A 53,967-nucleotide genomic window follows, 5' to 3' on the forward strand; every position below is an offset into this window, starting at 1 on the left:
CGTCCTCTACGGCATCGACCAGGCCAAACGGGAGATCGCCAAGCAGGGCAAGGTGGTGGTGGTCGAGGGCTACACCGACGTGATGGCCTGCCACCTCGCCGACGTCCCGACCGCGGTGGCGACCTGCGGCACGGCGTTCGGCGGCGACCACATCTCGGTGCTGCGCCGGGTGCTCTTCGACAGCGACGAGCGGGCCGGGGAGATCATCTTCACGTTCGACGGCGACGCCGCCGGCCAGAAGGCCGCGTTGCGCGCGTTCGAGGACGACCAACGCTTCGTCGGGCGGACGTTCATCGCGGTCAGCCCGGACAACATGGACCCGTGCGACCTGCGGCTGGCCAAGGGCGACCTGGCCGTCCGCGACCTGGTGGCCCGCCGCGAGCCGCTCGTCGACTTCGCGCTCCGGCACGTCATCAACCGGTTCGACCTCGACACCGTCGACGGCCGGGTCGAGGCGATGCGCCGCGCCGCGCCGCTGGTCGCGAAAATCAAGGACCGGGAGAAACGCCCGGAGTACGTCCGCAAGCTCGCCGGTGACCTCGGCATGGAGATCGAGCCGGTGCAGCGCGCCGTGCTGACCGCCGGCAACGCGCAGCCGGCCAACGGTCGGCCCGCGCCGACCCGCCCCGGCCCCGCCACGCCCGCCGTGGACAGCCCTCGCTCCATGGTGGAGCGGGAGGCGCTGAAGCTGGCGTTGCAGGAGCCGGTGCTGGCCGGCCCGATGTTCGACGCGGTCGAGGCCGGCGACTACCAACATCCGGTGCACGCGGCGGTGCGCGTCGCCGTCGCCGAGGCCGGCGGTGCGGCCGGCGCCACCGGCGGTGCGGTCTGGATCGAGCGGGTCCGTGACGCCTGCGCCGACCTGGCCGCCCAGGCCCTGGTGGGGGAGTTGGCGGTGGAGCCGTTGCGCATCGACGGCGAGCCCGACCCGAGATACGTCTCGGTGACCATGGCCCGGTTGCAGTGGAGTTCGGTCACCGGCCGGATCCGCGACCTCAAGTCGAAGATCCAGCGGGTCAACCCGGTGAGCAACAAGGACGAATACTTCGCCCTGTTCGGGGAGCTGCTCTCGCTCGAACAACACGCGCGGGCCCTGCGCGAGCAGGCCGCCGGAGGACTGTGATGGGACTCTTCCGCCGCCGCCCGAAGCTGCCGCCGGTCGACCGGCCGCCGCTCGCCGCCGACGAGCGGGTGCTCGCCTGGGCCGCCGCCGGCAACGGCGAGGGCGACGGCGTGCTGGTCGCCAGCAACCGGGGGCTCTGGCTGCCCGGCCGGGGGGAGCGCCTCGGCTGGCACGACGTCCTCAAGGCGGTCTGGTCCGGCCGGGAACTCACCGTCACGCCGGCCGAGCCGGTCACCGAGCGGGACGGCTACCTGGTGGTCGCCGACGCCCCGGCCGAGACGTACCTGCTGCTCGATCCCGGGGAGCTGCCGCACCAGGTGCGGACGCGGGTCACCGGCTCGGTGGCGTACACCGCGCACCACCCGGTGCCCGGCGGCGCGGGCCGGATCGCGGCCCGGCGGGTGCCCGGGGTGGACGGTCTGACGTGGACGGTCCGCTACGACCCGGGAACGCCGGTCGACGACGAGGCGGTGGTCGCCGAGACCGGCCGCCTGGTGGCCGAGGCCCGCGCCGCCACCACGCCCGCCGACGTCTGACCGCGACCGGCGCGGGTTCGCGTGTTTTCCCGCGAGCGGCGATGCTGCATGCATAATGAATGCATGGTTGCTCTCCAGATCCGGGACGTGCCGGAAGACGTGCGGGACGCCCTGGCGGCCCAGGCCAGGGCGCGCGGGCAGTCACTCCAGGCGTACCTGTTGGAGTTGGTGGAGACGCAGGCTCGACGATTGGGCAACACGGCGGTCCTTGATCGCTTCGCCGGCCGGTCGGACGGCACTCGTTCCCTGCCGGGAGAGAGTGCCGCAGAGTTGAACGACCAGCGGGAGCAGCGCGGGCCTGGGGGGCGCGTCGGGTGATCGTCGTGGACGCGTCGGTTCTGGCCGATGCCCTGGTCGATGACGGACCGGTCGGCGCCGCGGCGCGGGCGGAACTGACCGGGGATCCGCACTGGGCCGCGCCGAGCCATCTTCTGGTCGAGGTCATCTCCGTGATCAGAGGCAAGGTCCTCGGGAGGAAGCTCGCCCCGGCTCGGGCTCAGGAGGCGATCGACACTCTGCCGTCGCTGGTCATCGACGAGGTCGGTGTCGCGATGCTGCTCGACCGGATGTGGCAGTTGCGGGGCAACGCCACGGCGTACGACGCGGCCTACGTCGCGGCGGCGGAGTTGATGGCCTGCCCACTCGTGACCGGTGATGGTCGGCTCGCCAAGGCCAGTGGCGTCCGCTGCGAGATCCGACTGCTGGCGGCGTCCTGACCGGGCCGCCCGGGTTCACCGCCGGGCCCGGCTGACGCACAGCCGCTCGGGCACGGTCCACCACTGGTCGGGGCGGTCGACGACCGCAGCGGCCGGGCCGTCCTCCAGGACGCGGGCGAACCGCAGCAGGAAGGCGGCGATCCCCGCCGCCCCCTGCATCCAGGCCGTACACGGCGGCAGCAGCGGCGGATCCTGCCGGTGCTCCACGAACTGCCAGCGCGCCCCCGCGTCGTCGCGGATCGCGCGCTCGACCAGGGCGTCGGCCATCATGCCGGCGCCCTGCAGCAGTAGTGCCGCGTAGGGCGCGTCCGTGGTGTCCTGGGCGGCGTCGATCAGGATGTCCCCGACGCCCGCCGTGCCGCAGCAGCGCCCGTCGTTGTCCCAGAAACCGGGGCGGAGCCGATGCGGGATGCCGGACCTGAGGACCGAGTGCAGGCAGCGGCGGCGCAGCTCGCCGACCTCGAACCCGCCGACCCGCTCGACCCCGGCGCGGGCCAGCGCGGCGAACAACTGGGATGTGCCGGACGGGCCGTGGCACCAGTTGTACGTCACGGGCTCCACCTCGCGTTGCGAGCGGGGGATGGTGTGCTCCACGACGAACCCGCCGTCGTCGAGCGAGGCGATGCGCACGAGGTGCTCGGTGCCCCGCCGGGCGGCGTCGACGAAGTCGGGCCGGTCCAGCGCGTGCCCGGCCACGGCCAGCGCCGCGGCCACCCCGGCGGTGCCGTGGGAGAAGTTCGGGCAGCTCGACCGGTACCCCGGCCACATCCGCCAGTCCACGCCTGCCTCGGTCGGCTCGGCCACCCGCAGGATCGCCTCACACCCGGTCGTCATGACCGCGGCGGCGGCCTCACCCCCGGCCCAGGCGGCGGTCAGGACCACTCCGGCGCTGCCGGAGACGACGTCCGTCGTCGGGCCGTGCGACTCCGCCGCCACGCTCGGCGGCGGGTCCCAGCCGGCGGGCGTGCGCGACTCGGCCAGCCGCCGCATCGCCACCCGCTCCCGCCCGGGAGCCAGCAACCGCAGCGCGGTCACCCGACCGGCGAGGCCGTCGTACAGGGACGCGTCGAAACGGTCCGCGGGCAACGTGCGGCTCAGCCGGTCGACGATGCCCGCCGCCAGTGCCGTCTCGGCGCCGTCGTGCTCGCGGTGCCGGCCGATCTCCGCGAGCACGGGAGCCAGCCCGGCGATGCCCGCGTAGAGCGAGTCGCGGTCCTCGGCCGGCCGAGGTTGATCGTCGCCGACCACCTCGGGCAGCCACGGTCCGTCGTCGTTCCGGACCTGGCTCATTACCCAGGCCCAGCCGGCCTCCCCCACCTCGCGGCATCTTTCCGCACCAGACACACCGCCACCCTAGGCGCGCCGGACGACCTCGCGGTGCCCCGGTTATCCGGTCGTGCGGGTTGCTCATCGGCTGTTAGCGTCGCGGGATGTTCGCCACCGACCGGGTCCGGTTGCGCCCGCCCACGCCCGACGACGCGCCGAGCATGTTCCGGCTGCACGGTGACCCCGAGCTGCACCTGCTCACCGACGACGAGCCGTTCCTGCCGCGCCACGTCGGGCAGGAACGGGCCCGGCTGGAGAAGCAGGTCACCGAGCCGCCAGACAGCCGCACCTGGGTGTCGTTCCTGGCTGAGACCGTGGCCGACGGCACGTTCCTCGGCGGGTGCACGCTGTGGGGGATCAGCGCGTTCGAGCGGTTCGCCCACCTCGGCATCTCGCTGGTGCCCGAGGCGCGTGGCCAGGGCTACGGGACCGAGGTCATCCGGCTGCTCTGCCGGTACGGCTTCCGCAGCCGCAACCTCCGCCGGCTGGAGTTGGAGACGCTGGCCGGCAACACCGCCATGCGGCGCACCGCCGAGGCGTGCGGCTTCGTCCACGAGGGCACCCAGCGGGAGCGCGCGTACGACGGCGACGGCTTCGCGGACCTGGTGCTCTACGGCCTGCTCCGGAGCGACTGGACGCCGTAGCCCAGCGACGTTGACGGCCTATCAAGCGGTGGGCGCGAGGACGACGGTCTTGCCGGGCAGTTCACCCGCGCCGGCCCGGGCGTGGAGCGCGGGCAGGTCGGCCAGCGCCACCCGCTCGGCGACGTCGACCCGCAGCTCGCCGGTACCGATCCGGGCGGCCAGGTCGGCGAGTTGGTCGGCGTCGCTGCGGACGAACAGGTCGATGCCACGCACGCCGCGCCCCTCGTCGGCGGGGGCAGGCATCCAAACGGTGGTGTTGACCAGGGCGCCGCCGTCGCGGATCAGCGTGACCAGCGCGGCGAGCTGTTCCGGGGCGACGGGTGCGAGGTTGAGGACGAGGTCGACCGGCTCGGTCACCGCAGCGGTCACGTCGATGCTGGTGTGGTCGATCACCTCGTCGGCACCGTTGGCCTGGACACGCTCGGCGCTGCGCGGGCTGGCCGTGGCGATCACGTGGGCGCCGACCTCCTTGGCGAGCTGGACCGCGTATCCGCCGACCGCTCCGCCGGCGCCGTTGACCAGCACCCGCTGACCGGCGGTCAGCTTGCCGTGGTCGAACAGCGCCTGCCACGCGGTGAGGCCCACCAGCGGGAACGCCGCCGCGTCGGCCAACGGGATGTTTCGGGGCGCACCGGTCAGGATCTCCGCCGGCGCGATCACGTACTCCGCCGCCGCCCCGGTTCCCGTCATCGGCAGGAAGCCGACGACCTGGTCGCCCACCGCGACGTCGGTCACGCCGGCACCGAGCGCGTCGACCGTGCCGGCGACGTCGAGGCCGGGGGTGTGCGGCAGCTCGACCGGGATCGGGCCCTGCATGAAGCCGGCGCGGATGTTGCCGTCGACGCCGTTGAACGACGTCGCTGCGACGCGGATCCGGACCTGACCGGCGCCGGGGGCGGGCTGCTCCACGTCCTCGTAGCGCAGGACCTCGGGACCGCCGAACTCGTGGAAACGCACTGCCCTCATCGCTGAACCTGCCTTCGTGGGCCGATGTGCCTCCGCGGTTGCCGGAGACGTCACCCAACTTCCCAGGATCCGGCGCGGTTAGCCTGGGCCGGGTTGGCCCACCCTGATGACGGCCGGTTCCCCGGCGACCGCGACGATCTCGGCCAGACGCGCCGCGTCGGCCGAGCCCGGCGCCGCGGTGAGCATCAGAGCCGACAGATCGTCGCCCGGGACGGAGAGCAGGCTGCCGACGAGCGTGACCGCGCCGACGTCCGGATGGATGAAGGCGGCGCTGCTCTCGTACGCCGCCACCGGTCGCGGCGCGCGCCACAGCGTGTCGAAGAGGCGGCTTCGGCTGCGCATCTCGTCCACCAGCGCGGCGAGCCGCGCATCGGCGGGGTAGCGCAACAGTGCGCTCCTGAGCTGGGCGGCGAGGATCGCCTCATGGTCGGTCGCGTCGTCCGCGGACTGCTTGAAGTCGTTGAACGGAGCGCAGAACGTGCGCCAGGCGATGTTCCACTCCCACGGCTCTCCGGTGAGATCCCAGTGCCCCAGGGCCAGGAACGCGCTGTTCACGGCCACCAGGTTCATCGCCGCGTCGGAGACGAACATCGGAGTGTCGGTGAACCGTTCCAGCAGCCGCGTCGCGCCCGGACCGACCTCGTTCGGCACCCGCCCGTCCGCGGCGGCGTACCCGGCCAGCGCGCAGAGCCGCTCGTAGTCTGCCCGCCCGGTCCGCAACGCACGGGCGATGGCGTTGACCACCCCGGCTGACGGATGGCTGCGGCCCTGCTCCAACCGGCGTACGTAGTCCGCCGACATGCCCGCGAGATCGCCAAGCTCCTCCCGCCGCAACCCCTGCGTCCGCCGCCGGCCGACCGGCAGCCCGACGGCCTCGGGTGCCGTGTTCTCCCGCAACTGGCGCACGGCGGCACCGAACTCGTGACGTTCCAAGGCCCAATTGTGCCCGGTCAGCGTGTCGACGCCTGCACGGATGCCGGCCGCTCAGCGGTCTTCGGCGGCCGTCCCCTGCCAGGGATCGACGACCTCGATGCCGGTGTCGGCGAAGTCCTTGGTGTTCCGGGTGGCCAGTGCGGCGACCTGAGTGCGGCAGATGGCCGCGATCTGGGCGTCGAAGCCGTCGATGGGCCGGCCGAGCCTGTCCCGGCCGGCCACCACGTCGGCGTAGGCGCCGGCTGCTGCGAGGTCGAAGGGCAGCACCTGGCGAGGGAACGCGGCGAAGATCTCGTTGGCCGCTTGTTGCAGGGAATCCCGGCGCTGGCCGTCCGGTAGCCGCGCGATCCCGTAGCGGATCTCGGCGACCGTGACGGCTGTGGTGTACAGGCCGGTGGCTGAACTCCGCCGGAGCCACGCCAGCACCACTGGCGCGGGCTCAGCCCGCATGAGTTCGGAGACGACGTTGGTGTCGAGAACGATCATCACTCGGGCAGGCTCGCCGCGCGGGGTCGAGTGGAACGGGCAGGTAGGTCCAGCTCGACGCCACCGAGCCCGGTGAACCGGGCGGTGAGCGCACTGAACAGGTCGGTTCCCGGTGCGTCCTCGGCAACGGCCGCGGTGAGGATGTCCCGGATCTCGGATTCCATGGACTTGCCGTGTTGCGCGGCGCGGATTCGCAGCTTTTCGCGGACCGCATCATCAAGATCTCTGATGCTGAGGGCTGCCACCAGTTTCCTCCCATCGGAGCCGATGAGAGCAATGCTAGCACTTCGTGGCGCGGGTGACCGCCGGCGCGGTGTCGCCGTTCAGACCTCCGTTGTCAGGACGTTCGGCAGGTCGCCGAAGCGTGCTTTGGCGTCCCGGCTCAGGACGATCCGTCCGGTTTCGGCTGCGTGGGCGGCAATGATCAGGTCGTGGGCGCCGCGCGGTGTCTCGGCGCGGCGTACGTGCGCGACGAGTCGGGCGTGGTGGGCGGCGGTCGCCTCGGTGTAGTCGAGGACGTCGACCGCGCTGACGATCGCCGCCAGCGCTCGCGCCCGGTCCGCCGCGCGGGCGACCGTGTCGGCCAGTTCGATGCCGACCCGGTATTCGGCGACGGTGACGGCGGCGATCGCCAGCTCGTCCTCATCGAGGGAGGCGCGGTCGAGCGAGCCGCGTTCGTAGGCGACGTTGGTGTCGAGGATCAGGCGTCGGCCCACGGATCCGTCCGTTCGGTCGTCACGTAGCCGAGGGCGTCGGCGATGTCCCGCTCGAAGTGATCGTCGGGCGACGGGACATCGGTCAGAGCGGCTCGAAGGTCTCGACCGGTGCGACGACGTGCTGGATGGATCTCCGCGATCGGGCGAATCAGACTCTTTCGGCCACGGTCGTGACGCGCACCGGCACCTGCATCTCGGTCACCCACCGGTCGAGGTCGTCCGGTGGGCAGTCCAGGTAGACCTCGCGAGCGAAGCCCGGCTCGATCGCCCGGTGGCCGTTGTCGTCGATCCAGGTGGCGATCTTCTGCCCGGTGCGGAACGCCTCCGACATCGGGCCGTGGTGCAGCGCGGTCGCCGCGTACGCGATGGGGGGAAGCGTGACCACCTCGAAGCCGGCGGCGGCGGACACCTCGGCCGATCCGACCGGGAAGGCCGCGTGCACCCGGATCGTCTCGTCGCCGGGCTCGGCCGGCGCTGGCTCGTACCAGGCGATCGGCGCGCCGGTGATGTCCACCCGGTGCTGCTCCAGCAGCTCCATCAGCCGGGGATAGAGCGGGCTGAGGTTCTCGGTGATCGACGTCGGGTGGTCGTAGCCGGCGGCGGTGCCGGACAGTTGCGCCACCCGGATCGCCGGGATGCTCTTCAGGACGACGTCTCCGGTGTCCATGTGTCCCTCGCTCTCGATCATGCGGAGTCGCGCGTCGACCTGGGCCAGGCGGGCGGTGTCCTGCCGCATGCGCGTGGCCAGCTCGGCCCGGCGCAGGCGCAGCATGCCGCGCAGCTCGGCGGGATCCACCTTCTCGTCGAGCAGCGTCTGCACCTGCTGGAGGCTGAAGCCCAGATCCTTCAGGGCGGTCACCCGGTTGAGCAGGCGTAGTTGCGCGGCGGTGTAGAACCGGTAACCGCTGTGCGGGTCGACGTGGGCGGGACGCAACAGGCCGATGGCGTCGTAGTGGCGCAGCATGCGCACCGACACCCGGCCCAGGCCGGCGAACTCTCCGATACTGAACATGGTCCCCTCACCTTCGGCCCTGACACGGTGTCAGGGTCAAGCCCCCGTTCGGCCGGGCGACCGGTCAACGGGCCCGCGCCCAGCCGACGAAGCGCTGCGCCAGGCCCTGCGGGGTGGGGCCGTCCCGGTCGGCGGCCAGGTCGGCGGTGGCCTCGCACAGCAGCGTGCCGAGATGCACCAGCAGCGCGATCCGGTCCTCGCGGTACTCACCGAGCAGCGCCAGCCGGGCGGGGGAGCACGGCCAGGCCGCGCCGCAGATCCGGCAGCGCCAGGACGGGCGGGCCGCGACGTGCGGACGGTACCGGGGCATGGGCGTACCTCCGTCGCAGTGGGAGGGGGCGTCGACGGACCTCGTCGTGCGCCGACGCCCCCGGCCTGGTTCCGCCCGCCGTCCGATCCCGTGAGCGGTTCCGCTGCGTGACAGTCTGGTGACGGCGCGACTACGGTGGGGCGTTCGGCACGGCGACGACCAGCGCGTCCGCCGGCCGGCTCCCGGGTGTGTCGAGGATGTACGGAGGCTGTCCGTGGAACTGTCGTCCATGCTGGAGCACTTCGCCGAGGAGCTGCGGCTCGCCCGCGCGGCCAACGGCATGTCCCAGGCGGCGTTGGCCGAGGCGCTGACGTATTCCGGCGCGCTGGTGGCCAAGGTGGAGACCTGTGAGCGCCGCCCGAGCCTGGACTTCGCCCGCCGCTGCGACACGGTGTTCGGCGTGGACGGCCGCTTCGAGCGCATCCAGCGGCGGATCGGCCGGGAAACCGTGGTGCCGTGGTTCCGCGACTGGCCCGGCATCGAGGCGGAGGCCACCGCGCTGCGCTGGTTCGAGCCGATCTGCGTGCCGGGCCTGCTCCAGACCGAGGGGTACGCCCGCGCGCTGCTCTCCGGCGGCCGGCTGTTCGCGCCGGACGAGGTGGAGCAGCAGGTGACGACGCGGCTGGACCGCCAACCGCTGCTCACCCGGGACCGGCCGCCGCTGCTCACCTTCGTCGTCGACGAGCACGTGCTGCGCCGGAGCGTCGGCGGGCCGGAGGTGATGCGCGAGCAGGTGCGCCACCTGGTGAAGGCCGGCACGGGGCTGCCCCGGGTACGGATCCACGTTGTGCCGCTCACTGTCGGTGCCTACGCTGGCGTCAGCGGCCCGTTCGTGATCGCCACCCCGCCGCACGGCGAGGACGTGGTCTACCAGGAGGGGCAGCTCCACGCGCAGGTGATCGACCGCGTCGACCACGTGCGGCAGATGGTCGAGGTGTGGGAGTCGGTCCGCGGTGAGGCACTGTCGCACCAGCAGTCCCTCGAATTCCTGACGGAGGTGGCGGAGACATGGACCTGAGCAACGCCCGGTGGCGCAAGAGCAGCCGCAGCAACGCCGCAGGCGGAGCCTGCGTGGAGGTGGCGGACGCCCGACCCGCCGAGGTCGCGGTGCGTGACTCCAAGGACCCGGCCGGCCCGGTGCTGGCCTTCGCGCCCGACGCCTGGCGCGCGTTCGTCGACCGGCTCCCCACCCGCTGACCACACCGGGGCGGTGTGACGGGGATGACCCCCGCCCGGCCGCCCCGCTCATGCGGCCCCGCCCGTTCCGGCGTACCGGCAGGTTGTCCGGGAGGTGGCTGGTTACCCGACCCGACCTCGGGGCAAGTCGTGCAGTGACGACACGACGACGAGGGAGGTGCGATGGCCAGCGACGAGTCTCCCGCCCGCGAGGGGCGCGAGCGCACCGGGCCGGTGGGGCCGGACGACGGTCCGGACAGCCCGACCGACCTGCCGGGTCCGGGCTGGGTGGCGACGCTCAAGCGGACCGTCCGGGAGTTCCAGGACGACAGCCTGACCGACTGGGCCGCCGCGCTCACCTACTACGGGGTGCTCTCGATCTTCCCCGGCGTGCTGGTGTTGATCTCCGTGCTCGGCCTGCTCGGTGAGCGGGCTACTAACGGCGTCCGGGACACGGTCGGCCAGGCGGTGCCGGAGGAGAACACCCGGAAGATCATCGAGAGCGCGATCGACCAGGCCGGCCAGTCCGGCGGGCTGGCGAGCATCGCGGCGGTGATCGGTCTGGTCGCCGCGTTCTGGTCGGCCTCCGGTTACGTCGCCGCGTTCATGCGCGCCTCGAACAGCATCTACGACGTGCCGGAGGGGCGGCCGATCTGGAAGACGCTGCCGATCCGGCTCGGCGTGACCGCGGTGATCGGCGTGATGCTGCTGATCAGCGCCGTGATCGTGGTGTTCACCGGCGGGCTGGCCGAGCAGGCCGGCAACGCCATCGGGCTCGGCTCCACCGCGGTCACGGTGTGGAACATCGCCAAGTGGCCGGTGCTGTTGATGCTGGTCAGCCTGATGTTCGCGATCCTCTACTGGGCGTCGCCGAACGCCCGGCACGGCGGCTTCCGCTGGGTCAGCCCGGGCGGGATCCTGGCCGTGGTGCTCTGGCTGGTGGTGTCCGGCCTGTTCGCGCTCTACGTGAGCAACTTCGGCTCGTACAACAAGACGTACGGCGCGGTGGCCGGAGTGATCATCTTCCTGGTCTGGCTCTGGCTGAGCAACGTGGCCATCCTGCTCGGCGCCGAGTTCGACGCCGAGTTGGAGCGCAGCCGCGCCATCGCCGCCGGCCTCCCCGAGGACAAGGAGCCCTACGTCGAGCTGCGCGACGACCGCAAGCTGCGGAAGAAGCGCAACGCGCCCGCACCACGCTGACCTCGAACGCCGCCGCCCCGCCCGGTCGAACCGGGCGGGGTAGCGCGTTTTCATGATCCGGAAGGCGCTTTTGTTCATACGGACAGAAGTTTTCGCCAAATGCGCTGAAGCTATGGACAGGCGACCCGGAAGGCTCCTACTGTGTCGGACACAACACCTCGGCATTGCGTCGATGTGAACGACTCCGATGCGGAGGTGACTGCCGGTGCGGACGGTCGATCCCCTGCACGTACGGCTCCTGCGGCTGCTCCGGGACCAGGGCGCGATCTCCCGCGCCGAGCTCGGTGACCGCCTCCAGATGCCCCGCCCGCGGCTGCTCGCCGAGTTGGAGCGGCTGGTCTCCCTCGGCTACGTGGCCGAGGCCGGGTTGGCCGCCTCCCGGGGCGGACGCCGCTCCACGCTGGTCGAGCTGAGCCCGCACCTGCGCTTCGCCTCGGTCGACCTGGGCGCCAGCTCGATCGACGTCGAGGTGGTCAACGGCCGGCTGGAGCCGGTCACCGCGTACACCGAACCGGCGGACATCCGCTCCGGCCCCAAGGTGACCCTGCAACGGGTCAACGACCTGCTGCACAAGGCCAAGGTGGACGGCGCGTACGAGCGGCTCGACGCGATCGGCATCGGCGTGCCCGGCCCGGTGAGCTTCCGCGACGGGGTGCCGGTCTCGCCACCGATCATGCCGGGCTGGGACCGCTTCCCGGTCCGCGAGCTGCTGACCCGCGAGCACGGCTGCCCGGCCGTGGTCGACAACGACGTCAACATCATGGCGATCGGCGAGCGGCACGGCGGCGTCGCCCACTCGGTCGACGACTTCCTCTTCATCAAGATCGGCACCGGCATCGGCTGCGGCATCTACCTGCACGGCGAGGTCTACCGGGGCACCGACGGCTGCGCCGGCGACATCGGCCACATCCAGGTCGACCCGAACGGCCCGATGTGCTCCTGCGGCAACCTCGGCTGCCTGGAGGCGGTGTTCAGCGGCGCGGCACTGGCCCGGGAGGCGACCGCCGCGGCCCGCGCTGAGGTCTCACCGGCCCTGGTCGAGCGGCTCGCCGCCCGGGGCGCGGTGACCGCGCTGGACGTGGCGCAGGGCGCGATCGAGGGCGACGTCACCTGCATCCAGCTCATCCGCGACGGCGGCCGGCGGGTCGGCAGCGTGCTGGCCGGGCTGGTCAGCTTCACCAACCCGTCCATGATCGTGATCGGCGGCGGGCTCGCGCAGCTCGGCCACATTCTGCTCGCCGAGATCCGCAGCGTGGTCTACCGCCGCTCGCTGCCGCTGGCCACCGGCAACCTGCCGGTCGTCCTCTCCGAGCTGGGCCCGCGCGCCGGCGTCGCCGGCGCGGCCGTGCTCGCCAGCGACGTCGCGTTCGGGGAAGCCGCATGACCGAGCGCACCGAGCGGAGCGAGGGCCGTGAGGGCATGCCCGACCAGCACGGCATGACCGAGCGCACCGAGCGGAGCGAGGGCCGTGAGGGCATGCCCGACCAGCACCGCATGACCGAGGAGGGGGAGATGACCGGGAAGGAACCGCTGGTCGAGGCGCCCGCCGACGCCGTCGCGGGCGAGGTGGTGCTGCGCCTCACCGACGTGGTGAAGACGTTTCCCGGCGTACGCGCGCTGGGCGGCGTGCAGTTGGAGGTGCGGGCCGGCGAGGTGCACTGCCTGCTGGGGCAGAACGGCGCCGGCAAGTCCACCCTGATCAAGGTGCTCGCCGGTGTGCACCGGCCGGATTCCGGCGAGGTGGTGTGGCGCGGCGAACCGGCCGCGTTCGCCAACCCGCAGGCCGCCATGCGCGCCGGCATCGCCACCATCTACCAGGAACTCGACCTGGTCGACGACCTGTCGGTGGCGGAGAACGCGTTCCTCGGCCACGAGCCGCGCCGGCTCGGCTTCGTCAGGCGCGGGCACATGGCCCGGCGGACCCGGCAGATCCTGGCCCGGCTGGGTCACGCGGAGATCCCGCCCGGGCGGCTGGTGCGGCACCTGCCGGCGGCCGGCAAGCAGATCGTCAGCATGGCCCGGGCGCTGTCCCACGAGGCCCGACTGATCATCATGGACGAGCCGAGCGCGGTGCTGGCCCACGACGAGGTGGGCAACCTGTTCCGGATCATCCGGGAACTCACCGCGCAGGGCATCGCGGTCATCTACATCTCGCACCGGATGGAGGAGATCCGCGAGATCGGCGACCGGGTGACCGTACTCAAGGACGGCCGGACCACGGCGGCGAGCCTGCCGGCGCGCGACACCCCGACCCGCGACCTGGTCGCCCGGATGACCGGGCGGACCATCGAGTACGTCTTCCCGCAGCGCCCGGCCGACGACCGTGCCGGCGCGGAGCTGCTCCGGGTGGACGGGCTGACCCGGCACGGCGAGTTCGCCGACGTCTCGCTCGGCGTGCGGGCCGGGGAGATCGTCGGGATCGCCGGGCTGGTCGGTTCCGGCCGCTCCGAGCTGCTGGAGACCATCTTCGGGGCCCGCCGGGCGCACGCCGGGACGGTCCGGCTGGCCGGCCAGGCACTGCGGCCGGGCAGCGTGGGCGCGGCGGTCCGGGCCGGCATGGGCATGGCCCCGGAGGAGCGTAAGAGCCAGGCGTTGCTCCTCGGCGAGCCGATCTACCGCAACGTCACGCTCGCCACGTTCGGCAGGTACGCCCGCCTGGGCTTCACCGACGCCGGGCGGGAACGGGCCGAGGCGGACCGGATCGCCGCCGCGCTGGAGCTGCGCCCCCGGGACGTTCGCCGGCCGGTGCGCACACTCTCCGGCGGCAACCAGCAGAAGGTGGTGGTCGGCCGGTGGCTGCTCGGGGACACCCGGCTGTTGCTGCTCGACGAGCCGACCCGGGGCGTGGACGTGGGCGCCCGCGCCGAGCTGTACCAGGTGATCCGCGACCTGGCCGCCCGGGGCGTCGGGGTGCTGCTGGTCTCCAGCGAGGTGCCCGAGGTGCTGGGCCTGGCCGACCGGGTGCTGGTGATGCGGGAGGGCCGGGTGGTTCGGGAGGCCCCGGCCGGCGAACTCGACGAGAACACCGTGCTCGACCTCGTGATGGCGGGGTCCCTCATGGAAGGCGCACCGGCATGAGCGATACCCACACCACGCTGCCCGCGCAGTCGCCGCCGGTGGACCGGGCGGAGACCGCCAAGGTCGACGCGCCGGCCCGGCTCTCCTGGTGGCGCGGCGACGGCGGGGAGGGCGCGAAGCGCAACCTCGGCCTGCTGGCCACGCTTGTGGTGCTGGTGGTCATCGGCATCCTGACCCGCCCCGACCTGTACGGCGACCCGAACTGGGTGTGGGGCAACACGCTCACCATCCTCAAGCTCGCCTCGGTGGTCGGCGTGGTCACCGTCGGCATGACCTTCGTGATCATCGGTGGCGGCATCGACCTGTCGGTCGGCGCGATCGTGGCGCTGGCCGGCGTCTGGTCCACCACGCTCGCCACCCAGAGCTACGGCGCCGGCGGCATGATCTTCAGCGCGCTCACCGTCGGGCTGGCCGTCGGCGTGGTCAACGGCCTGCTCATCTCGTACGGGCGGCTGGTGCCGTTCATCGCCACGCTGGCCATGCTGGTGGCCGCCCGAGGGCTGGCGGCGGAGATCTCCGACAAGCAGACCCAGGTCTCCACCAGCTCGTTCATCAACGGCATCGCCACCACCAACGTGCTCGGCATCCCGCTGCTCGTCTACATCCTGATCGCGGTGGTGGCGGCCGGGTGGGTGCTGCTCAACCGGACCACGTTCGGCCGCCGCACGGTGGCGGTCGGCGGCAACCCGGAGGCGGCCCGGCTCGCCGGCATCAACGTACGCCGGCACACCGTGCTGCTCTACGCGCTCTCCGGCCTCTGCTGCGGCATCGCCGCGGTGATGCTGACCGCGCAGGCCACCTCCGCCCAGGCGGCGATGGCCAACCTCTACGAGCTGGACGCGATCGCCGCCGCGATCATCGGCGGCACGCTGCTCAGCGGCGGGCGGGGCACCATCATCGGCTCCCTGCTCGGGGTGATCATCTTCTCCACGATCACCAACCTGTTCGCCATCAACAACCTCTCCGCCGAGGCCCAGAACATGGTCAAGGGCGGCATCATCGTCGCCGCCGTCCTGGTCCAGCAGGTGCAGTTCCGCAGCCTGACCCAGTTCCTCGCCCGCAACCGGGCCACCACCACCTGACCCACCGCACCACCAGGCCGCCGTCGCGCAGACGGTGGCCCGGCCCACCGCACCCGAAATCACCCCCACCACCTCATCAGGGAGCCGTCATGACAAGTGACCTGTCACGCCGCCGGTTGCTCTTCGGCGGGGCCGCCGTCTCCGCCGGGGTGCTGCTCGCCGGCTGCACGAGCAACGAGCAGTCCCCGACCGAGGCGCAGACCAAGGCCGCCGCGACCGGCGCCGCCGCCGAACCGGGCAAGAAGGTGACCATCGGCTTCTCCGCCCCGGCCGCCGACCACGGTTGGATCGCCGCCATCACCAACAACGCCAAGGCGCAGGCCGGGGCGTACTCCGACGTGGAGCTGAAGTCGGTGGAGGCCGGCGCGGACGCGGCGGCCCAGCGGGCGGCGCTGTCCACGCTGATCTCCCAGAAGCCGGACGTGATCGTCCTGCTGCCGCACGACGGCAAGGAACTCAACGCGTTCGGCCTGGAGGCGATGAAGGCCGGCATCCCGGTGGTCAACCTGGACCGGGCGTTCCCCGACCCCAAGGCATACCGGCTCCAGATCAAGGGCGACAACTACGGCATGGGGGTGGCCGCCGCCACCTACATCGCCGAGCAGCTCAAGGCGAAGGGCGTCAGCAACCCGGTGATCGGTGAGATCCCCGGCATCGAGTCGCTGGAGCTGACCCAGGAACGCTCCAAGGGCTTCGCCGACACGCTCGCCTCGTACGGGCTGAAGGTGGCCAACCGCCGGCCGGCCGAGTTCACCGTGGACTCCGGCCAGCAGGCCGCCACCGGGCTGTTCCAGGCGCTGCCGAAGATCGACGCGGTCTGGAACCACGACGACGACCAGGGCATCGGCGTGCTCGCCGCCGTCACCCAGGCCAACCGCAAGGAGTTCTTCATGGTCGGCGGCGCCGGCTCGAAGAAGGCCATGGAGGACATCGCCGCCGACAACACGGTGCTGAAGGCGACCGTCACCTACAGCCCGTCGATGGCCTCCTCGGCCATCTCCCTGGCCCGGCTGATCGGGCAGGGCAAGGGCATGTCCGACCTGGTGGAACTCCAGGTACCGAAGGAGATCGTGCTCTCCTCCGAGACGATCACCAAGGAGAACTCGGGCGACTACCTGAAGCTCGGGTTCTGACACACACGGGGGGAGACCCAGCTTGTCCAGTCACGACAGCATCCTGCGGGTCGGCATGGTCGGCTACGCGTTCATGGGCGCCGCGCACTCGCAGGCGTGGCGCACCGTGAACCGCGTGTTCGACCTGCCGGCGCGGGTGCGGATGGCGCTCGTCTGCGGCCGGGACGAACCGAAGGTGGCCGAGGCCGCCGACCGGCTCGGCTGGGACGGGTACACCACCGACTGGCGGCGACTCGTCGAGTCCGACGAGATCGACGTGGTGGACATCTGCACGCCGGGGGACAGCCACCGCGAGATCGCCCTCGCCGCGTTGGCCGCGGGCAAGCACGTGCTGTGCGAGAAGCCGCTGGCCAACACCGTCGCCGAGGCCCGGGAGATGACCGCCGCCGCGGCCCGGGCCCGGGCGTCCGGGGTCCGCGCGATGTGCGGCTTCAACTACCGGCGGGTGCCCGCGGTCGCCCTGATGCGGCAGCTCGTCGCCGACGGGCGGCTCGGCGAGATCCGGCACGTCCGGGCGGTCTACCTCCAGGACTGGATCGTCGATCCGCAGTTCCCGCTGGTGTGGCGGTTGCAGAAGGACCGGGCGGGCTCCGGCGCGCTGGGCGACATCGGCGCGCACATCATCGATCTGACCCAGTACGTCACCGGGCAGCTCGTCAGCGGGGTCAGCGCGCTCACCGAGACGTTTGTCAAGCAGCGGCCGTTGCCGGCCGGGTCGAGCGGCCTGGCCGCGCAGGCCGACGGCAACGGCCGGGGCACCGGTGCGGTCACCGTGGACGACGCCGCGGTCTTCGTGGCCCGGCTCGACGGTGGCGCGCTCGCCACGTACGAGGCGACCCGCTTCGCCACCGGCCGCAAGAACGCGCTGCGGGTCGAGATCAACGGCTCACGCGGCAGCGTGGTGTTCGACCTGGAACGCCTCAACGAACTGGAGTTCCTGGACGCCACCCGGCCCGCCGCCGAGCAGGGGTTCAGCCGGATCCTGGTGACCGAGCCGGAGCATCCGTACCTGGACGCGTGGTGGCCGCCCGGCCACATCATCGGCTACGAGCACTCCTTCACGCACCAGATGCGCGACTTCGTCGAGGCGGTCGCCACCGCAACCGACCCGACCCCGTCGTTCGCCGACGCGTTGCAGGTGCAGCTCGTACTGGACGCGGTCGAGCGCTCCGCCGCCGACGCCGCCTTCACGGAGGTGGCGAAGGAAGGGGCCCCGCTTAACGCCTCCGGTAGAGGAGGGGGCCCCGCTTAACCATCCGCCCACTCCGCGCGGCGCGGGAGCGCCGCCGACACCCTTCCGGCGCCGGCCGGCGAGGGCCCACCGCGGTTGCGCCCCGCGACGGGCACGAGGCCGGCGTCGGGGAGCGTGCCGCCGGAGTCCTCCGGGGGGCACGACCAGCACGGCCCTCCGGTGCGGCCGGACCGGGATTCCCCGGCCGCACCGGTGGACCGGCACCGACCTGGGGAGGTAACGCGATGCGTACGGGTGTCTGGCTGGTGGGAGCACGTGGTTCGGTCGCGACCACAAGCGTGGTCGGGGCGCTCGCCCTACGGGCCGGGCTCACCGCACCGACCGGCTGCGTCACCGAACTGCCCGACCTGCGGGGTCCCGCGCTGCCGGGCCTCGCCGACCTCGTCTTCGGCGGCCACGACGTGGTCGCCACCCCGCTGACCAAACGCGCCGAGGCGCTCGCCGTCGCCGGCGTGCTGCCCGGCCGGCTCGCCGACGCCGTCGCGCCGGAGCTGGCCGACGTCGAGGCGGCGCTGCGACCCGCGCCGATCGAGGGCGACCCGGCCACGCGGATCGCCGCCGTGGTCGACGACCTGACCGACTTCCGCCGCCGCTACGACCTGGACCGGGTGGTGGTGGTCAACGTGGCCGCCACCGAGCCGGCGCCCGCCCCGCACCCGGCCCACCACGACCTGACCGCGCTGCGCGCCGCGCTCGACGTGCTGCCGGCCAGCTCCCGGTACGCGTACGCGGCGTTCACCGCCGGCTGCCCGTACGTCGACTTCACCCCGTCCACCGGCGCCCGGCTGCCGGCGCTGGCCGCGTTGGCCGACGAGCGCGGCCTGCCGTACGCCGGGCACGACGGCAAGACCGGCGAGACGCTGCTCAAGTCGGTGCTCGCGCCGATGTTCGCGATGCGGCACCTGGCGGTGCGTTCCTGGTCCGGGACGAACCTGCTCGGCGGCGGCGACGGCGCGACACTCGCCGAGCCGGCCGCCAACGCCGCCAAGGTGGGCAGCAAGCAGCGGGTGCTCGCCGAGACGCTCGGCTACCTGCCGCAGGGCAGCACCCGGATCGACTACGTCGAGGAGCTGGGCGACTTCAAGACCGCCTGGGACCTGGTCACGTTCGCCGGCTTCCTGGGCACCGGGATGCGGATGGAGTTCACCTGGCACGGCTGCGACTCGGCGCTGGCCGCCCCGCTGGTGCTCGACCTGGCCCGGCTGACCGCCGCCGCGCACGCCGCCGGCCGCCAAGGCCCCCTCGCCGAGCTGGCGTTCTTCTTCAAGGACCCGCTCGGCGACACCGGCCACGCGCTCGGTGAGCAGTGGGCGGTGCTGTGCGACTTCGTGGCCGGCCTGCACGCGGAGGCGGCCCGGTGACCCGGCTCGCCGACCTGGCCGAGCTGGTCCGCGCGCCGGCCGCGCTCTCCGTGCCCGGGGACGTGCTGGCCGGGGCCGCGTCGGCCGGGACGCTCGGCCGGCGTACGCCCGCGTTGGCCGGCGCGTCGGTGCTGCTCTACTGGGCCGGGATGGCCGCCAACGACTGGGCGGACCGGCGGCTCGACGCGGTGGAGCGCCCGGAGCGGCCGATCCCGTCCGGCCGGGTCCGCCCCACCGTCGCGCTCGGCCTGGCCGGCGGCCTGACCGCCGCCGGCCTCGCCGTCGCCACCGCCGCCGGGGGCGTCCGCGCGGCGGCCGTCGCGGTCCCGCTCGCGGCCACCATCTGGGGGTACGACCTGCGCGCGAAGGACACCACGGCCGGTCCCGCCGTGATGGCCGCCTGCCGAGGGCTGGACGTGCTGCTCGGCGCGACCACGACCCCGACCGCCCGGGGATGCGCCGCAGGCGGCGACCGGTGGCCCGGCGGCGGACCGTCCGGCACCGGCTGCGGCCGGGGTGCCGGCGGGTCGGGCGGGAGCGTCGGACCGGCGTTGCTGCGGGCGCTGCCGGCGGCGCTTACCGTCGCCGCGCACACCTGGACCGTCACCGCGCTGTCCCGCCGCGAGGTGACCGGGGTGGCGGACCGGCGGTTGCCGGGCCTCACCCTGGCCGGCACCGCGCTGATCGCGCTCGCCGCCCCGGGCCGGCCGACCGTGTTAAGCGGGGCCCCCTCCTCTACCGAATGCGTTAAGCGGGGGCCCTTCCTTCGGCTCGGTGCGGTGGTGCCGGTGGCGCTCGCGGCCGGCTACGCCGTGCGGTACGGGCGGGCGCAGGCCCGGGTGCTCGCCGACCCGTCGCCGGCCCGGGTGCGCGCCGCGGTCGGCGCCGGCATCACCGGGCTGCCCGCGTTGCAGGGCGCGCTGACCGCCCGCGCCGGTGTCGGGCTGCTCGGCCTCGCGGTGGCCGCCGCCGCGCCGCTCGGCCGCCGCCTGGCCCGGCTGGTCTCGCCGACATGACCACCGGGACGCCGGCCGCCGCGCCCCGCCGGCCCGCGCCGAGCCGGCTGCGGTTCGGGTACGGCACCAACGGCTTCGCCAACCACCGGCTCGACGACGCGCTCGCGGTGCTCGCCGACCTCGGCTACGAGGGTGTGGCGCTCACCCTGGACCACGACCACCTGGACCCGTTCGCCAGCGGGCTGGCCGGCCGGGTCGCCGCCGTGCGCCGCCGGCTGGACGCGCTCGGGTTGGCCGTGGTGGTCGAGACCGGCGCCCGCTACCTGCTCGACCCGTGGCACAAGCACGCCCCGACGCTGCTGCACGACGAGCCGGGCCGCCGCGTCGAGTTCCTCCGCCGGGCGGTCCGGATCGGCGCGGACCTGGGCGCGGAGGCGGTCTCCTGCTGGGCCGGCGTACGCCCGCCGGAGGTGCCGCCACCGGTCGCGTGGGAGCGCCTGGTCGCCGGCTGCGCCACGGTCTGCGCCGAGGCGGCGGCGGCCGGCGTGCCGCTCGGCTTCGAACCCGAGCCCGGCATGCTGGTCGAGGACATCGCCGGCTGGTGGCGGCTGCGCGACGCGCTCGACGCGCCGCCCGGCTTCGGCATCACGCTCGACATCGGACACTGCCGCTGCCTGGAACCGCTGCCGGTGCCCGACTGCGTGGCGGCGGTCGCCGACCACCTGGTCAACGTGCAGATCGACGACATGCGCCGGGGCGTGCACGAGCACCTGGAGTTCGGCACCGGGGAGATCGACTTCCCGCCGGTGCTGGCCGCGCTGGCCGACGCCGGCTACCAGGGGCTGGTCGCGGTGGAACTGCCCCGGCACTCGCACGCCGCCCCGACCGTCGCCGCCCGCTCACTCGAGTTCCTGCGCGCCGCCGCCCGGCGCGGCGAGGGGCGGTGAGGCGACCACCATCCACCACCCGGCAGAGGGGAGACGGCATGACACCCGACCGACTGCGCGCCGCGCTGCGGGGCGTACCCGATCCGCAGTGGCTGGACGCGGCGTTGCGCCGCGTCGCGACCGAACCCGCGGCGATCCCGCGCTACTTCGCCGCCGCCGCCCGGCGGTGCGGGCGCGGGCCGGTGCCCGACCCGCCCGGCTGGACGGTCGACGAGGCGGCCCGCGCGTTGCTGCTCACCGCGTTGCCCACCGGGCACGCCGGCGTGGCCGAGACGCTCTACCGGGAGGGCGACGCGGCCGAGAGACGGGCCGTGCTGCGGGCACTGCCGCTGCTGCCGATCGGGGCGGAGTGCGTGCCGCTGCTGCACGACGCGATCCGCACCAACGACACCCGGCTGGTCGCCGCCGCGCTCGGCCCCTACGCCCGGCACCTGGAACAGCCGGCCTGGCGGCAGGCGGTGCTCAAGTGCGTGTTCACCGGCGTGCCGCTGGGCGTGGTCGACAGCCTGACCGACCGGGCCGACGGCGAGCTGGCGCAGATGCTGGCCGGGTACGCCGCCGAGCGGCACGCCGCCGGCCGGAGCATGCCCGCCGACGCCGCCGACCTGCTGGACCGGCTCACCATCCCCACCACGGAGGCGTGACATGCGCATCTTCGACCCGCACATCCACATGACGTCCCGGACCACCGACGACTACGAGCGGATGGCCGCCGCCGGGGTGCGCGCGGTGGTCGAGCCGGCGTTCTGGCTGGGCCAGCCGCGCACCAGCGTGGACAGCTTCGTCGACTACTTCGACTCGCTCGTCGGCTGGGAGCCGTTCCGGGCCGGGCAGTTCGGCGTCCGGCACCACGCCACCGTGGCGCTGAACCCGAAGGAGGCCAACGACCCGCGCTGCCGGCCGGTGCTCGACGTGCTGCCGCGCTATCTGGACAAGGACGGCGTGGTCGCGGTCGGCGAGATCGGCTACGACGCGATGACCCCGGCCGAGGACGCCGCGTTCGCCGGTCAGCTCGCGTTGGCCGTCGCGCACGACCTGCCCGCGCTGGTGCACACCCCGCACCGGGACAAGGCACGCGGCGTCGAACGCACGCTCGCGGTGGTCGCCGAGTCGGGCATCGCGCCCGGGCGGGTGCTTGTCGACCACCTCAACGAGGTGACCGTGAAGCTGGTCCGGGACACCGGCTGCTGGCTGGGCTTCTCGATCTACCCGGAGACGAAGATGTCGCCGCCGCGGATGGTCGAGCTGCTGAAGACGTACGGGACGGAACGGATGCTCGTCAACTCCGCCGCCGACTGGGGGCGCTCCGACCCGCTGCTCACCCGGGACACCGGGGAGGCGATGCTGGCCGCCGGGTTCGACGCCGACGACGTGGACCGGGTGCTGTGGCGCAACCCGGTGGAGTTCTACGGCCAGTCCGGCCGGCTCGATCTCAGCGACGTGGACGCGCCCGCGCCCACCTTCGCCGGCAACTCGATCCGGCGCGGGGGCGAGTGATGCGGCTGCGGCACGCCGACGGCAGCACCGTCCATCTCGGCTACTGCACCAACGTGCACCCCGCCGAGGACCTGCCGGGCATCCTCGCCCAGCTCGACACGTACGCGGTCGCGGTACGTCGCCGGCTCGACGCCGACCTGCTCGGGCTGGGACTGTGGCTGGCCGCCCCGGCCGCCGCCGCGCTCGCCGCCGACCCGGCGGCCCGCCGCCGACTGCGTCACGAGCTGACCGCACGCGGGCTGGAGGTGGTCACGCTCAACGGTTTCCCGTACGCGGCGTTCCAGGCCCCGGTGGTCAAGGGCGCGGTGTACCAGCCGGACTGGACCACCCCGGCGCGGCTGGCGTACACGCTGGACCTGGCCCGGGTGCTGGCCGACCTGCTGCCCGACGACGCGGCGCGCGGTTCGGTCTCCACGCTGCCGGTGGCCTGGCGTACGCCGTGGGACGCCGGCCGGGCCGAGTCGGCGCGGCGGATGCTCGACGCGCTCGCCGCCGGGCTGGCCGACGTGCAGCGGGACACCGGCCGGGTGGTCCGGGTCGGCTTCGAGCCGGAACCGGGGTGTCTGGTGGAGTCCACCGGACAGGCCCGCGCGGTATTGTCAGCCATGGATACCGAGCGGCTCGGGATCTGCCTGGACCTGGCGCACCTGGCGTGCGCGTGGGAGGCGCCGGCCGACGCGCTGGCCCGGCTGCGCGACGCCGGCCTGCCGGTGGTCAAGGTGCAGGTCTCCGCCGCCGTCGAGGCCCCCGACCCGGCCGGCGCGACCGCCGCGCTGCGCCGCTTCGTCGAGCCACGGTTCCTGCACCAGACCCGCGCGGCGGGCTGCGCCGGGGCCACCGATCCGGCCGACCCGGCGTACGCCGCCGACGACCTGGACGCGGCACTCGACGCGCGACTGCCCGGGGCGTGGCGGGTGCACTACCACGTGCCGCTGCACGCCCCACCCGAGCCGCCGCTGCGCTCCACGGTGCCGGTGCTGCGGGCCGCGCTCGCCGCGCTGTTCGCCGGCCCGGCCGCCGGCTGCGACCACCTCGACGTGGAGACGTACACCTGGGGGGTGCTGCCGGTGGCACGTCGGCCGCGCGGCGACGCGGAGCTGGCCGCCGGCATCGCCGCCGAACTGGCCTTCGCCCGCGACGAGCTGACCGGCCTGGGGCTGGCCACGGCGGCCGGAGTGCCCTCATGAGCCGGCGGCTGGTGGTGCTCGACGTGGTCGGGTTGACGCCGCGCCTGCTGGCGCACATGCCCCGGCTGCGCGCGGTGGCCGAGGCCGGCTTCGTCGCCGAGCTGGGCACCGTGCTGCCGGCGGTGACCTGTTCGGCGCAGGCCACGTTCCTGACCGGCGAGCCGCCCGCCGGGCACGGCGTGGTGGGCAACGGCTGGTATTTCCGGGACCTCGGCGAGGTGCTGCTCTGGCGGCAGCACCACGCGCTGGTCGGCGGCGAGAAGGTGTGGCAGGCGGCGCGCCGGGTCGAGCCGGGCTACCGGGTCGCCAACGTCTGCTGGTGGTACGCCATGGGCGCGGACGTCGACTGGACGGTCACGCCACGCCCGGTCTACCACGCCGACGGGCGCAAGGAGCCGGACTGCTGGACCGACCCGCCGGAGCTGCACGACACGCTCACCGACGCGCTCGGCACGTTCCCGCTGTTCACCTACTGGGGGCCGGGCGCGGGGCTGCCGTCGTCGGCGTGGATCAGCCGGGCCGCGCAGCGGATCCTGGCCGACCATGCCCCCGACCTGACCCTGGTCTACCTGCCGCACCTCGACTACGACCTGCAACGCTTCGGGCCGTCCGCGCCGCAGGCCGCCGTCGCGGCGGCGGAGCTGGACGCGGTGCTCGGGCCGCTGCTGGACGCGGCGCGGGAGCGCGACGCGACAGTGGTGGCGCTCTCCGAGTACGGCATCACCGACGTCTCCCGCCCGGTGGACGTCAACCGGATGCTGCGCGCCGAGGGGCTGCTGCGCGTCTACACGCAGGCCGGGATGGAGTACCTCGACCCGTGGACGTCACGGGCCTTCGCGGTGGCCGACCACCAGGTGGCGCACGTCTACGTGCGGGACCCGGCGGACGTGCCGGCGGTGGCGAAGCGCTGTGCCGCGCTGCCCGGCGTCGCCGAGGTGCTGGACGCGGCCGGGCAGGCCGGGTACGGGTTGGCCCATCCCCGCGCCGGTGAGCTGGTGCTGGTGGCCGAGCCGGACGCCTGGTTCACCTACTACTACTGGCTGGACGACGCGCGGGCGCCCGACTTCGCCCGGTTGGTCGAGATCCACCGCAAGCCGGGTTACGACCCGGCGGAGCTGTTCTTCGACCCGGCCGCCCCGGGTGCGGCGAAGCGCCGGGCGGCGGTGGCGTTGGCCCGCAAGAAGCTGGGGATGCGCTACCTGATGAGCGTGGTCGGGCTGGACGCCGGGGCGCGGGCGGTACGCGGCTCGCACGGCCGGCTGCCCGCCGACCCGGCGGACGGGCCGGTGCTGCTCTGCTCCGACCCGGCCGCGGCCCGCTCCCGGGTCGCGGCGACGGACGTCAAGGCGTTGCTGCTCCAGCTCGCCGGACTGGCCCGGGAGGCCCCATGACCGTCGCCGTCGACCGGACCGACCCGGCCCTGCTGCGGGGCCGCTTCGACGCCGCGCTCGCCGCGTTCCTGGACGCGCGGCGGCCGGGTCGGCCGGACGACGGTACGGGGGCCGTCCACACCGCGTTGCGCCGGTTCGTCCTGGCCGGGGGCAAGCGGCTGCGCCCGCTGTTCTGCTACTGGGGCTGGCGGGGCTCCGGCGGCCCGGACGGGCGGCCGATCGTGGTCGCCGCGTCGGCGCTGGAGCTGTTCCACGCGTTCGCGCTGATCCACGACGACATCCTGGACCGCAGCGACCGGCGGCGCGGCGAGCCGACGCTGCACCGGCACTTCGCCGGGCTGCACGCCGGCGCGGGCTGGTCGGGCGATCCGGCGGCGTACGGGCGGGCGGCGGCGTTGCTCTGCGGCGACCTCTGCGCCACCTGGTCGGCCCAGATGTTCCACGGCTGCGGGTTGCCGGCCGAGCGGCTGCGCCGGGGGCATCCGTTGCTGGCCCGGATGCGGGCCGAGGTGATCGCGGGAGAGTACCTGGACGTGGTGGCGGCGACCGGTGACGGCTCGGTGGCGAGCGCGCTCACCGTGGTGCGGCTGAAGACGGCCCGCTACACGGTGACCCGGCCGATCCAGGTGGGGGCCGCGTTGGCCGGCGCGACGCCGGACGTGGTGGCCGCGTTGGCCGGCTTCGGTGATCCGCTGGGGGACGCGTTCCAGCTCCGCGACGACCTGCTCGGCGTGTTCGGGGACCCGGCGGTGACCGGCAAGTCGACCATGGACGACCTGCGGGAGGGCAAGCCGACGGTGCTGCTGGCGCTGGCCCGGGCGGCGGTCGGTCCGGCCGGCGCGGCCCGGCTGCGGGCGCTGGTCGGCGATCCGGCCCTGGACCAGGCGGGGGCGGCCGAGGTCCGCGCGCTCATCGAGGCGTCGGGCGCGCGGGACGCGGTGGAGCGGATGATCCGCGCGCGGGCGGACGCGGCGCTTGTCGCGCTGGACAGGCTGCCGCTGGCGGCACCGGCGCGGCGGGCGCTGGCCACGCTCGCGGAACACGCCGTCGAGCGCCGCGCCTGACCCGACTTTTGTCGTGACACGTCAAAAGTCAAAGCTGATCGATCAGAAGCTATGGACAGGTCGATCGAAAGGTCCTAATGTCGTGGCCAGCACAACGCTCCCCCTTTCGGCATCCGGCGCGACGCGCGCCCGGTCCTGGCTGCGCGCGTCAGGAAGGACTGCACGGCATGTCCAGCCACCCCCACCACCACCCCCACCCTCGGGCCCGACGACGGCTCGCCGCCGGCGCGGCGCTGCTGCTCGCGATCACCGCCGGCACCGTCACGCTGGCCACGACGCCCGTCCCGGCGTCCGCCCACCCCATCTCGGCGAGCGACTTCCAGCAGGTCGAACTCGCCCGCGGCGTCGCCGAGACCGGCGAGCCGATCTCCCTCGCGGTGCTGCCCGACCGGTCGGTCCTGCACACCGCCCGCAACGGCACGCTGCGCCGCACCGACGCGGCCGGCGTCACCACCGTCATCGGCACGCTGCCGGTCTACACCCACGACGAGGAGGGGTTGCAGGGCGTCGGCGTCGACCCCGGCTTCACCACCAACCGGCACATCTACCTCTACTACGCGCCGCCGCTGTCCACCCCGGCCGGGGACGCGCCGGCCACCGGCACCGACTTCTCCGCCTGGCAGGGCGTCAACCGGCTCTCCCGGTTCACGCTCAACGCCGACTTCACGCTCAACCAGACCAGCAAGGTCGACGTGCTCGACGTGCCGGCCGACCGCGGACTCTGCTGCCACGTCGGCGGCGACATCGACTTCGACGCCGCCGGCAACCTCTACCTCTCCACCGGTGACGACACCAACCCGTTCGACTCCGCCGGCTACGCCCCGATCGACGAGCGGACCAACCGCAACCCCGGGTACGACGCGCAACGCAGCGCCGGCAACACCAACGACCTGCGCGGCAAGATCCTCCGCATCAAGGTCAACGCCAACGGCACGTACTCGATCCCGAGCGGCAACCTCTTCGCGCCCGGCACCGCGAAGACCCGCCCGGAGATCTACGCCATGGGCTTCCGCAACCCGTTCCGGATGAGCGTCGACAAGGCCACCGGCGTCGTCTACGTCGGCGACTACGGGCCGGACGCCGGCACCACCTCGGCGCGCGGCCCGTCCGGGCAGGTCGAGTTCGACCGGGTCACCGGGCCGGGCAACTACGGCTGGCCGTACTGCACCGGCACCAACACGGCCGCCGAGACGTACGCCGAGTGGGACTTCGCCACCGGCACCGCCGGCGCGAAGTTCAACTGCACCGGCGGCCCGACCAACAACTCGTTCCGCAACACCGGCCTGACCACGCTGCCGGCCGCCAAGCCGGCCTGGATCCGCTACGCCGGCGACGCCGGCAGCCCGCCCGAGTTCGGCGGCGGCTCCGAGTCGCCGATGGGCGGCCCGGTCTACCGGTACGACGCGGCGAACCCGTCCACCACCAAGTTCCCGCAGTCCTTCGACGGGCAGTTCTTCGCCACCGAGTTCGGCCGCGGCTGGATCAAGCCGATCCACGTCAACGCGGACGGCTCACCCGGCACCATCGACGCGTTCCCGTGGACCGGCAAGCAGGTGATGGACTCCGCGTTCGGCCCGGACGGCGCCTACTACGTGCTCGACTACGGCACCGGCTACTTCAACGGGGACGCCAACTCGGCGTTGTACCGCTTCGACTACCTGGGCGGCGGCAACCGCGCCCCGGTGGCCCGCGCCGCCGCCGACAAGACCTCCGGCACCGCGCCGCTGACCGTGGCGTTCTCCTCGGCCGGCTCGTCCGACCCGGAGAGCGGCGCGCTGACGTACGCCTGGGCGTTCGGTGACGGTGGCACCTCCACGGCGGCCAACCCGTCGCACACCTACGCCGCCAACGGCCGCTACACCGCCACGTTGACCGTCCGCGACCCGCAGGGCGCCACCGGCACCGCCAGCGTCACGATCACCGTGGGCAACACCGCGCCGACCGTGGTCATCGAGACGCCCGGCAACGGCAAGCTGTTCTCCTTCGGCGACACGGTGCCGTTCCGGATCACCGTCACCGACCCGGAGGACGGCACGATCGACTGCACCAAGGTCAAGATGACCTACGTGCTCGGGCACGACCAGCACGGCCACCAGATCACCTCGGCCACCGGCTGCACCGGCACGATCGCCATCCCGGTCGACGGCGAGCACGACGACGCGGCGAACATCTTCGCCATCTTCGACGCCGAGTACACCGACGCCGGCGGCCTCACCACGCACACCCAGCACACGCTCCAGCCCCGGCACCGGCAGGCCGAGCACTTCAAGACCTCGTCCGGGATCAACACGTTCGACAAGGGCACCGCGGAGGGCGGCAAGACCGTCGGCGACATCAACAACGGCGACTGGATCGCGTTCCAGCCGTACCTGCTCGCCGACGCCACCGGCTTCAGCGCCCGGGTCTCCTCGGCCGGCGCGGGTGGCACGCTCCAGGTGCGGGCCGGCTCCGCCACCGGCACCGTGCTCGGCTCGGCCACCGTCCCGGTCACCGGCGCCTGGGACTCGTTCACCACGGTCACCGGCACGATCACCAACCCGCCGGCCGGCACCACCACGCTCTACCTCACGTTCGCCGGCGGCACCGGGGCGCTCTACGACCTGGACGCGTTCACGTTCACCACGTCGAGCGTGCGCACCGGCCCGGTGAAGGGCCTGGCCGGCAAGTGCCTCGACGTGCGCAACGCGGCCACCGCCGACGGCACCCAGATCCAGCTCTACACCTGCAACGGCACCGCCGCGCAGTCCTGGACCGTGACGCCGAACTCGACGGTCAAGGCGTACGGCAAGTGCCTGGACGTCGCCGGCGGCGCCAGCGCCGACGGCACGAAGATCCAGCTCTACACGTGCAACGGCAGCGGCGCGCAGAACTGGTCGGCACAGGCCGACGGCACGGTCCGCAACCCGCAGTCCGGCAAGTGCCTGGACGTGTCCGGCAACAACTCGGCCGACAGCACGCCGGTGCACCTGTGGACCTGCACCGCCGCCGCCAACCAGAAGTGGACGCTGCCGTGAGGATGGCAAGGAGAACACCGATGAGACTCCTCCGTACCGCGCTGGTGGCGGTGACCGCCGTCGCCGCCACCGTCGCCGGAACCCCGGCGAGCGCCGCCGACGCCCCGTACGACGTGCTGGTCTTCTCCAAGACCGCCGGCTTCCGGCACGACTCCATCGCGGTCGGCACGCAGACCGTCCGCGACCTGGGCGCGGCGAACAACTTCACCGTCACCGCGACCGAGGACGCCACCCAGTTCACCACCGCCAACCTGGCCCGCTTCGAGGCGGTGATCTTCCTCAACACCACCGGCGACGTGCTCAACGCGACCCAGCAGGCCGCGTTCGAGTCGTACATCGGCGGTGGCGGCGGGTACGTCGGCGTGCACTCCGCCGCCGACACCGAGTACGACTGGCCGTTCTACGGCAACCTGGTCGGCGCCTGGTTCGCGTCCCACCCGGCGATCCAGCCGGCCACCGTCAAGGTGGAGGACCGGGCGCACGCCGCCACCGCGCACCTGCCGCAGCGGTGGAACCGCACCGACGAGTGGTACGACTACCGCACCAACGCGCGCTCCACCGCGCACGTGCTGGCCAGCCTCGACGAGTCCACGTACAGCGGTGGCTCGATGGGCGGCGACCACCCGCACGCCTGGTGCAAGACGTACAGCGGCGGCCGGTCGTTCTACACCGGCGGCGGGCACACCCAGGCGTCCTACGCCGACGCGGCGTTCCGGGCGCACCTGCTCGGCGGCATCCGCTACGCCGCCGGCCGCACGAAGGCCGACTGCCGGCCGGAGACCGGCTACACCGCGCTCTACGACGGCGGCACCACCGGCTGGTCGCAGGCCGGGCCGGGCAGTTTCACCAACAGCGACGCCACGCTCACCTCGGTCGGCGGCATGGGCCTCTACTGGTACAGCGCGAAGCAGTTCACCAACTACTCGCTCAAGCTGGACTGGCGGCTGGCCGGCGACGACAACTCCGGGGTGTTCGTCGGCTTCCCACCGTCGAGCGACCCGAACTCGGCGGTGAACAACGGCTACGAGGTGCAGATCGACCCCACCGACTCGGCGGACAAGACCACCGGCGCGATCTACGGCTTCAAGTCCGCCGACCTGGCCGCCCGGGACGCGGCGCTGAACCCGGCGGGGGAGTGGAACACCTACGAGATCCTGGTCGAGGGCGAGCGGTTGCAGGTCTTCCTCAACGGCGTGCGCGTCAACGACTTCACCAACACCGACCCGGTCCGGTCGCTCGCCGGGCACATCGGCATCCAGAACCACGGCACCGGCGACGACGCGTCGTTCCGCAACATCCGGATCAAGGAACTGGGCGGCACCCCGCCGCCGGGCGGCACCACCACCGTCCAGGCCGAGGCGTTCAGCTCGGCCAGCGGCGTCAGCGCGTTCGCCAAGGCCGGCGCCAACGGCGGGCAGACCCTGGGGTACGTCGACCCGGGCGACTGGGCCGCGTACCAGAACCTGGACCTGACCGGCGTGACGTCGCTGCGGGCCCGGGTGGTCTCCGGCGGCCCCGGCGGCACCATCGGCGTGCGCACCGGCTCGCCGACCGGCACGCTGCTCGGCCAGGTGGCGGTGCCGAACACCGGGAGCTGGACCACGTTCGCCGACGTCACCACCGCGTTGAGCGGGGTGCCGTCGGGGACCCAGACGGTGTACCTGACGTTCACCGGCAGCGGGTCCGGGCTGTTCGACGTGGACGACTTCACGCTGGTGCGGGGCGGCGGCACGGCCGGCACCGGCCCGGTGAAGGGCCTGGCCGGCAAGTGCCTGGACGTGCGCAACGCGGCCACCGCCGACGGCACCCAGATCCAGCTCTACACCTGCAACGGGTCCACGGCCCAGACGTGGACGGTGACCCCGAACGGGCCGGTGAAGGCGTTGGGCAAGTGCCTGGACGTCGCCGGCGGCGGCAGCGCCGACGGCACCAAGATCCAGCTCTACACGTGCAACGGCAGCGGCGCGCAGAACTGGTCGGCGCGCACCGACGGCACCGTCCGCAACCCGCAGTCCGGCAAGTGCCTGGACGTGTCCGGCAACAACTCGGCCGACGGCACGCCGGTGCACCTGTGGACCTGCACCGGGGCCGCCAACCAGCGCTGGACCCTGCCGTGAGGTAGGCCATAGAGTGGGGACGGCGACCGCGAGGTGGCCGGTGACCCGTCGGGAGGCGCAACCCGTCGGGCGCAGACGCTCACGCGTCCACCGGTGCCGGCCGTCGCCGTCCCCGGTCGCCCTCGCCCCGGCCCGCAACGGAATCCCCCATCACGACAGGGGAGAACGACAATGGCGCGACCCATCACGCTCTTCACCGGCCAGTGGGCCGACCTTCCGTTCGACGAGGTCTGCCGGCTCGCCGCCGAGTGGGGCTACGACGGCCTGGAGATCGCCTGCTGGGGTGACCACTTCGAGGTCGACAAGGCGCTCGCCGACGACTCGTACGTCGAGCGGAAGCGGGACACGCTCGCCAAGCACAACCTCCAGGTCTTCACCATCTCCAACCACCTGGTCGGGCAGGCGGTCTGCGACCACCCGATCGACGAGCGGCACCAGGACATCCTGCCGGCCCGGATCTGGGGCGACGGCGAGCCGGAAGGGGTGCGCCGCCGCGCCGCCGAGGAGATGAAGGACACCGCGCGGGCCGCGGCGAAGCTCGGCGTACGCACCGTCGTCGGCTTCACCGGCTCGTCCATCTGGCACACGCTGGCGATGTTCCCGCCGGTGCCGCCCGCCATGATCGAGCGTGGCTACCAGGACTTCGCCGACCGGTGGAACCCGATCCTGGACGTCTTCGACGAGGTGGGCGTGCGCTTCGCGCACGAGGTGCACCCCAGCGAGATCGCGTACGACTACTGGACCACGAAGCGCACGCTGGAGGCGATCGGGCACCGGGCGGCGTTCGGGCTCAACTGGGACCCGTCGCACTTCGTCTGGCAGGAGCTGGACCCGGTGAACTTCATCTTCGACTTCGCCGACCGGATCTACCACGTGGACTGCAAGGACGCGAAGGTCCGCACCGGCGACGGCCGGCGTGGCCGGCTCGCCTCCCACCTGCCCTGGGCCGACCTGCGGCGCGGCTGGGACTTCGTCTCCACCGGCCACGGCGACGTGCCGTGGGAGGACTGCTTCCGGGCGTTGAACGCGATCGGTTACGACGGCCCGATCTCGATCGAGTGGGAGGACGCCGGCATGGACCGCCTGGTCGGCGCGCCGGAGGCGCTCCAGTTCGTCCGCCGCCTCGCCTTCGACGCCCCGTCCGCCGCGTTCGACGCCGCCTTCAGCAGCCGCGACTGACACCCTCGGCCCGGCCGACGTGCCCCTCCGGCACGTCGGCCGCGGCAGCCTGGCGCGGCCCCGGGGCATTCCTCGCGGGGCCTACAACCTTGATGGCACAGACGAGTCGCCAACCGCCACGCCCCGCCCGCCCGCCGCCCTGCCCCCTCGCCCGGCGGTTGCCGTAGCTCCCTGGTCCGGTGGTTGTCGCGGCCCCGCTGGGCCCGCCGCCGGCCGCCCGGGTCTCGCTGGTCCGGCCGCTGCCATTGCCCCCTGGCCTGCCCTGTCGTCGTGACCCACCTGCGCCATCAAGTTCGTAGGACGCGAGAGGCAAACGAGCGGCGTCGCACCGCGTCAACGGGTGGTGAACACCTGGTCGCTGATCAGGCGGGCCGCGCCGATCAGGGCGGCGCGGTCGTCGAGGTCGGACAGGACGATCGGCATGCTGCCGGTGGCCAGCGGCGCGGAGCGCCGGTAGACCACGCCCCGGATCTCGGCGAGCAGGACCGGCCCGATGCCGGGCGCCGCGCCGCCGATGATGACGATGGCCGGGTTGACGAAGCTGACCAGCCCGACCAGCACCTGCCCGAGCCGGCGGGCGGCGTCCCGGACCAGCGTCTGCGCCGCCGGATCGCCAGCGGTCGCCGCCGCGGCCACGTCCGCCACCGTCAGCGCGCCGGCCGCCGCGAGCCGCTCCGCCAGCACCGTCGAGCGCCCGGCCCGCGCGGCCGTCACCGCCTCCCGGACCAGGGCGGCATCCCCGCAGTACGCCTCGACGCAGCCGGTGTTGCCGCAGCCGCAGAGCGGCCCGTCCTCGGTCAGCTGGAGGTGCCCGATGTCGCCGGCGCCGTTTGTCGCGCCCCGGTGGAGCGAGCCGCCGAGCACCAGCCCGCAGCCGATCGCGTCGCCGAGCTTGACGTACAGGAAGTCGTCGAACGGGCGGCCGGTGCCGGCGTGCGACTCGCCGAGCGCCATCGCGTTCGCGTCGTTGTCGACGTGCACCGGGCAGCCCAGCTCGGCGGCGAGCGTGTCGCGTACCGGGAACCGGTGCCAGCCGGGCAGCGCGGGCGGGGAGACGGGTGTGCCGTCGCTGACCGCCACCGGCGCGGGCAGCGCCACCCCGACGCCGGTCAGCCGGGTCAGCCCGGCCTCGGCCCGCAGCTTGCCGAGCAGCTCGACCGCCCGGCCGACCACCACCTCGGGGCCGAGCCGCACGTCGACCGGCTCGTCGATCCGGGTGAGCGGGTTCAGTTCACCGTCGGTGAGCGCGACCCGCAGCCGGCCGTCGCCGACGCGCACCGCGCCGAAGCGCACCTGCGCGCCGACCCGCAGCAGCGACGAGCGGCGACCACCCCGGGACGCGGCCGGCCCGGCGGTCTCCACCAGGCCCTGCGCGGCCAGCCGGTCCGCCTCGGCGGCGAACCGCGCCCGGGGCAGGCCGAGGACGTCGACCAGCTCGACCCGGGACCGGGGGCCGTCGTCGCGCAGCAGTCGCAGCAGCCGCGCCTGATCCGCGGTCTCCGGTCCGACCATCGTCATGTGATCGTCCACCTCCCCACCGGAGAATCTGCCACACCGGCGTCACGGCGGCGTGACGTGTGGGGAGGGCACACCGGAGCGGGCCGGTCACCCGAGGGTGAGCCGGCCCGCTGTCCGTCTGTGTCAGAGGGTGCTGCTCGTGCCGTTGGGCTTGGTGCTCGTGCCGGTCGTGGTCGAACCGGTCACGCCGGTCGAGCCCGTGCCGGTGGTGCCGGCCTTGCTGCCCACCGCGGCCGGCGTGCCGGCGAACGGCTTGTCGGCGTCGCTCAGCCCCGGCTTGCTGCCGTTGCCGGTCGAGATCTTCTCGCCGATCTTGGTCTGGCCGAGCTTGTCCTTGCCCTCGGAGTAGAGCCGGGTCGCCTGAGCCTGCGCGACGCCGGCCGCCTCCTGGACGGTCGGGTGGTCGAGCACCTTACGCCCGCGGACCACCAGCTCCTCGTACTTCTCGCGGCCGGCACGGGCGCCCAGGACGAACCCCGCTGCCAGCCCGCCAAGAAACATGATCTTTCCGCGCATGGCGGCTCCTTCCGTCCCTGAACTCTGTTGGTGGCTAACTACCCATCCTGCTCGCCGCTCATGCCTCCCTGTGCCGAGATGACGATTTATCCCGATTCTGCGCCGCCGGCAAACCCCCTGGCGCGCCACCCCCCGATGTCCTGTATTCTTTTCCCGTCGCACGGCGCGGGGAAGATCCGAGTCGGGCGGTGCACGGTCCCCTGTAGCTCAATTGGCAGAGCAGCCGGCTGTTAACCGGCAGGTTATTGGTTCGAGTCCAATCGGGGGAGCTTCGCTCCACCTCACGCCCGTCGGCCACGCCGACGGGCGTTTCTCATTGCCGGTTCCCGTACGGCCGCCCGGTTTCCGCCCGCGAACGCCGCTTCGGACGGCAGGATGGTCGGGGTCGACTTAGACTCCCGCTGCGTCGATTTTTGCGTCGATCCGAGGGTGGTGGAGATGGCCGCAGGACGCAGCCGCTGGACCGCGACGCTGATCGCGGTGGCGGTGGTGCTCGGCTGGCTGATCGTCGGCGGCGTCGCCGGCCCGTACGCCGGCAAGCTCGGCGACGTCGCCACCAACGACAACGCGTCCTTCCTCCCGGCCGACGCCGAGGCCACCCGCGCCCAGGACCTCGCTGCCGGCTTCGTCGACCGGGAGACCACCCCGGCCCTGGTCGTCTACGAGCGCACCAGCGGCATCACCGCCGCCGACCAGCAGCGCATCCAGGCCGACGCGGCCCGCTTCGCCCAGGTGCCCGGCGTGGTCGGCCCGCTGCCACCGCCGGTCGTCAGCCAGGACAAGCAGGCCGCCCAGGTGATCGTCCCGATCGACAGCGCCGAGGGCGAACAGATCCGCAGCGTGGTCGACCAACTGCGGGCCATCACCGGCCCGGACCGCGACGGGCTCACCGTCGACGTGGCCGGCCCGGCCGGCCTGCTCGGCGACCTGATCGAGGTGTTCTCCGCCATCGACGGGCCACTGCTGCTGGTCACCCTGGTCGTGGTGCTGATCATCCTGCTGATCGTCTACCGCAGCCCGGTGCTCTGGGTCTTCCCGCTGCTGGCCGCCGGGATGTCGTACTCGCTGGCCGCCGTCGTCGTCTACCAGCTCGCCAAGCACGACGTGGTCAAGCTCAACGGGCAGGCGCAGGGCATCCTCACCGTGCTCGTCTTCGGCGCCGGCACCGACTACGCGCTGCTGCTCATCGCCCGCTACCGGGAGGAACTGCACCGGCACGAACGCCCCTGGGACGCGATGAAGGCCGCCTGGAAGGGCGCCGCCCCGGCCATCATCGCCTCCGGCGCCACCGTCATCGTCAGCCTGCTCTGCCTGCTGCTGTCCAGCCTCAACTCCAACCGGGCGCTCGGCCCGGTCAGCGCCGTCGGCATCGCCGCCACGCTGCTGGTGATGCTGACGTTCCTGCCCGCCCTGCTGGTGCTCGGCGGCCGGTGGGCGTTCTGGCCCCGGCGACCCCGGCACGACGACGCCGACCCGCGTACCGAGCACGGCCTCTGGGGGCGGATCGCCGGCTTCGTGGCGCGCCGCGCGCGTACCGTCTGGATCGTCACCGCCGTGGTGCTGGCGGCCCTCGCGATCGGGGTGACCCAGCTCGGCGCCACCACGCTCGGCCAGTCCCAGCTCTTCACCCAGCGCACCGACTCGGTGGCCGGCCAGGAGGTCATCGACAAGCACTTCCCGGCCGGCACCGGCAGCCCGGCCACCATCTTCACCGAACAGGCCGCCGCGCAGCGGGTCGCCCAGGTGGCGCAGGGCGTCAAGGGCGTCGCCTCGGTGGCGCCGCTCGGCCAGCAGGGCCAGAACGCGCCACCCGACCCGAACGCCCCGCCCAAGGTGGTCGACGGCCGGGTGCAGCTCAACGTCACGCTCGCCGACCCGCCCGACAGCAACGGCGCCGAACAGACCATCCGGGACCTGCGCGAGGCCGTGCACGCGGTGCCCGGGGCGGACGCCGTGGTCGGCGGCTTCACCGCCATCAACGTGGACACCGCCGACGCGTCCGTCCGGGACCGCAACGTGATCATCCCGGTGGTGCTGCTGGTCATCGCGATCATCCTGGCGCTGCTGCTGCGCGCCCTGGTCGCCCCGGTGCTGCTGATCGCCACCGTGGTGCTGTCGTTCCTGGCCACGCTCGGCCTCTGCGCCTTGCTGTTCAAGTACGTCTTCGACTTCCCCGGCGTCGACCAGTCCTTCCCGCTGTTCGCCTTCGTGTTCCTGGTCGCGCTCGGCATCGACTACAACATCTTCCTGATGAGCCGCGTCCGCGAGGAGTCGGTGCGCCGCGGCACCCGCGCCGGGGTGCTGGCCGGCCTGGCGGTCACCGGCGGCGTCATCACCTCCGCCGGCATCGTGCTCGCCGCCACGTTCTCCGCGCTCGCCGTGCTGCCGCTCGTCGTGCTGGTGGAGCTGGGCGTGGCGGTCGCCGTCGGGGTGCTGCTCGACACCATCGTGGTCCGCTCGCTGCTGGTGCCCGCGCTCGCGTACGACATCGGGCCGAAGGTGTGGTGGCCCAGCCGCCTGTCCCGGTCGCACCGCGACGGCGACCGGGCCGGAGCGGGGGTGGACCGTGCCTGACACCGACGTGGTGATCGTCGGCGGCGGCCTGGCCGGCCTCGCCGCCGCCCGCCGGCTGCACCGCGCCGGCGTGTCGTGGCGACTGCTGGAGGCCGGCGACCGGCTCGGCGGCCGGGTCGCCACCGACGAGGTCGACGGCTTCCTGCTGGACCGCGGCTTCCAGGTGCTCAACACCGCCTACCCCCGGCTCGGCGCGCTGCTCGACCTCGACGCGCTCGACCTGGGCTGGTTCACCTCCGGCGTGCTGGTCCGTCGCGGCGACCGACTGGCCCGGCTGGTCAACCCGCTGCGCGAGCCCACCGGCGCGCCCGGCGCGTTGACCGCCGGCGTCGGGTCGCTGCGCGACCGGCTGCGCCTGGCCGCGCTCGCCGCCGGCTGCGCCACGCTGCCCGTCGGGCGGCTGCTCGACGCCACGGAGACCAGCACCGAGACGGCGCTACGGCGGGCCGGGCTCTCCGACGCGATCATCGAGGAGCTGATCCGGCCGTTCCTGGCCGGCGTGCTGCTCGACCGCGAGCTGGCCACCTCCAGCCACGTGTTCGCGATGATCCTGCGCTCGTTCGCCAGGGGCCGGATCGGCCTGCCCGCGCAGGGTATGGGCGCGCTGCCCCGAGCCGTCGCCGCGCCGCTGCCCGCCGAGCAGATCACGCTGCGCGCGCCGGTCACCGGCGTCGCGCCCGGCCGGGTCCGCACCGAGGCCGGCGAGATCACCTGCCGCGCCGTCGTGGTCGCCGCCGACCCGCCGGCGGCGGCCACGCTGCTGCCGGCCGTCGAGCGGGTACGCATGCACGCGTACACCACCTACTACCACCGCACCGACGCACCGCCGCTGGACGAGCCGATCCTGCTGCTCGACGGCGACCGCCGGGAGCTGGTCGTCAACACGGTGGTGATCAGCAACGCCGCCCCCTCGTACGCGCCGGCCGGCCAGCACCTGGTGGCCACGTCCGTGGTCGGCCCGCAGGCCCCGCCCGAGCCGGTGATCCGCCGCGAGCTGGACCGCCTCTACGGCCGGTCCACCGCCGACTGGACCCACCTCACCACCGTCCCGGTGCCCGACGCGCTGCCGGCCGCCCTGCCGCCGCAGGGCCGGCTGCGCAAGCCGGTGGCGCTCGGCGACGGCCTGTTCGTGGCCGGCGACCACCGGGACAGCCCGTCCATCCAGGGCGCGTTGGCCAGTGGCTGGCGCACCGCCGGCGCGGTGCTCGACGAGTTGCGGGGTTGATTCGGCGCTCCGCTGCTCGCTGTTATCCTCACGTTGCTCGTCGTGGGCATGGCGGCGGCGTACGCCGTCGTGGCCGGTGATCGATCGGCGGGTTACGATCCGACGCGCGGTGACGGGGCGGTAGCTCAGCCGGTTAGAGCAGGGGACTCATAATCCCTCGGTCGCGGGTTCGAACCCCGCCCGCCCCACCAGTGCAAAAGTCCGTCTAAAGATCATCTAAAAGGAGCTCTCGGTGCACGGCAGGCGCCGGCTCCGACGGTTGCGTGTCGACCACCGATCGCACTCGTGAAGTGAGCCCTTGGCGGGTTGCAACCAGGCCTTCGCCGTGCAGCATCGCGATTGCCCACCTCGCCCGCTAGCCAGGCGGTGCGCTCGTTGCGTGACGTGTCGCCGGCGCGGTAGCAGCATTCGATTCGCAGTGAACTTTCGGCGTCGGCTGGAAGTCCTCGTTCAGGCGGGCGCTCCCATGTCATCAAGTCAAGCCTGCTTTACTGTCATTGTCTACTACACTAGACTTACCACGTGAAGCGAACCGACCTGATCAACCGGATCGGCAAGGCCGCCGCCGACGCGGGCATCACCTTCGAGAAGCTTCGCGAAGGAGGCAGCCACACCATCTACCGGTACGGCTCGCAGAACGTCGTCATACCCCGACACAAGGAGATCAACGAACTCACCGCGCGGGGCATCCTGCGCTCTCTCGGCTTGAGGTAGAAGGGACTACCGCCGATGAAGTACACCGCAACGTGTGTCCGCTCCGGCGGCTGGTGGGCCATCACCGTCCCGGAGATCACGGGCGTCTTCTCTCAGGCCCGCCGCCTGGACCAGGTCGAAAAGATGGCACGGGAAGCGATCGCGCTCATGCTCGACGTCAAGCCCGACAGTTTTGACGTGGAGGTGCAGCCCGAAGTCCCGAGGGAAGTCACCAGAGCGCGCAAGGCGCGTATCGCGCTGCGCGAGGCCGAACAGTCTGCCGACAAGGCCACCGTCGCTGCGGCCCGAACGCTGCTCGACAAGGGTTACACAGTCCGCGACGCGGGTGCCCTGCTCGGCATCTCCGCTCAGCGGGTGTCGCAGCTGGCGCCGAAAAAGGCACCAGCCAAGGTGGCCAGCCGCAAGGTGGTAACCGGCCGCGCAAGTAAGAGCAACAAGGGCGAGAAGTCTGGCGTCAAACCGGACCACGAAGTCGCCGCCTGATCTTCACCGCACGCCCCGGACCTCTCGCAGGTCCGGGGCCTCTTGGCTGTCGATGCACGTGTCAGACAGAGCACCCAACCACCCGCTCGCGGCGCGGGCCCGCGACGCCCGCGCCGAAGGTGCCTACCGGCACAGCCGACACCACGCCCACGCGCCTGAACTCCGGTCCCCAACGGCCCGGCCGAGGTGGCAACCGTCGCCATGACGTTCCCCGTCCGATGCCTGCGCTGCGTGCCGGGATCTACGACCTCGGCATGGGGGACCGCCCGGGAAACCGACTGCTCCGTGCGGAGGACCCGTGCTGCGGGCAGGTGGTCGACGACCGCCCAACCGCCAACGCAGCCTCTCACCTTCGCCTCCCCGCCTGCCCCCGGCGGCAAGCGGCGGAACCCGCTGGTGTGGATAGCCGGCGGTCTGGGGGTGCTCGTCCTCCTTTGCTGCGGTGCGGGCGCGATCGGTGCCGCCCTCGACGACAGCAAGCCCGCCGCTCAGACCAGCCCGAGCGTGAGCACACCCACGGCCACAGCAACGGCGGCACCCACCACCGCGGTACCCCCAACCGTTGCCCCGGCCACTCCCGCCGCGGCGGCGAGCAGCAAACCCGCCCCGACGAGGACCACCCCGCCGGCCAAGCCGAAGCCGGTTGTGTACGGGAAGCTCACCGAGCGGCAGTGGAAACTCATCGCCAAAAACCCGGACAGCTACACCGGCCGCACGTACGTCGTGTACGGGCAGGTCACCCAGTTCGACGCCGCGACCGGCACCGACGCGTTCCGCGCCAACGTCGGCGGCCGGAACCTCACCTACGAGTTTGAGTACGACACGAACACCCTGTTGCAGGGCGACGCCGGCCGGCTCTCCGACCTGGTGCAGGACGACGAGTTTCAGGCGAAGGTGACCGTGCTCGGGTCGTTCTCGTACGACACCCAGATCGGCGGGGAGACGACGGTTCCGCTGCTGCGCGTCGACTCCATCAAGGTCCTGTAACCGGATCCCGTCCGCCAGTTGGGCGGGCTTCACGCAGCCGCCCTTCACGGTCGAGGGCGGTTGCCTGCTTGAGGAGGTCATCGTGGACGGATACGTGCCGTTGCCGGCGCCTCGCCAGCGCATCGCTGACCCGGCCATGCCGTATGGCGAGTATCGGTGGCAGCCAAGCTAGCGGCCATCCGCAGCCCGCTGGCCACTGCTGGGCGACAACGCTCGCACCTCCGCGAGGATCACCGCCGGAGTGCTCGGCCTGGTCGTGACGGGTACGGTGCTGGTCGCGCTGCCGATTCTGCTGTGCCCGTTTGCCACGTTAGGGTTGGCGGCGGTGGGGATTGTGGCACGTCGGGGTGGACGGAAGCCGCAGCAGCGTCTGCTATGGGCCTATTGAGGCAAGCTACAGAACCTCATGGGAGGTGGTCCCGCGGCCACCACCCGACACATCAGCGGCCCCGGCACTCGCCGGGGCCGCTTCCTGTCAGGCGGACACCGCCCATGAACCCGCGCCCCCGCCCCGCTGGCCTGACTGCCGGGGCGTCACTCCGTCGCGCGAGCTATGCCACGAAGCGGGCGCGGCGCCGGCGCCCGATCACGTAGCCCACGCCACCGAGGAGCAGCAGCGTGCCGCCGATGCCGGCCACGGTCGCGGTGTCGGAACCGGTCACCGGCAGCCCGCCGCCCTCGCCACCCTCGCCGCCGGGGGCACCCGGGCTGACGGAGGGGGCAGCGGTCGGCACGACCGTCGTCGAGGCGCTGGGCGTGGCGGTCGCCGTCGGCGTGGGCTGAACCGTCGGCGTCGCCGTCGGAGTCGGCTGAGCCGCGCAGTCGAGCGCACGGGCGTCGTGCAGGCCGGTGTTCAGGAAGGCCAGGAGGACGTCGATGGACCCGTCGTCGAGGGCCTTCTGCGTCGCGGCCCGCACGTTGGGACCGGCGCCGGTCATGGCCTGGTTCGTCTTGACGCGTAGGTCCGTCTGCCAACGGCCCTGCACGTCCGACTTGAGGAACGCACGCAGCTCATCCGCGGTGCCGTTCAGCCGGTCCTCGATGGCCTTGGGGAGAACGGGCAACGATTCGGCGCTCGCCTCGGCCAGGAGCCGGTAGGCCAACAACCGCAACTCGGTGTTGGTAGCGGTGTCCACATCGATGGTGATGAGCTCGCGGAAGTCCTTGTAGACCTTGCGCTCGACCGTCTGGCAGGCCGGGTCCAATCCGGGCACCTGAGCCTGAGCCGGCGCCGCCGGAATCAGAAAGGCCAGCGCCACCAGGACGCCGGCCGACAACTTCCATCGCACGTGGATGGTCCTCCCCGTTGTAGGCAAAAACATGGAGATGCTACCGAGAGCGGGCAGACCGCACTGCCCCGGGGGATCGACCTTCGTCGGTGACGGGCGGCAGTCGTGGCCGCTGTCTGCCTACGACGAGAGGTGCCAGATCTCCTCGAACGGCCCCATCACGTTGTCGCCGACGCCCCGGCGACGGACCCGGGCCGCCAGCCACGCGAGAGTCCCCAGGACGGCCGCCAGGACACCGACGACCAGCACGATCGCCAGCAGCTCAGCCACCGACCCACCCTAGCGGCGATCGTCGGGGCCGGGGCTGCGCCGCCGGAGTCGGATGCCGCATGCTGTCCGCCATGGCGATCTCCGACCCCAAGGCCGACCTGCTCGACTACCTACGCGGGGCGCGCAGCGTGCTGGTGTGGAAGCTCGACGGGCTGGACGAGTACGACATCCGCCGCCCGCTGACGCCCACCGGCACGAACCTGCTGGGCCTGGTCAAGCACCTGGCCCGAGGCGAGTTCGGCTACTTCGGTGAGACCTTCGGTCGGCCGAGCGACGCCGTTGCACAGTGGCCGGCGGGTGAGGAGACGTGGGAGGCGTGGGCCCTGCCGACCGAGTCGCGCGAGTCCGTTGTCGAGCTGTACCGGCGGTCCTGGGCGCACGCGGACGCCACGATCGAGGCGTTGCCGCTGGACGCGGTCGGCCGGGTGCCGTGGTGGGGTGACGGCGGCGAGGTGACGCTGCACCATGTCCTGGTGCACGTGACCGCCGAGACGCAGCGTCACGCCGGTCACGCCGACATCGTCCGCGAGCTGATCGACGGCGCGGTCGGTCTGCTCCCCACCATGACGAACGTGCCGGCCCTGGACCCGGCGGCCATGGCTGAGCATCGGGACATGGTGGAGCGGAACGCGCGGGAGGCCGCCGGGCGCTGAGGTCTGCTCGGGCCAGCCGCCATCTCGTCCCTGACCGTGGCGACCGGGCCAGTCGCAGTCGGCGGCAGTCATCTCCGGCTGCGCCCAGCGGCGTCGAGCGACTTGCCCAGCCGGTACCGCAACGCGCGTACCTGAGCGATCGACAACGCCACCTGGGCGCCTCCGGTGTCGTCGGTCGCGCTCAGTATCACCACTGGTTCGGCAGCGGCGTGACCGGCCTGCACCAGCGCCACGGCGACCAGGTACGCCTCCGGCCGGCTGGTGTTGATCTCTGATGTCCGTGACCGGTGCTCTCCCCGCTGGGCGCAGTCGTGCCGGTCGCACCACCGGGGATGCCGGTCGTCCGCCCCCAACATGCCGGTGGGGAAGAGGTGAACGTGTCCGCACATCCGCACCACGCCGGGCGGCAGGTTCCATGACATGGACGCGGTCAAGCCGGCTGCCGTGATGGCGCGCGCCGCCGCCTCCGGGTGGGTGCGACAGACGTAGGCGACGCCGTCCAGCGACTCGGTGAGGAGGTCGCTGTAGATCTCGATTCGACCAACCGCCGGTGCTCCACAATCAGCCAGCCTGAACGGTAGATCGCGCATGGTGCGTACCTCCGATGCGATCAAGGCCACGACCAGCGTTCCCGACGCGAGCCGAGGGCGGCTCTCTCCAAGCCAAGCTGACTCTACGGGAGTTAGGCCCAATCATGCATCAACTCATTTGGCCTAACCTGTGCCCCGCAACAGTTGGCCCAAAGGGCTGCCGGCGAAGATGGCCTAGTGGATCTCGATGGGGCCATGCGGGCACTACGGGACGCCGAAGAGGCGCTACCCGGTGCTGATGAGCGTGCCGCGCAGGCCGCCCGGCAGATCAAGGCCGAGGCTCGCGCCCGGGTCGAGGCGGCCCGCGTCGAGCTGCATCGCGTCATGGTGGCGGAGTACCGGGCCGGCGCCCGCCAGGTAGACCTCATTCGCCGCACCGGCTACAGCCGCGAGCGGGTCCGGCAGATTCTGCGGGCCGCCGGCGTCGAGGGGGACTGACTCAGGGTCGCAGGGGCGTGCGGCGGGGGATCACCTTCCGGTGCGCGATCCGCCACCCGGCACCCTCGCGGCGGACGACGTCCTCGTACACGACGCTGCCGACCGAACCGTCGGCGTGGATGCCGATCCCCTTCGACACCGCTCGGACCGTGCCGTCCGCGTCCTCGGTCACGTGGACGTTGGTGACGTGGTGCCCGACCGGATTGCGGTCCCCCAGGGCGAGGGCCGCGCTTCTGATCGCCTCGTGGCCGTGCAACTCGCCGAATCCGAAGGACGTCACGTCGTAGACCACGTCCGCGGTGAACAGCTCGCCCATCCGGTCGAGTTCGCCGGCGTCCACGAGATGCCCGTGCAGGGCCAACAGCTCGTGGATCGCCACCCGGTCCGCCACCGGCAACGTCATCGGTCGCCCCCTCGTCGCGCGATCTCTTGATGCTATCAAGAGTTGACGCTATAAAGAGACCGTGACCGACGAGACGTCCGAGGACGCCTTCTTCCGGGAGTTGGGCGGCACCTGCGCCGAGCTGCGGCAGGCGTTCGCCCGACACGTGGGCATGAGCCCGCAGCGCGTGCAGGTGCTGGTCCGGCTGCGACGCGCGGGGGAGACCAGTCACCGCGACCTGCGGCGGGCGTTGGGCGTGGACGGCGCGAGCATCACCCGGCTGGTCAAGGAGTTCGAGGCCGAAGGGCTGGTCGGCCGCCGTCTCGACCCGGCGGACAACCGCTACACCCTGGCCGCGTTGACCCCCACCGGCGTACGCGTGGCCGACGACCTGGCGCGGGCCCACCAGGCGTACCAGGAGCGGCTGCTCGACGGCGTCACCGCACGCGACCGGCAGACCGTGCGGCGCGTCCTGCAACGCGTCCGGGCCAACGCGACCGAACCGGACGGCCGGTGACCGACCACGGGCGCGCCGTGGCCCGGCGCATGTACGCGGCGTTCAACAGTCGTGACTACGACGCCGTGCCGGGGATCTTCGCGGCGGACTTCCGCAGTCATCCGCTGGGGACCACCGGGCCGGAGCACGTGGCCCCGGCCTGGCGGCGGTTCCACGAGGCGGTCCCCGACGTCCGGGTCGTCGTCGAGGACATGGTCGTCGAGGGGGACCGGGTCGCGGTCCGCACCAGCGTGCACGGCGTGCCCGGGCAGCCGCCGTCGACCATGCTGGAGTTCCTCCGGGTACGCGACGGACGCATCGCCGAACTCTGGGGCCTGTCGGCCCTCCACCGCGAACACTGACCAGCCTCGTCGGGACGGGACCCGGCCGGCTCGGGGCTCACGCCTCGCGGACGCTCGCGGTCCCCCGTAGGTGGCCGGGCGCCTCGATCTCGTCGAGCAGCGCGATCGCGAAGTCCGGGTAGCTGATCCGGCTGGCCGGATCGCCGTGCGCGGCGAACTCGTAGCGGCCGGTGCGGGCGCCGTCGTGGTCGAAGTCGCCGGCGGGCGCCACGTACGACCAGTCGAGGTCGCAGTGTCGCAGCTCGGCGAGGCCCGCCGCGTGGCCGAGGAAGAACGGGCGGTACTCGCTCGGGTAGCCGGGCTCGTCCATCAGGGGCGTGCCGGACGGCCCGGGCAGGACCGGTGCGAGACCGACCACCACCAGGCGGCGTACGCCCGCCTCGGTGAGCCCGGCGGCCAGTGCGCGCGACGACGTGGGGAAGAAGTCCTGCGCTGGCACGGTCAGGTCCGCCGCCGCGCTGATCGCCGCGTCCTGCCCGGCGGCGGCCCGCGCCACGCTGTCCGGGTCGGTGACGTCGCCGGCCACCACCGGCGCGTCGGTCGGGTCGCGGTGCCGGGCGGGGTCGCGTACCACCGCCGTGACCTGGTGGCCGCGCCGCCGCGCCTCGGCCACGGCCCGGCGTCCGGCGCGACCGCCGGCGCCGAAGATCACGATGTTCATGAGAAGACGCCTCTCACCAGGGCCGGAGCCCTGTGCCCGGCCGGTGCGCCGACGGTATCGACGGGCCTGGTTACCTCGGGGATACCGGCTATCGTGAGCCGCATGAGGCAACCGTTGCCCGCCGACATGTTCGACGAGCTGTGCCCGTCCTCGCTCAACCCGATCCGGTTCGGCGACAAGTGGGCGGCGCTCGTCATCCGCTGCCTCGAAGGCGGCCCTCGGCGCTTCTCCGAGCTGCGGGTGCCGCTGCGCCGCGTCACCCCGAAGGTGCTCACCGGCTCGCTGCGCGCCCTGGAACGGGACGGTCTGGTGACCCGCACCGTCCACCCCGGACGCGCCGTCGAGTACGAGCTGACGCCGGTGGGCCGCAGCATGCTCGAACCGATCGCGGTGGCGTGCGCCTGGACCGAGCGGCACTGGAACGAGCTGCTCGACGCCCGCGAGTCGTACGACGCCGCGGCGCCTCCCGACCGGCGGGCCCGGCCGGCGTGACGATTGCGACTGTCGACCGGGCCGACTAGCGTCAGCGTTCGTGAACACCGGACCGGCCCGAGGCCATGCACGGATTGGTGATCCGGTGGAGGTCTGACCGCGCCACGGGTGCGCCACGGGCACCCGCCAGGTCGGGCCCGCGGACCTCCCCGCCGCTCGCGCACCGATGGTTCCCATTCGTGTCGAGCACCGTGAGGTCAACCGCATGACCGTTTCGTTCAACCACACCATCGTCGCCGCCCGGGACCGCCACGCGTCGGCCCGGTTCTTCCGGGAGCTGCTGGAGCTGCCGGAGGCGCCGTCCTGGGGTCCGTTCACCAACGTGCAGCTCTCCGACGGCGTCCTGCTCCAGTTCGCCGAGCCGCCGGTGGAGATCCAGATGCAGCACTACGCGTTCCTGATCGACGACGACCTGTTCGATCGGGCGTACCAGCGGCTGTGCGACCAGGGCGTCGAGCACTGGGCCGATCCGCAGATGCGTCGACCCGGTGAGATCAACAACGAGCACGGCGGCCGGGGCGTCTACTTCAAGGACCCCGGGGGCCACGCCATCGAGCTGATCACCCGCCCGTACCTGTAGTTCGGACGGGTGCCGGCCGGGCGCCGAAACCGGTGTCCGGCCGGCACGTCAGCCCGTCGGGCCGCAACCCGGCCAGCCGATCGCCCGGCTCTGTGGGACGCTGACGGGGTGGCTCGACAGTCGACGGCATGGTCCCGGATGTCCGCGCGGCAGCGTCGCGTGGTCGGGGTCGCGCTGGGCCTGGCGGTCTGCGGCGTCGTGCTCGCGCTGGCGGTCGATCCGGCACTCGGGGCGATGGTCATCTCAGCGGCGTCGCTGGTCGCCATCTTCACCGTGGTGTTCACCCCGCCGGCCTGAGACGGCGTCCACGTCGTCAGCGTGCCGACTCGACATACGCGGCCAGGTTGGCCAGCGAGGACGCGATGCCCTCCTCGTGCACCGCCTGGTCGATGCCGGGTGGCACGCCGGTCGCGGTGACGGTCACCTCGGTCGCGTCGCCGGCCGCGGCCAGGTGCCAGGTCAGGGTCATGATCCCCGCGTACGCCGGGTCGTCGGCCTCGAACACCGCGGTCTGCACCACCCGCTCCGACCGGACCAGGTCGGCGAACCCGACGTCGACGACGTCCGTCGCGTCCGACGTCTTGCCCGGGTTGCCGGTGGGGTCGAGGTAGGTGAGCGCCATCCGGAAGCCGCCACCGGGGCGGGGATCCCACCGCTCGATCCGCCCGCGCATGCCGTCCGGCGGCAACCACGCCTCCAGCGCGTCCCGGCGCAGAAGCGCGTCGTAGACCGTCGCCGGCGCCGCGGCTATCGTCCTGCTGGCCCGATCGATCCTGCTCACCACTCGAGTCTAGGAGCCGGTCGAGTGGAGGATGGTCGGGTGAGATTTCCGCTCTCGACGCCGCCCGCCATTCCCGCCGGCACCCTGGCGTCCGGTCCGCAGCCGACGCTCGCCGTCGGCGACAGCCTCGTCCTGCGGCCGTGGCAGGCGTCCGACGCGTCGACGTTCCTCGCCGCCTACCAGGATCCCGAGATCCGCCGCTGGCACACCCGCCGACCCGACTCCGAGGACCAGGTCCGCGAGTGGTTCGCGTACTACCGCCAGGCGTGGCGCCAGGAGACGGCGGCGAGCTGGGCGATGACGTACGGCGGCGGTGAGCCGCTCGGGCGCATGGTCCTGGGCGCCATGGACCTCGGCGACGGGGTGGCGGTGTGCGCGTACTGGGTGGTGCCGGCTGCTCGCGGCGCGGGCGTGGCCTCCCGGTCGCTGCGGGCGGTGAGTGACTGGGCGCTCGGCGCCGGCTTCCACCGTCTCGAACTCGACCACTCGACCCGCAACCAGGCGTCCTGCCGGGTCGCCGTCAAGGCCGGGTTCCGGGCCGAGGGCACCAGGCGCAACGCCGCCGTGCACCCGGACGGACGGCACGACATGCACCTGCACGCCCGCGTCAGCGGCGACGACTGACCGGGTGCTGCTCTGCTCGCCGGGGCGGACGACAGCCTGCGGTGGCGTCTGGTGGCCGAGGTAAGAGCGGCCATATGTGATGATCGACGCGGGGGCGTCGGTGGGAGGACAGATGACCGAGTCACAGCGCGGCACCGCGCCACGGACGTCGTTCTGGCAGTCGATGGCGGGGATACTCACCGCCGTCGCCGGCCTGGTCACCGCGCTCGTCGGCGTCGCGGCATTCGTCTACCAGGTCACCGGTGGCGGCCCCACCGCCGCTCCGGCGACGCGGTCGCCCACTCCGTCGGCTTCGCCCCGGGCGGCAGGCGCGGAGACGTCCCCACCGCAGGCCGCCACCCCGGAGAGTGCCGGGGCCGGCCCCTTCGAACTGCTCTTCAACAACAACGGCGTCGATCTCGACGCCGACCCGCCCAGGGTGGCCACCGGGCCGGACCCCGAGATCGACATTTACGACGGGGGTGGCTCGATCCAGAGCTTTCCCATCTGGGCCGGCCTGGCCAGGTGGAGTCGCGCCGGCTCACCGACCCGAGAGGACTGCGTCTCCCTGCTCAACGGCTTTGCGACGATCGACTCCACCTACCGCAAGGGCAGCCGATACTGCGTGCACACGCGGGAGGACGTCCACGTCGCGTTCGTCGAGTTCGTCGCTCCGATCGAGGCCGGCTGGAAGATCCGGGTGACGGTCTGGCCGGGCACGGCGGACTGACCTCCGTGACTGGCCTCCCACGAGGCGCGGGACTCGGTGGCCGCGAATGAGAGAGTGACGGCGTGCGGGTGGGGATCCTCGGGCCGCTGGAGGTCCGCGACGGCGAACAGGCCGTCGACGTCGCCGGTGCCCGGCTGCGGGCGCTGCTGATCCGTCTCGCCCTGGACCCGGGCCGTCCGGTGAGCGTGCCGGCGCTGGCCGAGGCGCTCTGGGCGGACGCGCCGCCCGCCGACACCGCGAACGCCGTGCAGACGCTGGTGTCCCGGCTGCGCCGCGCGGTGCCCGGGCTCGGGGTACGCAGCGGCCCGACCGGGTACCGGCTCGACCTGGCCCCGGACGACGTGGACGCGGAGCGGTTCGCGCGGCTGGCCCGCCAGGGGCGGGAGGCGCTGCGCGACGGCGACCCGCAGCGGGCGCTCGGGTCACTGCGGGACGCGCTGGCGCTGTGGCGCGGTCCCGCGCTGGCCGAGGTCGCCGACGCCTCGTACGCGGACGCCGCCGTGGCGCGCCTGACGGAGCTGCGGCTCACCGCCCAGGAGGACCGGATCGAGGCGGAGCTGCGGATCGGCCGGCCGGAGCTGCTGGTGGCCGAGTTGGACGAGCTGACCGCCGCGCACCCGCTGCGGGAGCGACTGGCCGCGCTGCGCCTGCGGGCGTTGGCCGCCGCCGGTCGGCCCGCCGAGGCGCTGGCCGCGTACGAGCGGATCCGGCAGCGGCTCGCCGAGGAGCTGGGGGTGGACCCCTCGCCCGAGCTGCGGGCCGCGCACCTGGCGTTGGTGCGGGGCGAGGCGGCCCCACCACCGGCGCCCGCCGGGCGGCGGGGGAACCTGCGCGCCGCGCTCACCACCTTCGTCGGGCGGGACGACGACCTGCTTCGGCTCACCGGGCTGCTCGCCGGCAACCGGCTGGTCACGCTGCTCGGGCCGGGCGGCGCCGGCAAGACCCGGCTGGCGAGTGTGGCGGCCGGCCGGCTGGCGGACGGCGTACCGGGTGGGGCCTGGCTGGTCGAGCTGGCCCCGATCACCGACCCGGCGGACGTGCCCCGCGCCGTGCTCGACACGCTCGGTCGCCGGGAGCGGGCGCTGGAACCGGCCCGGACGCCGATCCGCGACACGCTCGGCCGGCTGGTCGACGCGCTCGCCGCCGACGAGACGTTGATCGTGCTGGACAACTGCGAGCACGTCGTCGAGGCCGCCGCCCGGCTCGCCGAGGAGCTGCTCGGCCGCTGCCCGGGGCTGCGTGTGCTGGCCACGTCCCGCGAGCCGCTCGGCATCGTCGGCGAGGCGCTTGATCCCGTACCGCCGCTGCGCCTGCCGCCGGCGGACGTGTCGCCGGCCGACGCGGTCGCGTACCCCTCGGTGCAGTTGCTGCGCGACCGGGCCGGGGCCGTGCGGGCCGGGTTCGCGGTGACCGACGACAACGTCGCCGACGTGGTGGAGATCTGCCGCCGCCTGGACGGCCTGCCGCTCGCCATCGAACTGGCCGCGGCGCGGCTGCGGACGCTGTCGCCGGGGCAGGTCGCGGCCGGCCTGGACGACCGGTTCCGGCTGCTGACCGGCGGCAGCCGGACCGCGCTGCCCCGGCACCGGACGCTGCGCGCGGTGGTGGACTGGAGCTGGGGTCTGCTCACCGGCGACGAGCGCCGGCTCGCCGAACGGCTCGCCGTGTTCCCGGCCTCGGTCACCGCCGAGTCGGCGGCCGGCGTCGCCGGCCCGGCCGCCGCCGCGCTGCTCGACGCGCTCGTCGACAAGTCGCTGCTCCAGGTGGTCGGCGACGGGCGGTTCCGGATGCTGGAGACCATCCGGGAGTACGGGCTGGAGCGGCTCGTCGCGGCCGGTGGCGCCGCCGAGGCGCGGGCCGCGCACGCCGCGTACTTCCGGGACCTGGTGGTGGTCGCGGAGCCGCACCTGCGCACCGCCGGCCAGCTCCCCTGGCTGCGGCTGCTGGCCGCGGAGCGGGAGAACATCGTCGGCGCGCTGCACTTCGCCTGCGACGCCGGGGACGCGGACACCGCGCTGCGGATCGGCGCCGGGCTGGCGTTGCCGCTGATCATCTGGGGTGACGACGGCGGGATCGGCGGCGACGTGCTGGCCCGCGCGCTCGCGCTGCCCGGCCCGGCGCCGGCGGCGGAGCGGGCCGTGGTGCTCGCCATCCGCATGATCACCGAGATGTTCCACAGCGCCCGCGAGCCCACGCCGGAGCGGATCGCGGAGCTGACCGACGCGGTCCGCGCGGCGCAGGGGACCGGGCACCCGCTGGTGGCGCTGCTCGAACCGGCCCTGTCGATGTTCACCGACGACACCGCCGCCGGGATCGCGGCGGTGGACCGCGCCCGCGGGCACCCCGACCCGTGGACCGACGGCACGCTGCTCACCATGCGCGGCCAGATCCGGGAGAACGACGGCGACGCCGAGGGGATGCTGCGCGACCTGACCGGGGCGGTCGCGGAGCTGCGGGTGGTCGGCGAACGGTGGAGCCTGTCGATGGTGCTGAGCCAGTACGCCGACGCGCTCACCAAGCGCGGTGACTTCCCGGCGGCCACGGCCGCGCTGGAGGAGTCGGCGCGGCTGGTCCGCGAGCTGAACCCGAGCGCCGAGCCGGGCTTCCAGTTGATCTGGCTGGCGGCCATCCGGGCCCGGTCCGGGGACGTGGCCGGCGCCAAGGCGGAACTGCGCCGGTTCGTGGCCGAGCGGGTGGGCGACCGGGAGGGCCGGGACGCCGCGTTCGCGCTGATGATGCTCGGCGACATCGCCCGGATCGAGGGTTCGCTCGACGAGGCGGCGGAGTGTTTCGCGGAGGCGATGCGCCGCCAGGACGAGGCGCCGCTCGTCGCGCCGCAGTTCCGCGGGCTGCTGTTGGCCGCGATGGCGAACCTCGCGCTCGCCCGGGGCGACGTGCCGGGTGCGCGTCGCTGCCTGTCCGAGGCCGCCGCCCGAGGGCTCGCCGCCCGGGACATGCCGGTGATCGCGATCATCGCGGTCGGCTGGGTGGCGGTCGCCGCGGCGGAGGGCCGGTACGAGCGGGCCGCCGAACTGCTCGGCACGTCCGACTCGCTGCGCGGCTGGCCGGACCGGTCCAACCCGGACGCGCAGCGGCTCGCCGAGCGGCTGCGCGCCGAGCTGGGCGACGACGGGTACGCCGTCGCGTACGCCCGGGGGCACGGCCTGAGCCGGGCCGCCGCCCTGGCGTCCGTGAGCGGCGACCCGGCCCGGACGGCCTGAGTCGGGCCGCCGCCCCTGGCGAGCGGCGACCCGGCCCGGTGAGACGGCCGCCGCCCCGGCGTTCGCGGGGCGGCGGCCCGACTCGGTGCGGCCGGTCAGGCGCGGCGCCGGTAGGCCCGCACGGCCAGCGGCGCGCAGACCGCGATGATCGCCACGGTCCAGATCAGTGACCGGGTCACCGGTCCGGCGACCGGCCCGCCGAGGATCAGGCCCCGCGCCGCGGTCATCACGTCGGCCACCGGGTTCACGCCGACCCACCACTGCAACCAGCCGGGCATCGTGTCGGTGGGCGCCATCATGTTGGTGCCGAAGGTCAGCGGGAACATCACCAGGAACGCGGTGCCCTGCACCGCGCTCGGGCTACGCATCAGCACGCCGAGCAGCACCCCGACCCAGCTCACCGCGAACGCGAACGCGATGGTCAGCAGGCACGCCGCCAGCGTGGACAGCGGATCGGTGCCGATTCGGAAGCCGATGGCGTAGCCGAACGTGAACAGCACCACGATCGAGACCACGAACCGCACCAGGTCGCCGACCACGGAGCCGACAAGCGGCGCGGACCGGGCGATCGGCAGGCTGCGGAACCTGTCGAAGACGCCCTTCTCGATGTCGGTGTTGAGGCTGACGCCGGTCGCGACGGACGCGAACAGCACGGTCTGCACCATGATCGCCGGGAGCAGGAACTCCAGGTACTCGTGCTGCGAGCCGGAGATCGCGCCGCCCAGCAGGTAGACGAAGATCAGCACGAAGACGATCGGTTGGAGCGTCACGTCGAGGAGCTGCTCCGGCGTGCGGAGCGTCTTGATCAGGCTGCGGCCGGCGAGCGCGAGGCTGTGCCGGACCAGCCCGAACGGGCGGGCGCCGGGCCGGGGCGTACGGGTCCGGGGCGGCGTCGCCGCCGGGTGCGTGGTCGTGGTCATGCCGCCACCTCCGTGGGCTGTTCGGCGCCGTGGCCGGTCAACGTGAAGAACACCTCGTCCAGGCTGGGCAGCCGGAGCGCCAGCTCGACCACCCCGATGCCGGCGTCGTCGAGCCGGCGCACGACCGCGGTGAACGCCGCGTCGCCCTCCACCGGCACGGTGAGCAGGCCGGGCCGGGGGAGTTCGGGTTCGGCGCCGGTGGCGGCGCGCAGGATGTCGGCGACCTCGCCGATCCGCTCCGGCTCGGTCGGCCGGACCACGATGGTCTGGCTGCCGGCGATGCGCTTCAGCTCGGCCGGCGTGCCGTGGGCGATCACCCGACCGTGGTCGATCACCGAGATCTCGTCGGCCAGCGCGTCCGCCTCGTCCAGGTACTGCGTGGTGAGCAGCACCGTCGAGCCGTCGTCGACGAGCGAGCGGACCACCCCCCACATCTCCTCGCGCTTGGCCGGGTCCAGGCCGGTCGTCGGCTCGTCCAGGTAGATCACCTCCGGCCGGCCGACCAGGCTCGCGGCCAGGTCCAGCCGGCGGCGCATGCCACCGGAGTACGTCTTGGCCGGCCGTCCGGCGGCGGCGGTCAGGTCGAACCAGGCGAGCAGTTCGGCCGCCCGCGCCCGGGCGTCGCGCCGGCTCAGGTCCAGCAGCCGACCGATCAGCACCAGGTTCTGCGTACCGGTCAGGTCCTCGTCGACCGACGCGTACTGCCCGGTCAGGCCGATCAGCCGGCGGACCCGGGCGGCGTCGGCGACCACGTCGTGACCGCCTACGGTGGCCCGCCCCCCGTCCGGGCGCAGCAGGGTGGCGAGAATGCGTACCGCGGTGGTCTTGCCGGCGCCGTTCGGCCCCAGCACCCCCAGCACGGTCCCCCGTCGTGCGGCGAGGTCGATCCCGGCCAGCGCGGTCGTCGAACCGAACCGCTTGACCAGGCCCTCCGCCTCGAATGCGTAACTCATGGCACCGACCATGGCGGGCGCCGCTGGCAGCGCGCGCACACGACGCTGACACCGGTACGCACACCGCGTCGCCGACCGACAGGAGGTGCTCGCTCGCCGCGCCCGCCGACCACCTGGACCGGTGAAC

Annotated in this window: 57 protein-coding genes and 2 tRNA genes (1 of these 59 cut by a window edge); 41 read left to right on the plus strand and 18 right to left on the minus strand. The window is 73.2% G+C overall.

Going from position 1 to position 53,967, the window contains the following annotated elements; genetic code table 11:
• The 4 genes from dnaG to ACLQ2W_RS18615 form a co-directional block, all read left to right on the plus strand.
• Nucleotides 1–1,123, plus strand: partial view of a DNA primase gene (dnaG, locus tag ACLQ2W_RS18600; protein ID WP_425787520.1) — the 3' portion only. Its footprint begins 770 nt before the window's first position; only the last 1,123 of its 1,893 coding nucleotides appear in the window; the start codon falls outside the window, past its left edge; it ends in the stop codon at nucleotides 1,121–1,123.
• Entirely contained in the window at nucleotides 1,123–1,659 is a 537-nt protein-coding gene (locus ACLQ2W_RS18605; protein ID WP_425787521.1) for a hypothetical protein, read from the plus strand. Before dnaG ends, ACLQ2W_RS18605 begins: the two co-directional genes overlap by 1 nt.
• Nucleotides 1,660–1,722: 63 nt before the next feature.
• Entirely contained in the window at nucleotides 1,723–1,977 is a 255-nt protein-coding gene (locus ACLQ2W_RS18610) for a FitA-like ribbon-helix-helix domain-containing protein (RefSeq protein ID WP_425787522.1), read from the plus strand.
• Nucleotides 1,974–2,375, plus strand: coding sequence for a type II toxin-antitoxin system VapC family toxin (locus ACLQ2W_RS18615; protein ID WP_425787523.1), 402 nt, complete (start codon nucleotides 1,974–1,976; stop codon nucleotides 2,373–2,375). The genes ACLQ2W_RS18610 and ACLQ2W_RS18615 overlap by 4 nt, the downstream gene beginning before the upstream one ends.
• A 15-nt stretch (nucleotides 2,376–2,390) precedes the next feature.
• Here ACLQ2W_RS18615 and ACLQ2W_RS18620 read toward each other — a convergent pair whose 3' ends face one another.
• Entirely contained in the window at nucleotides 2,391–3,665 is a 1,275-nt protein-coding gene (locus ACLQ2W_RS18620) for a lanthionine synthetase LanC family protein (protein ID WP_425787524.1), read from the minus strand.
• A 140-nt stretch (nucleotides 3,666–3,805) separates the two neighbouring features.
• Here ACLQ2W_RS18620 and ACLQ2W_RS18625 point away from each other — a divergent pair, with 140 nt between their 5' ends.
• Nucleotides 3,806–4,345 carry a GNAT family N-acetyltransferase gene (locus ACLQ2W_RS18625; RefSeq protein ID WP_425787525.1) on the plus strand — a complete coding sequence of 180 codons (540 nt, stop codon included), beginning with the start codon at nucleotides 3,806–3,808 and terminating at the stop codon, nucleotides 4,343–4,345.
• A 21-nt stretch (nucleotides 4,346–4,366) separates the two neighbouring features.
• On the opposite strand, the gene ACLQ2W_RS18630 is transcribed toward ACLQ2W_RS18625, so the two are convergent.
• The 7 genes from ACLQ2W_RS18630 to ACLQ2W_RS18660 form a co-directional block, all read right to left on the minus strand.
• Nucleotides 4,367–5,311: an NADP-dependent oxidoreductase gene (locus tag ACLQ2W_RS18630; RefSeq protein WP_425787526.1), complete on the minus strand. Its 945-nt coding sequence runs from the start codon at nucleotides 5,309–5,311 to the stop codon at nucleotides 4,367–4,369.
• A 78-nt stretch (nucleotides 5,312–5,389) separates the two neighbouring features.
• Nucleotides 5,390–6,244 (minus strand): helix-turn-helix domain-containing protein, encoded by an 855-nt coding sequence (locus tag ACLQ2W_RS18635; protein WP_425787527.1) that lies wholly within the window; start codon nucleotides 6,242–6,244, stop codon nucleotides 5,390–5,392.
• Nucleotides 6,245–6,295: 51 nt separating this feature from the next.
• Nucleotides 6,296–6,730 carry a type II toxin-antitoxin system VapC family toxin gene (locus tag ACLQ2W_RS18640; protein WP_425787869.1) on the minus strand — a complete coding sequence of 145 codons (435 nt, stop codon included), beginning with the start codon at nucleotides 6,728–6,730 and terminating at the stop codon, nucleotides 6,296–6,298.
• Nucleotides 6,730–6,975, minus strand: coding sequence for a FitA-like ribbon-helix-helix domain-containing protein (locus tag ACLQ2W_RS18645; protein WP_425787528.1), 246 nt, complete (start codon nucleotides 6,973–6,975; stop codon nucleotides 6,730–6,732). Before ACLQ2W_RS18645 ends, ACLQ2W_RS18640 begins: the two co-directional genes overlap by 1 nt.
• Before the next feature lie 78 nt (nucleotides 6,976–7,053).
• Complete coding sequence (locus ACLQ2W_RS18650) at nucleotides 7,054–7,446, minus strand: type II toxin-antitoxin system VapC family toxin (protein ID WP_425787529.1); 393 nt, start codon at nucleotides 7,444–7,446, stop codon at nucleotides 7,054–7,056.
• Nucleotides 7,447–7,594: 148 nt separating this feature from the next.
• Nucleotides 7,595–8,458 carry a MerR family transcriptional regulator gene (locus ACLQ2W_RS18655; protein WP_425787530.1) on the minus strand — a complete coding sequence of 288 codons (864 nt, stop codon included), beginning with the start codon at nucleotides 8,456–8,458 and terminating at the stop codon, nucleotides 7,595–7,597.
• A 64-nt stretch (nucleotides 8,459–8,522) separates the two neighbouring features.
• Nucleotides 8,523–8,768 (minus strand): flavin reductase, encoded by a 246-nt coding sequence (locus ACLQ2W_RS18660; protein WP_425787531.1) that lies wholly within the window; start codon nucleotides 8,766–8,768, stop codon nucleotides 8,523–8,525.
• Nucleotides 8,769–8,982: 214 nt separating this feature from the next.
• On the opposite strand from ACLQ2W_RS18660, the gene ACLQ2W_RS18665 reads away from it, so the two are divergent.
• The 19 genes from ACLQ2W_RS18665 (at nucleotide 8,983) to ACLQ2W_RS18755 (ending at nucleotide 32,402) form a co-directional block, all read left to right on the plus strand.
• The gene (locus tag ACLQ2W_RS18665) at nucleotides 8,983–9,786 is read left to right on the plus strand and encodes a helix-turn-helix domain-containing protein (RefSeq protein WP_425787532.1); all 804 of its coding nucleotides are present in this window, start codon (nucleotides 8,983–8,985) and stop codon (nucleotides 9,784–9,786) included.
• Nucleotides 9,777–9,965 (plus strand): DUF397 domain-containing protein, encoded by a 189-nt coding sequence (locus tag ACLQ2W_RS18670; protein ID WP_425787533.1) that lies wholly within the window; start codon nucleotides 9,777–9,779, stop codon nucleotides 9,963–9,965. The genes ACLQ2W_RS18665 and ACLQ2W_RS18670 overlap by 10 nt, the downstream gene beginning before the upstream one ends.
• Before the next feature lie 162 nt (nucleotides 9,966–10,127).
• Nucleotides 10,128–11,144: a YihY/virulence factor BrkB family protein gene (locus tag ACLQ2W_RS18675; RefSeq protein ID WP_425787534.1), complete on the plus strand. Its 1,017-nt coding sequence runs from the start codon at nucleotides 10,128–10,130 to the stop codon at nucleotides 11,142–11,144.
• A gap of 205 nt (nucleotides 11,145–11,349) precedes the next feature.
• A complete protein-coding gene (locus tag ACLQ2W_RS18680) occupies nucleotides 11,350–12,528 on the plus strand; it encodes an ROK family protein (protein ID WP_425787535.1) in 1,179 nt (392 codons plus the stop codon).
• 128 nt (nucleotides 12,529–12,656) lie between these two features.
• Nucleotides 12,657–14,222, plus strand: a complete 1,566-nt coding sequence (locus ACLQ2W_RS18685) for a sugar ABC transporter ATP-binding protein (RefSeq protein ID WP_425787870.1) — start codon at nucleotides 12,657–12,659, stop codon at nucleotides 14,220–14,222.
• The gene (locus ACLQ2W_RS18690; RefSeq protein ID WP_281937119.1) at nucleotides 14,219–15,304 is read left to right on the plus strand and encodes an ABC transporter permease; all 1,086 of its coding nucleotides are present in this window, start codon (nucleotides 14,219–14,221) and stop codon (nucleotides 15,302–15,304) included. The genes ACLQ2W_RS18685 and ACLQ2W_RS18690 overlap by 4 nt, the downstream gene beginning before the upstream one ends.
• An 89-nt stretch (nucleotides 15,305–15,393) precedes the next feature.
• Nucleotides 15,394–16,437 (plus strand): substrate-binding domain-containing protein, encoded by a 1,044-nt coding sequence (locus ACLQ2W_RS18695; RefSeq protein ID WP_405090774.1) that lies wholly within the window; start codon nucleotides 15,394–15,396, stop codon nucleotides 16,435–16,437.
• A gap of 55 nt (nucleotides 16,438–16,492) precedes the next feature.
• A complete protein-coding gene (locus ACLQ2W_RS18700; RefSeq protein ID WP_425787871.1) occupies nucleotides 16,493–17,689 on the plus strand; it encodes a Gfo/Idh/MocA family protein in 1,197 nt (398 codons plus the stop codon).
• 224 nt (nucleotides 17,690–17,913) lie between these two features.
• Nucleotides 17,914–19,050 (plus strand): inositol-3-phosphate synthase, encoded by a 1,137-nt coding sequence (locus tag ACLQ2W_RS18705; RefSeq protein WP_425787536.1) that lies wholly within the window; start codon nucleotides 17,914–17,916, stop codon nucleotides 19,048–19,050.
• Nucleotides 19,047–20,066, plus strand: coding sequence for an SCO3242 family prenyltransferase (locus ACLQ2W_RS18710; RefSeq protein WP_425787537.1), 1,020 nt, complete (start codon nucleotides 19,047–19,049; stop codon nucleotides 20,064–20,066). The genes ACLQ2W_RS18705 and ACLQ2W_RS18710 overlap by 4 nt, the downstream gene beginning before the upstream one ends.
• Nucleotides 20,063–20,953 carry a sugar phosphate isomerase/epimerase family protein gene (locus ACLQ2W_RS18715; RefSeq protein ID WP_425787538.1) on the plus strand — a complete coding sequence of 297 codons (891 nt, stop codon included), beginning with the start codon at nucleotides 20,063–20,065 and terminating at the stop codon, nucleotides 20,951–20,953. The genes ACLQ2W_RS18710 and ACLQ2W_RS18715 overlap by 4 nt, the downstream gene beginning before the upstream one ends.
• A 38-nt stretch (nucleotides 20,954–20,991) precedes the next feature.
• On the plus strand, nucleotides 20,992–21,597 hold the full coding sequence (locus ACLQ2W_RS18720; protein WP_425787539.1) for an EboA domain-containing protein: 606 nt from the start codon (nucleotides 20,992–20,994) through the stop codon (nucleotides 21,595–21,597).
• A gap of 1 nt (nucleotide 21,598) precedes the next feature.
• Nucleotides 21,599–22,450: a TatD family hydrolase gene (locus ACLQ2W_RS18725; RefSeq protein ID WP_425787540.1), complete on the plus strand. Its 852-nt coding sequence runs from the start codon at nucleotides 21,599–21,601 to the stop codon at nucleotides 22,448–22,450.
• Complete coding sequence (gene eboE, locus ACLQ2W_RS18730; protein ID WP_425787541.1) at nucleotides 22,450–23,637, plus strand: metabolite traffic protein EboE; 1,188 nt, start codon at nucleotides 22,450–22,452, stop codon at nucleotides 23,635–23,637. The genes ACLQ2W_RS18725 and eboE overlap by 1 nt, the downstream gene beginning before the upstream one ends.
• Nucleotides 23,634–25,028: a nucleotide pyrophosphatase/phosphodiesterase family protein gene (locus ACLQ2W_RS18735; protein WP_425787542.1), complete on the plus strand. Its 1,395-nt coding sequence runs from the start codon at nucleotides 23,634–23,636 to the stop codon at nucleotides 25,026–25,028. Before eboE ends, ACLQ2W_RS18735 begins: the two co-directional genes overlap by 4 nt.
• Nucleotides 25,025–26,092 carry a polyprenyl synthetase family protein gene (locus ACLQ2W_RS18740; RefSeq protein ID WP_425787543.1) on the plus strand — a complete coding sequence of 356 codons (1,068 nt, stop codon included), beginning with the start codon at nucleotides 25,025–25,027 and terminating at the stop codon, nucleotides 26,090–26,092. Before ACLQ2W_RS18735 ends, ACLQ2W_RS18740 begins: the two co-directional genes overlap by 4 nt.
• A 167-nt stretch (nucleotides 26,093–26,259) precedes the next feature.
• Nucleotides 26,260–29,106 carry an RICIN domain-containing protein gene (locus ACLQ2W_RS18745; protein ID WP_425787544.1) on the plus strand — a complete coding sequence of 949 codons (2,847 nt, stop codon included), beginning with the start codon at nucleotides 26,260–26,262 and terminating at the stop codon, nucleotides 29,104–29,106.
• A gap of 20 nt (nucleotides 29,107–29,126) precedes the next feature.
• Nucleotides 29,127–31,223 carry a ThuA domain-containing protein gene (locus ACLQ2W_RS18750; RefSeq protein WP_425787545.1) on the plus strand — a complete coding sequence of 699 codons (2,097 nt, stop codon included), beginning with the start codon at nucleotides 29,127–29,129 and terminating at the stop codon, nucleotides 31,221–31,223.
• Nucleotides 31,224–31,394: 171 nt separating this feature from the next.
• Complete coding sequence (locus tag ACLQ2W_RS18755; RefSeq protein WP_425787546.1) at nucleotides 31,395–32,402, plus strand: sugar phosphate isomerase/epimerase family protein; 1,008 nt, start codon at nucleotides 31,395–31,397, stop codon at nucleotides 32,400–32,402.
• Nucleotides 32,403–32,735: 333 nt separating this feature from the next.
• Here the strand turns inward: ACLQ2W_RS18755 and ACLQ2W_RS18760 are convergent, their stop codons facing one another.
• Both ACLQ2W_RS18760 and ACLQ2W_RS18765 read right to left on the minus strand, forming a co-directional pair.
• Nucleotides 32,736–33,920, minus strand: a complete 1,185-nt coding sequence (locus ACLQ2W_RS18760) for an ROK family transcriptional regulator (RefSeq protein ID WP_425787547.1) — start codon at nucleotides 33,918–33,920, stop codon at nucleotides 32,736–32,738.
• 123 nt (nucleotides 33,921–34,043) lie between these two features.
• A complete protein-coding gene (locus ACLQ2W_RS18765) occupies nucleotides 34,044–34,436 on the minus strand; it encodes a hypothetical protein (RefSeq protein WP_107155776.1) in 393 nt (130 codons plus the stop codon).
• A gap of 196 nt (nucleotides 34,437–34,632) precedes the next feature.
• Between ACLQ2W_RS18765 and ACLQ2W_RS18770 the strand changes: the two genes are divergently transcribed.
• The 7 genes from ACLQ2W_RS18770 to ACLQ2W_RS18800 all read left to right on the plus strand — a co-directional run bounded on the left by ACLQ2W_RS18770 (nucleotide 34,633) and on the right by ACLQ2W_RS18800 (nucleotide 40,419).
• Nucleotides 34,633–34,705: transfer RNA gene (locus ACLQ2W_RS18770), tRNA-Asn, on the plus strand.
• Nucleotides 34,706–34,874: 169 nt separating this feature from the next.
• Nucleotides 34,875–37,010 carry an MMPL family transporter gene (locus tag ACLQ2W_RS18775; protein WP_425787548.1) on the plus strand — a complete coding sequence of 712 codons (2,136 nt, stop codon included), beginning with the start codon at nucleotides 34,875–34,877 and terminating at the stop codon, nucleotides 37,008–37,010.
• On the plus strand, nucleotides 37,003–38,235 hold the full coding sequence (locus ACLQ2W_RS18780; RefSeq protein WP_425787549.1) for an FAD-dependent oxidoreductase: 1,233 nt from the start codon (nucleotides 37,003–37,005) through the stop codon (nucleotides 38,233–38,235). The genes ACLQ2W_RS18775 and ACLQ2W_RS18780 overlap by 8 nt, the downstream gene beginning before the upstream one ends.
• Nucleotides 38,236–38,349: 114 nt before the next feature.
• Nucleotides 38,350–38,426 (plus strand) — tRNA-Ile (locus ACLQ2W_RS18785).
• Nucleotides 38,427–38,757: 331 nt separating this feature from the next.
• On the plus strand, nucleotides 38,758–38,949 hold the full coding sequence (locus ACLQ2W_RS18790; RefSeq protein WP_343445677.1) for a type II toxin-antitoxin system HicA family toxin: 192 nt from the start codon (nucleotides 38,758–38,760) through the stop codon (nucleotides 38,947–38,949).
• A 15-nt stretch (nucleotides 38,950–38,964) separates the two neighbouring features.
• On the plus strand, nucleotides 38,965–39,432 hold the full coding sequence (locus tag ACLQ2W_RS18795) for a type II toxin-antitoxin system HicB family antitoxin (protein ID WP_425787550.1): 468 nt from the start codon (nucleotides 38,965–38,967) through the stop codon (nucleotides 39,430–39,432).
• 504 nt (nucleotides 39,433–39,936) lie between these two features.
• Nucleotides 39,937–40,419: a hypothetical protein gene (locus tag ACLQ2W_RS18800; RefSeq protein WP_343445680.1), complete on the plus strand. Its 483-nt coding sequence runs from the start codon at nucleotides 39,937–39,939 to the stop codon at nucleotides 40,417–40,419.
• Nucleotides 40,420–40,970: 551 nt separating this feature from the next.
• Here ACLQ2W_RS18800 and ACLQ2W_RS18805 read toward each other — a convergent pair.
• Entirely contained in the window at nucleotides 40,971–41,708 is a 738-nt protein-coding gene (locus ACLQ2W_RS18805) for an LPXTG cell wall anchor domain-containing protein (protein ID WP_425787872.1), read from the minus strand.
• A gap of 120 nt (nucleotides 41,709–41,828) precedes the next feature.
• Nucleotides 41,829–41,978, minus strand: coding sequence for a hypothetical protein (locus tag ACLQ2W_RS18810; protein ID WP_425787551.1), 150 nt, complete (start codon nucleotides 41,976–41,978; stop codon nucleotides 41,829–41,831).
• 71 nt (nucleotides 41,979–42,049) lie between these two features.
• On the opposite strand from ACLQ2W_RS18810, the gene ACLQ2W_RS18815 reads away from it, so the two are divergent.
• Nucleotides 42,050–42,631, plus strand: a complete 582-nt coding sequence (locus ACLQ2W_RS18815) for a DinB family protein (protein WP_425787552.1) — start codon at nucleotides 42,050–42,052, stop codon at nucleotides 42,629–42,631.
• A gap of 68 nt (nucleotides 42,632–42,699) precedes the next feature.
• Here ACLQ2W_RS18815 and ACLQ2W_RS18820 read toward each other — a convergent pair whose 3' ends face one another.
• The gene (locus ACLQ2W_RS18820) at nucleotides 42,700–43,221 is read right to left on the minus strand and encodes a hypothetical protein (protein WP_425787553.1); all 522 of its coding nucleotides are present in this window, start codon (nucleotides 43,219–43,221) and stop codon (nucleotides 42,700–42,702) included.
• A 195-nt stretch (nucleotides 43,222–43,416) separates the two neighbouring features.
• On the opposite strand from ACLQ2W_RS18820, the gene ACLQ2W_RS18825 reads away from it, so the two are divergent.
• Entirely contained in the window at nucleotides 43,417–43,659 is a 243-nt protein-coding gene (locus ACLQ2W_RS18825; RefSeq protein WP_405090755.1) for a hypothetical protein, read from the plus strand.
• Nucleotide 43,660: 1 nt separating this feature from the next.
• Here the strand turns inward: ACLQ2W_RS18825 and ACLQ2W_RS18830 are convergent, their stop codons facing one another.
• Nucleotides 43,661–44,062, minus strand: a complete 402-nt coding sequence (locus tag ACLQ2W_RS18830) for a nuclear transport factor 2 family protein (protein WP_425787554.1) — start codon at nucleotides 44,060–44,062, stop codon at nucleotides 43,661–43,663.
• A 61-nt stretch (nucleotides 44,063–44,123) separates the two neighbouring features.
• Between ACLQ2W_RS18830 and ACLQ2W_RS18835 the strand changes: the two genes are divergently transcribed.
• Together ACLQ2W_RS18835 and ACLQ2W_RS18840 are read left to right on the plus strand one after the other, a co-directional pair.
• Nucleotides 44,124–44,558, plus strand: a complete 435-nt coding sequence (locus ACLQ2W_RS18835; protein WP_425787555.1) for a MarR family winged helix-turn-helix transcriptional regulator — start codon at nucleotides 44,124–44,126, stop codon at nucleotides 44,556–44,558.
• A complete protein-coding gene (locus tag ACLQ2W_RS18840) occupies nucleotides 44,555–44,899 on the plus strand; it encodes a nuclear transport factor 2 family protein (RefSeq protein ID WP_425787556.1) in 345 nt (114 codons plus the stop codon). Before ACLQ2W_RS18835 ends, ACLQ2W_RS18840 begins: the two co-directional genes overlap by 4 nt.
• Nucleotides 44,900–44,936: 37 nt before the next feature.
• On the opposite strand, the gene ACLQ2W_RS18845 is transcribed toward ACLQ2W_RS18840, so the two are convergent.
• On the minus strand, nucleotides 44,937–45,560 hold the full coding sequence (locus ACLQ2W_RS18845) for an NAD(P)-dependent oxidoreductase (RefSeq protein ID WP_425787557.1): 624 nt from the start codon (nucleotides 45,558–45,560) through the stop codon (nucleotides 44,937–44,939).
• A gap of 102 nt (nucleotides 45,561–45,662) precedes the next feature.
• Here ACLQ2W_RS18845 and ACLQ2W_RS18850 point away from each other — a divergent pair, with 102 nt between their 5' ends.
• The 3 genes from ACLQ2W_RS18850 (at nucleotide 45,663) to ACLQ2W_RS18860 (ending at nucleotide 46,929) form a co-directional block, all read left to right on the plus strand.
• Nucleotides 45,663–46,052 carry a winged helix-turn-helix transcriptional regulator gene (locus ACLQ2W_RS18850; protein ID WP_425787558.1) on the plus strand — a complete coding sequence of 130 codons (390 nt, stop codon included), beginning with the start codon at nucleotides 45,663–45,665 and terminating at the stop codon, nucleotides 46,050–46,052.
• A 205-nt stretch (nucleotides 46,053–46,257) separates the two neighbouring features.
• Complete coding sequence (locus ACLQ2W_RS18855; RefSeq protein ID WP_405090749.1) at nucleotides 46,258–46,632, plus strand: VOC family protein; 375 nt, start codon at nucleotides 46,258–46,260, stop codon at nucleotides 46,630–46,632.
• Nucleotides 46,633–46,770: 138 nt separating this feature from the next.
• A complete protein-coding gene (locus tag ACLQ2W_RS18860; protein ID WP_425787559.1) occupies nucleotides 46,771–46,929 on the plus strand; it encodes a hypothetical protein in 159 nt (52 codons plus the stop codon).
• A 16-nt stretch (nucleotides 46,930–46,945) separates the two neighbouring features.
• On the opposite strand, the gene ACLQ2W_RS18865 is transcribed toward ACLQ2W_RS18860, so the two are convergent.
• Nucleotides 46,946–47,413: an SRPBCC family protein gene (locus tag ACLQ2W_RS18865; RefSeq protein ID WP_425787560.1), complete on the minus strand. Its 468-nt coding sequence runs from the start codon at nucleotides 47,411–47,413 to the stop codon at nucleotides 46,946–46,948.
• Nucleotides 47,414–47,452: 39 nt separating this feature from the next.
• Here ACLQ2W_RS18865 and ACLQ2W_RS18870 point away from each other — a divergent pair, with 39 nt between their 5' ends.
• From ACLQ2W_RS18870 to ACLQ2W_RS18880, 3 genes are all read left to right on the plus strand, one after another.
• The gene (locus tag ACLQ2W_RS18870; RefSeq protein WP_425787561.1) at nucleotides 47,453–48,037 is read left to right on the plus strand and encodes a GNAT family N-acetyltransferase; all 585 of its coding nucleotides are present in this window, start codon (nucleotides 47,453–47,455) and stop codon (nucleotides 48,035–48,037) included.
• Between the two features lie 112 nt (nucleotides 48,038–48,149).
• Nucleotides 48,150–48,746: a hypothetical protein gene (locus ACLQ2W_RS18875; RefSeq protein ID WP_425787562.1), complete on the plus strand. Its 597-nt coding sequence runs from the start codon at nucleotides 48,150–48,152 to the stop codon at nucleotides 48,744–48,746.
• A 62-nt stretch (nucleotides 48,747–48,808) separates the two neighbouring features.
• The gene (locus tag ACLQ2W_RS18880; RefSeq protein ID WP_425787563.1) at nucleotides 48,809–51,967 is read left to right on the plus strand and encodes a BTAD domain-containing putative transcriptional regulator; all 3,159 of its coding nucleotides are present in this window, start codon (nucleotides 48,809–48,811) and stop codon (nucleotides 51,965–51,967) included.
• A 95-nt stretch (nucleotides 51,968–52,062) separates the two neighbouring features.
• Here the strand turns inward: ACLQ2W_RS18880 and ACLQ2W_RS18885 are convergent, their stop codons facing one another.
• Nucleotides 52,063–52,887 carry an ABC transporter permease gene (locus tag ACLQ2W_RS18885; protein ID WP_405090744.1) on the minus strand — a complete coding sequence of 275 codons (825 nt, stop codon included), beginning with the start codon at nucleotides 52,885–52,887 and terminating at the stop codon, nucleotides 52,063–52,065.
• Nucleotides 52,884–53,840 carry an ATP-binding cassette domain-containing protein gene (locus ACLQ2W_RS18890; protein WP_425787564.1) on the minus strand — a complete coding sequence of 319 codons (957 nt, stop codon included), beginning with the start codon at nucleotides 53,838–53,840 and terminating at the stop codon, nucleotides 52,884–52,886. The genes ACLQ2W_RS18885 and ACLQ2W_RS18890 overlap by 4 nt, the downstream gene beginning before the upstream one ends.
• Nucleotides 53,841–53,967 lie beyond the last annotated feature (127 nt).

Origin of the sequence: Micromonospora sp. DT227 (genome assembly GCF_049841835.1) — a bacterium.
Taxonomy (GTDB): Bacteria; Actinomycetota; Actinomycetes; order Mycobacteriales; family Micromonosporaceae; genus Micromonospora.

Excerpts from the sequence above, each read along its gene's own strand:
- ACLQ2W_RS18775 (WP_425787548.1), top strand. The coding sequence starts at position 34,875 with ATGGCCGCAGGACGCAGCCGCTGGACCGCGACGCTGATCGCGGTGGCG.
- ACLQ2W_RS18825 (WP_405090755.1), top strand. The coding sequence starts at position 43,417 with ATGCGGGCACTACGGGACGCCGAAGAGGCGCTACCCGGTGCTGATGAG.
- ACLQ2W_RS18855 (WP_405090749.1), top strand. The coding sequence starts at position 46,258 with ATGACCGTTTCGTTCAACCACACCATCGTCGCCGCCCGGGACCGCCAC.
- ACLQ2W_RS18660 (WP_425787531.1), bottom strand. The coding sequence starts at position 8,768 with ATGCCCCGGTACCGTCCGCACGTCGCGGCCCGCCCGTCCTGGCGCTGC.
- ACLQ2W_RS18745 (WP_425787544.1), top strand. The coding sequence starts at position 26,260 with ATGTCCAGCCACCCCCACCACCACCCCCACCCTCGGGCCCGACGACGG.
- ACLQ2W_RS18725 (WP_425787540.1), top strand. The coding sequence starts at position 21,599 with ATGCGCATCTTCGACCCGCACATCCACATGACGTCCCGGACCACCGAC.
- ACLQ2W_RS18890 (WP_425787564.1), bottom strand. The coding sequence starts at position 53,840 with ATGAGTTACGCATTCGAGGCGGAGGGCCTGGTCAAGCGGTTCGGTTCG.
- ACLQ2W_RS18845 (WP_425787557.1), bottom strand. The coding sequence starts at position 45,560 with ATGAACATCGTGATCTTCGGCGCCGGCGGTCGCGCCGGACGCCGGGCC.
- ACLQ2W_RS18750 (WP_425787545.1), top strand. The coding sequence starts at position 29,127 with ATGAGACTCCTCCGTACCGCGCTGGTGGCGGTGACCGCCGTCGCCGCC.
- ACLQ2W_RS18675 (WP_425787534.1), top strand. The coding sequence starts at position 10,128 with ATGGCCAGCGACGAGTCTCCCGCCCGCGAGGGGCGCGAGCGCACCGGG.
- ACLQ2W_RS18605 (WP_425787521.1), top strand. The coding sequence starts at position 1,123 with ATGGGACTCTTCCGCCGCCGCCCGAAGCTGCCGCCGGTCGACCGGCCG.
- ACLQ2W_RS18720 (WP_425787539.1), top strand. The coding sequence starts at position 20,992 with ATGACACCCGACCGACTGCGCGCCGCGCTGCGGGGCGTACCCGATCCG.
- ACLQ2W_RS18850 (WP_425787558.1), top strand. The coding sequence starts at position 45,663 with ATGAGGCAACCGTTGCCCGCCGACATGTTCGACGAGCTGTGCCCGTCC.
- ACLQ2W_RS18655 (WP_425787530.1), bottom strand. The coding sequence starts at position 8,458 with ATGTTCAGTATCGGAGAGTTCGCCGGCCTGGGCCGGGTGTCGGTGCGC.
- ACLQ2W_RS18715 (WP_425787538.1), top strand. The coding sequence starts at position 20,063 with ATGACCACCGGGACGCCGGCCGCCGCGCCCCGCCGGCCCGCGCCGAGC.
- eboE (WP_425787541.1), top strand. The coding sequence starts at position 22,450 with ATGCGGCTGCGGCACGCCGACGGCAGCACCGTCCATCTCGGCTACTGC.
- ACLQ2W_RS18610 (WP_425787522.1), top strand. The coding sequence starts at position 1,723 with ATGGTTGCTCTCCAGATCCGGGACGTGCCGGAAGACGTGCGGGACGCC.
- ACLQ2W_RS18860 (WP_425787559.1), top strand. The coding sequence starts at position 46,771 with ATGTCCGCGCGGCAGCGTCGCGTGGTCGGGGTCGCGCTGGGCCTGGCG.
- ACLQ2W_RS18620 (WP_425787524.1), bottom strand. The coding sequence starts at position 3,665 with ATGAGCCAGGTCCGGAACGACGACGGACCGTGGCTGCCCGAGGTGGTC.
- ACLQ2W_RS18700 (WP_425787871.1), top strand. The coding sequence starts at position 16,493 with ATGGTCGGCTACGCGTTCATGGGCGCCGCGCACTCGCAGGCGTGGCGC.
- ACLQ2W_RS18830 (WP_425787554.1), bottom strand. The coding sequence starts at position 44,062 with ATGACGTTGCCGGTGGCGGACCGGGTGGCGATCCACGAGCTGTTGGCC.
- ACLQ2W_RS18640 (WP_425787869.1), bottom strand. The coding sequence starts at position 6,730 with ATGATCGTTCTCGACACCAACGTCGTCTCCGAACTCATGCGGGCTGAG.
- ACLQ2W_RS18630 (WP_425787526.1), bottom strand. The coding sequence starts at position 5,311 with ATGAGGGCAGTGCGTTTCCACGAGTTCGGCGGTCCCGAGGTCCTGCGC.
- ACLQ2W_RS18815 (WP_425787552.1), top strand. The coding sequence starts at position 42,050 with ATGGCGATCTCCGACCCCAAGGCCGACCTGCTCGACTACCTACGCGGG.
- ACLQ2W_RS18755 (WP_425787546.1), top strand. The coding sequence starts at position 31,395 with ATGGCGCGACCCATCACGCTCTTCACCGGCCAGTGGGCCGACCTTCCG.
- ACLQ2W_RS18670 (WP_425787533.1), top strand. The coding sequence starts at position 9,777 with ATGGACCTGAGCAACGCCCGGTGGCGCAAGAGCAGCCGCAGCAACGCC.
- ACLQ2W_RS18625 (WP_425787525.1), top strand. The coding sequence starts at position 3,806 with ATGTTCGCCACCGACCGGGTCCGGTTGCGCCCGCCCACGCCCGACGAC.
- ACLQ2W_RS18695 (WP_405090774.1), top strand. The coding sequence starts at position 15,394 with ATGACAAGTGACCTGTCACGCCGCCGGTTGCTCTTCGGCGGGGCCGCC.
- ACLQ2W_RS18765 (WP_107155776.1), bottom strand. The coding sequence starts at position 34,436 with ATGCGCGGAAAGATCATGTTTCTTGGCGGGCTGGCAGCGGGGTTCGTC.
- ACLQ2W_RS18760 (WP_425787547.1), bottom strand. The coding sequence starts at position 33,920 with ATGACGATGGTCGGACCGGAGACCGCGGATCAGGCGCGGCTGCTGCGA.
- ACLQ2W_RS18740 (WP_425787543.1), top strand. The coding sequence starts at position 25,025 with ATGACCGTCGCCGTCGACCGGACCGACCCGGCCCTGCTGCGGGGCCGC.
- ACLQ2W_RS18885 (WP_405090744.1), bottom strand. The coding sequence starts at position 52,887 with ATGACCACGACCACGCACCCGGCGGCGACGCCGCCCCGGACCCGTACG.
- ACLQ2W_RS18820 (WP_425787553.1), bottom strand. The coding sequence starts at position 43,221 with ATGCGCGATCTACCGTTCAGGCTGGCTGATTGTGGAGCACCGGCGGTT.
- ACLQ2W_RS18690 (WP_281937119.1), top strand. The coding sequence starts at position 14,219 with ATGAGCGATACCCACACCACGCTGCCCGCGCAGTCGCCGCCGGTGGAC.
- ACLQ2W_RS18795 (WP_425787550.1), top strand. The coding sequence starts at position 38,965 with ATGAAGTACACCGCAACGTGTGTCCGCTCCGGCGGCTGGTGGGCCATC.
- ACLQ2W_RS18875 (WP_425787562.1), top strand. The coding sequence starts at position 48,150 with ATGACCGAGTCACAGCGCGGCACCGCGCCACGGACGTCGTTCTGGCAG.
- ACLQ2W_RS18735 (WP_425787542.1), top strand. The coding sequence starts at position 23,634 with ATGAGCCGGCGGCTGGTGGTGCTCGACGTGGTCGGGTTGACGCCGCGC.
- ACLQ2W_RS18705 (WP_425787536.1), top strand. The coding sequence starts at position 17,914 with ATGCGTACGGGTGTCTGGCTGGTGGGAGCACGTGGTTCGGTCGCGACC.
- ACLQ2W_RS18685 (WP_425787870.1), top strand. The coding sequence starts at position 12,657 with ATGACCGGGAAGGAACCGCTGGTCGAGGCGCCCGCCGACGCCGTCGCG.